Origin of the sequence: Cupriavidus malaysiensis, assembly GCF_001854325.1 — a bacterium.
Lineage (GTDB): Bacteria > Pseudomonadota > Gammaproteobacteria > Burkholderiales > Burkholderiaceae > Cupriavidus > Cupriavidus malaysiensis.
Genome location: NZ_CP017754.1, coordinates 1,703,021 through 1,759,633, shown reverse-complemented (window position 1 = coordinate 1,759,633; position 56,613 = coordinate 1,703,021). Strand labels below are relative to the sequence as shown.

General features: G+C 70.4%; 48 protein-coding genes (2 of these 48 only partly in view). 13 read left to right on the top strand and 35 right to left on the bottom strand.

All coding sequences use genetic code 11. The annotated features are described in order from the left end of the window. The 16 genes from BKK80_RS07665 to BKK80_RS07590 form a co-directional block, all read right to left on the bottom strand. Positions 1–820 carry the 5' portion of an ABC transporter substrate-binding protein gene (locus tag BKK80_RS07665; RefSeq protein WP_071012025.1) on the bottom strand. It extends 365 nt beyond the left edge of the window, so 820 of the gene's 1,185 nt are visible here — the first part of the coding sequence; it begins with the start codon at positions 818–820; the stop codon falls past the left edge of the window. Between the two features lie 54 nt (positions 821–874). Continuing rightward, entirely contained in the window at positions 875–3,157 is a 2,283-nt protein-coding gene (locus BKK80_RS07660) for a 3-hydroxyacyl-CoA dehydrogenase NAD-binding domain-containing protein (RefSeq protein WP_084545511.1), read from the bottom strand. Between the two features lie 52 nt (positions 3,158–3,209). Further along, positions 3,210–5,084: an AMP-dependent synthetase/ligase gene (locus tag BKK80_RS07655; RefSeq protein ID WP_071068809.1), complete on the bottom strand. Its 1,875-nt coding sequence runs from the start codon at positions 5,082–5,084 to the stop codon at positions 3,210–3,212. Positions 5,085–5,109: 25 nt separating this feature from the next. Then, positions 5,110–5,928 carry an ABC transporter ATP-binding protein gene (locus BKK80_RS07650; protein WP_071012020.1) on the bottom strand — a complete coding sequence of 273 codons (819 nt, stop codon included), beginning with the start codon at positions 5,926–5,928 and terminating at the stop codon, positions 5,110–5,112. After that, positions 5,925–6,761 (bottom strand): ABC transporter ATP-binding protein, encoded by an 837-nt coding sequence (locus tag BKK80_RS07645; RefSeq protein WP_071068808.1) that lies wholly within the window; start codon positions 6,759–6,761, stop codon positions 5,925–5,927. The genes BKK80_RS07650 and BKK80_RS07645 overlap by 4 nt, the downstream gene beginning before the upstream one ends. A 12-nt stretch (positions 6,762–6,773) precedes the next feature. Beyond that, complete coding sequence (locus tag BKK80_RS07640; protein ID WP_071012017.1) at positions 6,774–7,850, bottom strand: branched-chain amino acid ABC transporter permease; 1,077 nt, start codon at positions 7,848–7,850, stop codon at positions 6,774–6,776. A gap of 82 nt (positions 7,851–7,932) precedes the next feature. Continuing rightward, positions 7,933–8,805, bottom strand: coding sequence for a branched-chain amino acid ABC transporter permease (locus tag BKK80_RS07635; RefSeq protein WP_071012016.1), 873 nt, complete (start codon positions 8,803–8,805; stop codon positions 7,933–7,935). Between the two features lie 466 nt (positions 8,806–9,271). After that, a complete protein-coding gene (locus tag BKK80_RS07630; protein WP_071012014.1) occupies positions 9,272–9,883 on the bottom strand; it encodes a methyltransferase domain-containing protein in 612 nt (203 codons plus the stop codon). A 67-nt stretch (positions 9,884–9,950) separates the two neighbouring features. Continuing rightward, positions 9,951–10,730, bottom strand: a complete 780-nt coding sequence (locus BKK80_RS07625) for an enoyl-CoA hydratase/isomerase family protein (protein WP_071012012.1) — start codon at positions 10,728–10,730, stop codon at positions 9,951–9,953. A 67-nt stretch (positions 10,731–10,797) separates the two neighbouring features. Further along, positions 10,798–12,834 carry an acetyl/propionyl/methylcrotonyl-CoA carboxylase subunit alpha gene (locus BKK80_RS07620; RefSeq protein WP_071068807.1) on the bottom strand — a complete coding sequence of 679 codons (2,037 nt, stop codon included), beginning with the start codon at positions 12,832–12,834 and terminating at the stop codon, positions 10,798–10,800. Positions 12,835–13,515: 681 nt separating this feature from the next. After that, complete coding sequence (locus BKK80_RS07615; RefSeq protein ID WP_071012009.1) at positions 13,516–14,670, bottom strand: acyl-CoA dehydrogenase family protein; 1,155 nt, start codon at positions 14,668–14,670, stop codon at positions 13,516–13,518. Between the two features lie 65 nt (positions 14,671–14,735). Further along, positions 14,736–16,367, bottom strand: a complete 1,632-nt coding sequence (locus BKK80_RS07610; protein ID WP_071012007.1) for an acyl-CoA carboxylase subunit beta — start codon at positions 16,365–16,367, stop codon at positions 14,736–14,738. A 230-nt stretch (positions 16,368–16,597) separates the two neighbouring features. Continuing rightward, a complete protein-coding gene (locus tag BKK80_RS07605; protein WP_071012006.1) occupies positions 16,598–17,524 on the bottom strand; it encodes a phosphatidylglycerol lysyltransferase domain-containing protein in 927 nt (308 codons plus the stop codon). Next, entirely contained in the window at positions 17,524–18,342 is an 819-nt protein-coding gene (locus tag BKK80_RS07600) for a TIGR03084 family metal-binding protein (RefSeq protein WP_071068806.1), read from the bottom strand. Before BKK80_RS07600 ends, BKK80_RS07605 begins: the two co-directional genes overlap by 1 nt. A 117-nt stretch (positions 18,343–18,459) precedes the next feature. Next, a complete protein-coding gene (locus tag BKK80_RS07595) occupies positions 18,460–20,307 on the bottom strand; it encodes an acyclic terpene utilization AtuA family protein (RefSeq protein WP_071068805.1) in 1,848 nt (615 codons plus the stop codon). Between the two features lie 123 nt (positions 20,308–20,430). Then, positions 20,431–21,072, bottom strand: a complete 642-nt coding sequence (locus tag BKK80_RS07590; protein ID WP_071012001.1) for a glutathione S-transferase — start codon at positions 21,070–21,072, stop codon at positions 20,431–20,433. A gap of 223 nt (positions 21,073–21,295) precedes the next feature. On the opposite strand from BKK80_RS07590, the gene BKK80_RS07585 reads away from it, so the two are divergent. The 5 genes from BKK80_RS07585 (at position 21,296) to BKK80_RS07565 (ending at position 27,118) form a co-directional block, all read left to right on the top strand. After that, positions 21,296–22,819: a 3-hydroxyacyl-CoA dehydrogenase gene (locus BKK80_RS07585; protein WP_071037231.1), complete on the top strand. Its 1,524-nt coding sequence runs from the start codon at positions 21,296–21,298 to the stop codon at positions 22,817–22,819. A gap of 65 nt (positions 22,820–22,884) precedes the next feature. Beyond that, entirely contained in the window at positions 22,885–23,664 is a 780-nt protein-coding gene (locus tag BKK80_RS07580) for an oxepin-CoA hydrolase, alternative type (protein ID WP_071011998.1), read from the top strand. Positions 23,665–23,762: 98 nt separating this feature from the next. Then, entirely contained in the window at positions 23,763–24,488 is a 726-nt protein-coding gene (locus BKK80_RS07575; protein ID WP_071037232.1) for a histidine phosphatase family protein, read from the top strand. A gap of 53 nt (positions 24,489–24,541) precedes the next feature. Then, the gene (locus tag BKK80_RS07570; RefSeq protein ID WP_071037233.1) at positions 24,542–25,615 is read left to right on the top strand and encodes a phosphotransferase; all 1,074 of its coding nucleotides are present in this window, start codon (positions 24,542–24,544) and stop codon (positions 25,613–25,615) included. Positions 25,616–25,972: 357 nt separating this feature from the next. Next, positions 25,973–27,118 (top strand): IS481 family transposase, encoded by a 1,146-nt coding sequence (locus BKK80_RS07565; RefSeq protein WP_071037586.1) that lies wholly within the window; start codon positions 25,973–25,975, stop codon positions 27,116–27,118. Between the two features lie 1,600 nt (positions 27,119–28,718). Here the strand turns inward: BKK80_RS07565 and BKK80_RS07560 are convergent. Together BKK80_RS07560 and BKK80_RS07555 are read right to left on the bottom strand one after the other, a co-directional pair. Beyond that, positions 28,719–29,135 (bottom strand): hypothetical protein, encoded by a 417-nt coding sequence (locus BKK80_RS07560; RefSeq protein ID WP_071068804.1) that lies wholly within the window; start codon positions 29,133–29,135, stop codon positions 28,719–28,721. 161 nt (positions 29,136–29,296) lie between these two features. Further along, positions 29,297–31,282: a gamma-glutamyltransferase family protein gene (locus BKK80_RS07555; protein WP_071068803.1), complete on the bottom strand. Its 1,986-nt coding sequence runs from the start codon at positions 31,280–31,282 to the stop codon at positions 29,297–29,299. Between the two features lie 240 nt (positions 31,283–31,522). Here BKK80_RS07555 and BKK80_RS07550 point away from each other — a divergent pair, with 240 nt between their 5' ends. Next, complete coding sequence (locus BKK80_RS07550) at positions 31,523–32,227, top strand: glutathione binding-like protein (protein WP_071011989.1); 705 nt, start codon at positions 31,523–31,525, stop codon at positions 32,225–32,227. A 25-nt stretch (positions 32,228–32,252) separates the two neighbouring features. Here the strand turns inward: BKK80_RS07550 and BKK80_RS07545 are convergent, their stop codons facing one another. Further along, complete coding sequence (locus BKK80_RS07545) at positions 32,253–34,034, bottom strand: putative bifunctional diguanylate cyclase/phosphodiesterase (RefSeq protein WP_071011987.1); 1,782 nt, start codon at positions 34,032–34,034, stop codon at positions 32,253–32,255. Between the two features lie 268 nt (positions 34,035–34,302). On the opposite strand from BKK80_RS07545, the gene BKK80_RS07540 reads away from it, so the two are divergent. Both BKK80_RS07540 and BKK80_RS07535 read left to right on the top strand, forming a co-directional pair. Then, the gene (locus BKK80_RS07540) at positions 34,303–34,686 is read left to right on the top strand and encodes a DOPA 4,5-dioxygenase family protein (RefSeq protein ID WP_071068802.1); all 384 of its coding nucleotides are present in this window, start codon (positions 34,303–34,305) and stop codon (positions 34,684–34,686) included. A 75-nt stretch (positions 34,687–34,761) separates the two neighbouring features. Then, complete coding sequence (locus BKK80_RS07535; protein WP_071011983.1) at positions 34,762–35,208, top strand: DUF2501 domain-containing protein; 447 nt, start codon at positions 34,762–34,764, stop codon at positions 35,206–35,208. A 57-nt stretch (positions 35,209–35,265) separates the two neighbouring features. Here the strand turns inward: BKK80_RS07535 and BKK80_RS07530 are convergent, their stop codons facing one another. Next, entirely contained in the window at positions 35,266–36,966 is a 1,701-nt protein-coding gene (locus tag BKK80_RS07530) for a SulP family inorganic anion transporter (RefSeq protein WP_071070747.1), read from the bottom strand. A gap of 450 nt (positions 36,967–37,416) precedes the next feature. Here BKK80_RS07530 and BKK80_RS07525 point away from each other — a divergent pair, with 450 nt between their 5' ends. After that, the gene (locus BKK80_RS07525) at positions 37,417–38,427 is read left to right on the top strand and encodes a Bug family tripartite tricarboxylate transporter substrate binding protein (protein ID WP_071068801.1); all 1,011 of its coding nucleotides are present in this window, start codon (positions 37,417–37,419) and stop codon (positions 38,425–38,427) included. Positions 38,428–38,466: 39 nt separating this feature from the next. On the opposite strand, the gene BKK80_RS07520 is transcribed toward BKK80_RS07525, so the two are convergent. Beyond that, on the bottom strand, positions 38,467–39,390 hold the full coding sequence (locus BKK80_RS07520; RefSeq protein WP_071068800.1) for a LysR substrate-binding domain-containing protein: 924 nt from the start codon (positions 39,388–39,390) through the stop codon (positions 38,467–38,469). A gap of 363 nt (positions 39,391–39,753) precedes the next feature. Between BKK80_RS07520 and BKK80_RS07515 the strand changes: the two genes are divergently transcribed. Continuing rightward, positions 39,754–40,365: a glutathione S-transferase family protein gene (locus BKK80_RS07515; RefSeq protein WP_071068799.1), complete on the top strand. Its 612-nt coding sequence runs from the start codon at positions 39,754–39,756 to the stop codon at positions 40,363–40,365. A gap of 825 nt (positions 40,366–41,190) precedes the next feature. Here the strand turns inward: BKK80_RS07515 and BKK80_RS07510 are convergent. Beyond that, positions 41,191–42,123, bottom strand: coding sequence for a LysR family transcriptional regulator (locus tag BKK80_RS07510; RefSeq protein ID WP_071011976.1), 933 nt, complete (start codon positions 42,121–42,123; stop codon positions 41,191–41,193). A 173-nt stretch (positions 42,124–42,296) separates the two neighbouring features. Here BKK80_RS07510 and BKK80_RS07505 point away from each other — a divergent pair, with 173 nt between their 5' ends. Continuing rightward, positions 42,297–43,559, top strand: coding sequence for an acyl-CoA dehydrogenase family protein (locus tag BKK80_RS07505; RefSeq protein ID WP_071011974.1), 1,263 nt, complete (start codon positions 42,297–42,299; stop codon positions 43,557–43,559). Between the two features lie 167 nt (positions 43,560–43,726). Beyond that, a complete protein-coding gene (locus tag BKK80_RS07500; RefSeq protein WP_071011972.1) occupies positions 43,727–44,422 on the top strand; it encodes a glutathione binding-like protein in 696 nt (231 codons plus the stop codon). 67 nt (positions 44,423–44,489) lie between these two features. Here BKK80_RS07500 and BKK80_RS07495 read toward each other — a convergent pair whose 3' ends face one another. Next, positions 44,490–45,239 (bottom strand): hypothetical protein, encoded by a 750-nt coding sequence (locus BKK80_RS07495; RefSeq protein ID WP_071011971.1) that lies wholly within the window; start codon positions 45,237–45,239, stop codon positions 44,490–44,492. A gap of 130 nt (positions 45,240–45,369) precedes the next feature. On the opposite strand from BKK80_RS07495, the gene BKK80_RS07490 reads away from it, so the two are divergent. Continuing rightward, positions 45,370–45,753 (top strand): helix-turn-helix domain-containing protein, encoded by a 384-nt coding sequence (locus BKK80_RS07490; protein WP_071011969.1) that lies wholly within the window; start codon positions 45,370–45,372, stop codon positions 45,751–45,753. A gap of 62 nt (positions 45,754–45,815) precedes the next feature. Here the strand turns inward: BKK80_RS07490 and BKK80_RS07485 are convergent, their stop codons facing one another. The 12 genes from BKK80_RS07485 to urtC form a co-directional block, all read right to left on the bottom strand. Continuing rightward, entirely contained in the window at positions 45,816–46,865 is a 1,050-nt protein-coding gene (locus BKK80_RS07485) for a threonine ammonia-lyase (RefSeq protein ID WP_071068798.1), read from the bottom strand. Positions 46,866–47,324: 459 nt separating this feature from the next. Continuing rightward, the gene (gene ureG, locus BKK80_RS07480) at positions 47,325–47,954 is read right to left on the bottom strand and encodes an urease accessory protein UreG (RefSeq protein WP_197523969.1); all 630 of its coding nucleotides are present in this window, start codon (positions 47,952–47,954) and stop codon (positions 47,325–47,327) included. Between the two features lie 60 nt (positions 47,955–48,014). Further along, entirely contained in the window at positions 48,015–48,707 is a 693-nt protein-coding gene (locus BKK80_RS07475) for an urease accessory protein UreF (RefSeq protein WP_071068797.1), read from the bottom strand. 305 nt (positions 48,708–49,012) lie between these two features. Continuing rightward, positions 49,013–49,684 (bottom strand): urease accessory protein UreE, encoded by a 672-nt coding sequence (gene ureE / locus BKK80_RS07470; protein WP_071068796.1) that lies wholly within the window; start codon positions 49,682–49,684, stop codon positions 49,013–49,015. A 38-nt stretch (positions 49,685–49,722) separates the two neighbouring features. After that, positions 49,723–51,441 (bottom strand): urease subunit alpha, encoded by a 1,719-nt coding sequence (gene ureC / locus BKK80_RS07465; RefSeq protein ID WP_071011960.1) that lies wholly within the window; start codon positions 51,439–51,441, stop codon positions 49,723–49,725. Then, positions 51,441–51,746, bottom strand: a complete 306-nt coding sequence (locus BKK80_RS07460; RefSeq protein WP_071011958.1) for an urease subunit beta — start codon at positions 51,744–51,746, stop codon at positions 51,441–51,443. Before BKK80_RS07460 ends, ureC begins: the two co-directional genes overlap by 1 nt. Positions 51,747–51,813: 67 nt before the next feature. Continuing rightward, positions 51,814–52,434, bottom strand: a complete 621-nt coding sequence (locus BKK80_RS07455) for a HupE/UreJ family protein (RefSeq protein WP_071068795.1) — start codon at positions 52,432–52,434, stop codon at positions 51,814–51,816. A 60-nt stretch (positions 52,435–52,494) separates the two neighbouring features. Beyond that, positions 52,495–52,797 (bottom strand): urease subunit gamma, encoded by a 303-nt coding sequence (locus BKK80_RS07450; protein WP_071011954.1) that lies wholly within the window; start codon positions 52,795–52,797, stop codon positions 52,495–52,497. Positions 52,798–52,906: 109 nt separating this feature from the next. Continuing rightward, on the bottom strand, positions 52,907–53,779 hold the full coding sequence (locus tag BKK80_RS07445; RefSeq protein ID WP_071068794.1) for an urease accessory protein UreD: 873 nt from the start codon (positions 53,777–53,779) through the stop codon (positions 52,907–52,909). Positions 53,780–53,995: 216 nt separating this feature from the next. After that, positions 53,996–54,688: an urea ABC transporter ATP-binding subunit UrtE gene (gene urtE, locus BKK80_RS07440; RefSeq protein WP_071016226.1), complete on the bottom strand. Its 693-nt coding sequence runs from the start codon at positions 54,686–54,688 to the stop codon at positions 53,996–53,998. Positions 54,689–54,690: 2 nt separating this feature from the next. Next, a complete protein-coding gene (gene urtD, locus BKK80_RS07435; protein ID WP_156811360.1) occupies positions 54,691–55,563 on the bottom strand; it encodes an urea ABC transporter ATP-binding protein UrtD in 873 nt (290 codons plus the stop codon). Between the two features lie 8 nt (positions 55,564–55,571). Next, positions 55,572–56,613 carry the 3' portion of an urea ABC transporter permease subunit UrtC gene (gene urtC, locus BKK80_RS07430; protein ID WP_071068793.1) on the bottom strand. It continues 158 nt past the right edge of the window, so the window shows 1,042 of its 1,200 coding nt (coding positions 159–1,200); its start codon lies beyond the right edge, outside the window — the gene reads right to left on this strand; it ends in the stop codon at positions 55,572–55,574.

Sequence of the window (56,613 nt, the reverse complement as noted above, 5' to 3'; positions counted from 1 at the left end):
CGTAGACGCCGTCCAGGGCCTTGCCGCCGAGCAGCGGCACCTGCTGCGAGTAATTGGCGCCGGTACCGACGAAGACCGGGTTGAAGCCGATCTTGCGCGCCTCGCCGACCGAAGCCACGTACTCGCGCAGTGTCGACACGTTCAGCACCAGGTCGCAGTTGGCAGCCTTGAGCTTGGCCATCTGCGAGGAGAAATCGGTGGCGCCGCGCTTGTACGAGACCTTCTCGACGAAGTCCATCTTCTTCGTCTTCAGGTAGTCCTGCGCGCCCTCCAGCGTCTCGCGGCCGTAGTCGTCGTCCTGGTAGAGCACGCCGATGCGCTGGTAGGGCTTCTGCTTGAGGAACCAGTCCATGGTGATGGCCGCGCTGCGGTAGTAGGACGGTGCCAGTGCCACCTTGTAGGGGCTGGGCGGGTCGTACATCTCGCGCACCGCGCTCTGCGGCATGAAGTTGAAGACCTTGTTCTGGATCAGGAAGGGCAGCGTGGCCATGTTGGGCGCGGTGCCGAGCTGCCCGACGATGGCGAACACGCCGTCCTGCGTCACCAGCTTCTGCGCCGCCAGCACCGCGCGCCGCGGCTCGTAGCCGCTGTCCTCCACCAGCACGCGCACCTTGCGGCCGTGGATGCCGCCGCGCGCATTGATCTCCTCGGCCGCCAGCGTGGCGCCGTTGCGCGACTCCTTGCCATAGTTGGCGATCGGGCCGGACAGGTCGGTGATCAGGCCGAGCCGGATCTCGCTGTCGCTGACGCCGCGCGACTGCGCGCCGGCGGCGGAACTCAACAGCAGGGCCGCGGCGGCCAGTGCGGTCTTCCATTGCATGGTTGTCTCCTTCGGTTGGCTTGCTTGTCGTGGTGGCCCCGGCAGGCGCCGCGCTCAGTGCTTCGGCGGCGTGCCGTCCTGCCCGTCGCCGGGCGGCCACGGCCCGGCCGCGGACGCGCTGCCCGCGCCCGCCATGCTCCAGTCGGAAAGCCTGCCGCCATGCCGCGCCAGCGAGGCCAGCAGCGGCGACACGTCCCAGTAGTCGAAAGCGTTGCCGCGCTCGCGGCCATAGCGCTCCAGCCCGGCCACGATGCGCGCCAGCCCCACGCGGTCGGCCAGCCAGACCGGGCCGCCGAGGTAGTCGGGGAAGCCGTAGCCGGCGGTCCAGACCATGTCGATGTCGCCAGGCCGGCTCGCCACGCCCTCCTCCAGCAGCCGCGCGGCCTCGTTGACCAGCGGATAGAACAGCCGCTCGGCGATCTCGCGCTCGCCGATGCCGGCGCGCTGCGCCACGCCGGTCTCGCGCGCCAGCGCGCGGCAGATCGCCTCCACCGCCGCATCGGGCCGTGGCGTGCGCTCGCCCGGCGCATAGCGGTAAAGGCCCGCGCCCGACTTCTGTCCGTGGCGGCCCAGCGCGTAGAGACGGCGCACCACGGCGCGGTAGGCGGGGTCGGGTGGCAGGCCGCCCGCCTTGCCGTACTCGATGACGGCGCGCGCGGCCACATCCACTCCCGCCAGGTCGAGCGCGCGGCAGGGCCCCATCGCCATGCCGTGCGCCTGCGCCACGGCGTCGATGCGCTGCGGGCTGACACCCTCCTGCAGCAGGAACTCGGTCTCGCGCAGATAGGCCTCGGCCATGCGGTTGCCGATGAAGCCGTAGCACACACCCGACACCACCGGCACCTTGCCCAGCCGGCGCGCCAGCGCCAGCGCCGTGGCCAGCACCTCGGGCGCGGTGCGCTCCGCCCGCACCACCTCCAGCAGCCGCATCGCGCCGGCCGGGCTGAACAAGTGCATGCCCAGCACGTCGGCAGGACGCCCGCTGGCATCGGCCAGCACCTCGACGTCGAGCGTGGCGGTATGCGAGGCCAGGATGGCGCCGGGGCGGCACACCCGGCCCAGCCGGGCGAAGACCTGCTGCTTCAACGCCATGTCCTCGTAGACCGCCTCCACCACCAGGTCGCAGCCGGCCAGCGCGGCCAGGTCCAGCGCTCCCTCCAGCCGCGCGATGCCGGCCTCGGCCTGGGCCAGGCTCAGGCGGCCGCGCGCGGCCGCGTGCCGGGCCGCCGCCTGCGTGCACGCCAGGCCGGCCGCCAGCGCCGCGCCATCCGCTTCCACCAGCACCACGCGCAGGCCGACGCCGGCCAGCGCGGCGGCGATCGCGCTGCCCATCGCCCCGCCGCCGACCACGCCCACCGCCTGCAGCGGGCGCGGCGGCAGGCCGGCGGGCAGGCCCGGCACCTGCGCGGCGCGCCGCTCGGCGAAGAACAGATGGCGCAGCGCACGCGAAGGCTGGGACACGACGCACGCGCGCAGCAGCTCCGCCTCCACCGCCTCGCCCTGCGCGAACGGCAGCGTGGCCGCCGCCTCCACCGCGCGCACGATGGCCGCGCGCGCCGGATAGCGGGCGAAGCTGGCCGCCTCGCGCGCCCGCACCGCGGCGAAGAAGCCGGCCGGCAGCCCCGCCAGCGCGACCGGCCGCTCGCTCAAGCGGCGCGGCGGCGCGCCGCGCGCCATCAGTGTGCGCAGGTAATCCAGCCCCGCCGCCAGCGCCTGCGCGGCGGCATCGGCTCGCCCTGCCGCCACCGGCGCGGCCGCGGCCACCGCGTCGACGATGCCCGCGGCGCGCGCCGCTTCCGCGCCGATCATGCGGCCACTCAACATCAATTCCAGCGCCAGCTCCGCCCCGCAGGCGCGCGGCAGCCGCTGCGAACCCAGCGAGCCGGGCAGCAGGCCGAGGCGCACCTCGGGCAGGCCGACGCGCGTGTCCGCCAGCGCGATGCGGTAGTGGCAGGCCAGTGCCAGTTCCAGGCCGCCGCCCAGCGCGGTGCCGTGCAGGGCGGCCAGCACCAGGCGCCGGCTGCCTTCGAGCCGCGCCAGGATGCGATTGAAAGGCGCGGCATCGAAGTCCGGCGCGTCGAAGGCAGCGATGTCGCCGCCGGCGACGAAGGTGCGCCCGGCGCAGTGGACCAGCAGCGCGTCCAGGCCGCCGTCGCCCTCGAAGGCCGCCACGGCCTCATCGAGCGCCGCCACCACTGCCGGCGACAACGCGTTGACCGGGGCGTGGTCGATGCACAGCAGGCCGATGCCGCCCCGCCGCGACAGCGTCACGCCCGGCCCCGCCCGGCCGCTCGCCGCCGGCGGCACGGCCGGCCCCACCGACACCCTGCTCTCCATTGCCCGCCTCCCTCCCGCCGTCCGCGCCGCCCGAGCCATGCGCGCCGCCCGCTCAGGCAACCTTGGCCTCGTACATCGATTCGATCATCTCGCCGTACTTCTGGTTGACCAGCTTGCGCTTGAGCTTCATGGTCGGCGTCAGTTCCTCGTCCTCTGCGCTCAGCCGGGTCTCGATCAGGCGGAAGGCCTTGATCTGCTCGACGCGCGCGAACTGGCCGTTGACGCGCGCCACCTCCTGCGCGATCAGGCCGACCACCTCGGCACTGCGGCACAGCGAGCGGTAGTCGGAGAACTGCACGCCGTGCTCCTGCGCCCAGCGCTCGACGTTGTCGTGGTCGATCATCACCAGGCAGGTCAGGAAGGGCCGGCGGTCGCCGATCACCACGGCGTCCGTCACGTAGGGGCTGAACTTGAGCTGGTTCTCCCACTCCGACGGCGTGACGTTCTTGCCGCCGGCGGTGATGATCAGGTCCTTCATGCGATCGGTGATGTAGAAGTAGCCCTGCTCGTCCACCCGCCCCACGTCGCCGGTGCGCAGCCAGCCGTCGACGATGGTCTCGGCGGTCTTCTCCGGCAGGTTCAGGTAGCCGAGGAAGACCTGGGGACCGCGCACCAGCAGCTCGCCCTCTTCCGACACCCGCACCTCGGTGTGCGGCAGCGCCACGCCGATGCTGCCCGGCCGCATGCGCCCGGGCGGGTTGCAGGTGGCCGCCCCGGTGATCTCGGTCATGCCCCACAACTCGTGAACGACGATGCCCAGCGCCATGAACCAGCGGATCAGGTCGGGCGAGATCGGCGCCGCGCCGGTGACGGCCATGCGGGTGCGGTCGAGGCCCATCATGCACCGCACATTGCCCAGCACCAGCGCATCGGCCAGCCAGGCCGCCGCGCGCGTGCGCGCCGGCAGCGCCCGTCCGGCCTCGATACAGGCCGCGCGCGCCTGCCCGGCGCGCAGGGCCAGCGCGTAGGCGCGCCGCTGCAGCGGCGTGGCCTCGCGCAAGGCGATCACCACCGAGGAATAGAGCTTCTCCCACACGCGCGGCACCGCCATGAAGACGTCGGGCTGGATCTCGCGCAGGTTGTCGAACACCGTGTCCGGGCTCTCGGCGAAGTTCATCACGGCACCCAGCAGGATCGCGTGGTACTCGCCGAAGATGCGCTCGGCCACGTGGCACAGCGGCAGGAAGCACATGCGCTCGCCGAGCGGCGCGGCCGGCAGGAAGTCGCGCAGGGTCAGGCAGCTGCGCAGGATGTTGCGATGCGACAGCATCGCGCCCTTGGGACGGCCGGTGGTACCCGAGGTATAGACCAGCACCGCCACGTCGTCCGGCCCGGCCGCCCCCAGCCGTTCCTCCACCAGGCCGGGCTGCGCCGCGCGCAGCGCCCGCCCCTGCGCCAGCAGCGCGTCGAAGGCGAGGATGGCGGGATCGTCCAGCGCCGCCAGCCCTTCCATGTCGTAGACCACCACCTTGCGCACGCGCGGCAGGCGCGCGCGCACCTCCAGGTACTTGTCGAGCTGCTCCTCGTTCTCGACGAAGAGGAAGGCGGTGCCCGAGTCGGCGCACAGGTACTCGACCTGGGCCGGCGCGTCGGTCGGATAGATGCCGCTGACCACCGCGCCCGCGCTCTGCGCGCCGAGGTCGGTCCAGACCCATTCGCGCTGGGTGTTGGACAGCACCGAGACCACCTCGCCCGGGCGCAGCCCGAGCGCCGCCAGCCCGGCGGCCACGTCGGCGACGATCTCGCCGACCTCGCGCCAGCCATAGGCACGCCATACGCCGAAATCCTTCTGCCGCATCATCACCGCGTCGCCGCGCACGCGCACCGCGTGCCAGAACAGGCGCGGCACGGTATCGAAGGCCCGCTCGGACAGCGGCTCGCCGCGGGACCCGCTGCCGGGCCGGTACTGGTGGGACTCGCTCTGCATCGTCAGCCGTCTCCTTGCGCGCCGCTCAGCGCCAGGTCTTGCGCCGTTTCCAGCGCCGTTCGCCGCGCACGCCGGCGTCCTTCATGCCCAGGTAGAACTCCTTGATATCGTCCTTCTCGCGCAGCGCGGCGCAGCTGTCCTCGGCCACGATGCGGCCGGTCTCCAGCACGTAGCCGTAGTCGGCCACGTTCAGCGCCATGTTGGCGTTCTGCTCGACCAGCAGGATGGTGGTGCCGCGCTCGCGGTTGATGCGCACCACGATCTCGAAGATCTCGCGCGTCAGCTTGGGCGACAGGCCCAGGCTGGGTTCGTCGAGCAGCACCAGCTCGGGCGCCCCCATCAGCGCGCGCGAGATCGCCAGCATCTGCTGCTGGCCGCCGGACAGCAGGCCGGCATGCTGGCCGGCACGCTCGCGCAGGATGGGGAAGTAGCCGTACACCGTTTCCAGGTCGCGCGCCACGCCGTCGCGGTCGTGCCGCGTGTAGGCCCCCATCATCAGGTTGTCGCGCACCGACAGCAGCGGGAATACCTCGCGACCCTCCGGCACGTGGCACAGCCCGCGCCGCACGATGCGCGCCGGATCGTGCCCGGTGATGTCCTCGCCGCGGAAGCGGACGGACCCGCAGGTGGGGTCGAGCACGCCCGAAATGGTCTTGAGAATGGTGCTCTTGCCGGCGCCGTTGGCGCCCAGCACGGTGGCGATGCTGCCGCGCCGCACCGCCAGGCTGACGCCGCGGATGGCCTTGACCGGGCCGTAGGCGCTCTCCAGGTTGGCCAGCGCGAGCAGTGCCGCGCCATGGTCCGGCGCGGTGGCGAAGGCATGGATCCCGGCCACGGTGCTCATGCCGCCCTCCGCAACGAAGCCACGTCGTCGATCGCGCCGAGATAGGCCTCGGCCACGCCGGGATGCGCCTGCACTTCGCGCGGCGTGCCCTGCGCCAGCACGCGCCCCTGGTTGATCGCCAGCACGCGGTCGGACACGCGCGAGACCAGGCTCATGTCGTGCTCCACCATCAGCACCGTCACGCCGAGCTCGCTGCGGATATCGCGGATCCACCACGACATGTCCTCGGTCTCCTCGACATTGAGGCCGGACGAGGGCTCGTCGAGCAGCAGCAGGCGCGGCCCCGTGCACAACGCGCGCGCCAGCTCGACCACCTTGCGCACACCGTAGGGCAGGCCCGCCACCAGCGCGTCGCGGTGCGGCTGCAGGCGCAGCAGGTCCATCACTTCCTCGGCCTTGCGCCGCGCGGCGAGTTCGCCGCGCCGCGCCGACGGGGTGTGCAGCAGGTCGGCCCAGAAGCCGGTGCGGCGGTGGACATGGAAGCCGATCAGCAGGTTCTGCAGCACCGAGGCATGCTCGAACAGCTCGATGTTCTGGAAGGTGCGGGCGATGCCCAGCGCGGCGATCGCGTGCGCGGGCAGTGCCGTCAGCTCGCGCCCCTGCCAGCGGATGCTGCCGCCGCTCGGCGCCACCAGCCGGCTGATCAGGTTGAACACGGTGGTCTTGCCAGCGCCGTTGGGGCCGATCAGCGTCAGCACTTCGCCGGCCGCTACGTCGAAACTGACGTGGTCCACCGCCAGCACGCCGCCGAAGCGCACCGACAGGTCGCGCACCGACAGCAGGCCGGTATCGCCGCCGGGTCCGCCTGCCGCATCGAATCCTTTCGAAGTCATCGCCGCCCTCCTTCAGCGCAGCCGCTCGGATTTCTGGAAGGCCTTCTGGCGCCGGAACATGCCCTGGCGGTAGAAGGGGAACAACTCCAGGTAGGTGCGGATCTTGAGCCAGCGCCCGTACAGGCCCATCGGCTCGAACAGCACGAAGCCCATCAGCACCACGCCGTAGACCACCGCCTGCAGGCCGCTGGCCTGGCCGATCGCCGGCGGCAGCCAGTCCTTGGCCAGCGCGATGCCCTGCGGCATCATGATCAGGAACAGCGCGCCGAAGAAGGCACCGTGCACCGAGCCCAGCCCGCCCACCACCACCAGCAGCAGCAGGTCGATCGACTGGCCGATGCCGAACTGCTCCGGCGAGATGAAGTTCAGCAGGTGCGCATAGAGCCCGCCGGCAATGCCGACGATGGCCGCCGACAAGGCGAAGGCCAGCGTCTTGTAGCGCGCCAGCTGGATGCCCATGCTCTGCGCCGAGATCTCCGAATCGCGCACCGCGATGAAGGCACGCCCGGTCGGGCTGCGCAACAGGTTGAGCAGGCCCAGCGTGACCAGCACGCAGACCGCCAGCGCGAGGTAGTAGAAGCCGGCCGGGCCGGCTACGCTCACGCCGGCCAGCGTCGGCGGCTGCACCGGCATGCCGGCATTGCCTCCGGTCACGCTCTCCCAGCGCGCCAGCACCTCCTCCACGATGAAGCCGAACGCCAGCGTGGCGATGGCCAGGTAGATGCCGCGCACGCGCAGCGCCGGCAGCCCCACCACCACGCCGGCCAGGCCGGACAGCAGCGCCGCCGCGGCCAGCGCCAGCGGGAAGGGCCAGCCGTGCGCCACCAGCCAGGCCTGGGCATAGGCGCCGATGCCGAGAAAGGCCGCGTGGCCGATCGAGATCAGGCCGGCATAGCCCGCCAGCAGCATCAGCCCGAGGCCGGCGATGGCATAGACCAGCACGAAGCCGAGCTGGGTCACCCAGTAGGCACTGGCCCAGGCCGGCGCCAGCAGGGCCAGCACCAGCAACAGGCCATACCAGAGCCCCTGGCGCGGCCGCGCCGCCAGGCGCAGGTCCTGGCGGTAGTCCGTCTTCAGCAGGAACCGCATCGTCCCTCCTCCGTCGATGAACTTCGATGACTTCCGATGACTTCCGATGACTTTGAAGACCGCCGGGCGCCGTGCCCGGCGGCTAGACCCGCTTGCGCTCGTTGCCGCCGAACAGGCCGTTGGGCCGGATCGCCAGCATCAGCAGCACCACCACGTAGGCGGCCACGTCCTTGAACCCCTCCGGCAGGTAGAAGCCGGCGAAGGACTCCACCAGGCCGATCACCAGCCCGCCCACCACGGCCCCCGGCAGGCTGCCGAAGCCCCCCACCACCGCGGCCGGAAAGGCCTTGAGGCCGAGCAGCCCCATATTGGCGTGGACGAAGGTGATCGGCGCCAGCAGCAGCCCGGCCAGCGCCGCCACCGCCGCCGACAGCCCCCACACCAGGCCGTTCAGCCGGCGCACCGGGATGCCCATGTAGTAGGCGGCGAGCTGGTTCTGCGAACTGGCCTGCATGGCGATTCCCGCCTTGCTGAAGCGGAAGCCCGCATAGAGCAGGGCGCACAGCAGCGCGGTGGCGCCGATCACCGCCACCTGCTCGGCGCTCAGCACCAGGCCGCCCGCCGCGATCACCTTGCCGGCGTACGGCACCGCCAGCGCATGCGTCTCGGCGCCGAAACCCGGCACCATGGTGACCGCGCCGCGCATCACGTAGCCCATGCCGATGGTCAGCATCACCACGGTGAACTGCGGCTGGCCGAGGATGGGCCGCACCGCCAGCCGCTCCACCAGCGCGCCGAAGCCCGCCATGCCCGCCACCGCCAGCAGCGCCGCCGCCCAGAACGGCAGGCCCAGCGCCGTCAGCAGCAGCGCGGCGAAGGCGCCCAGCATCATGAACTCGCCCTGGGCGAAGTTCACCGTCTCGGTCGCCTTGTAGATCATCACGAAGCCGAGGGCGATCAGCGCGTAGATGCAGCCCAGCGCGATACCCGAGAGAGTCAGTTGCAGCCACGCCAAGCCCGTCTCCCCATGCGGCACCAGGCCGCCCGCCGCGCCGCCTGCGCCGGCCGCGCCGAAGCGCCCGGCCGGTGGCGGTCACGCGGCCACCTTAGCGAATTTCGCCGGGAGGCTCTTGTGTCTAGTGGCTATGGGAGGCCGGGCCGGGGGTTATCCGGGATGGGGTTTCTACCAGCGCGGGCTTCGTTCTGGCGATGGCGTGCGGGGTCACGCGGTTGGCTTCGTTTCTGTGCTTGCGGGCTGGATCACACCGTTGGCTTCGTCTCTGCGCTTGCGCGCTGCACCACACCGTTGGCTTCGCTTGAGCGTGGCGCCTTGCTAAACCACCCCTCTCCCCCGCCCTCTCCCCGTGCGGGGAGAGGGAGCCAAGACCTCGTGCTTGGCGCTTGGTGTTGGCGCATCTCGTTTCGGCTTCGTTCGGCGTGAAGGGCTTCGCACCATGCAGCCCCGCCGTCCGCCCGCGCCCCTAGCGCCGCCGCAGCACCACCGCCAGTTCGAACGCGCCGCCCGGATGCCGCACCGCCGCATAGGGCGGCTTCGGCCAGTCCCAGCGCTCCGATGGGAACAGCGCCCGCATGCCGTTGATATCGCAGTGGTAGGGAGGCCCTTCGACCCGCCCTTCGTCGGCACCGGGCCGGCGCGCCTGCATGAACATGGCCAGCAGCAGCCCGCCCGGCTTCAGCCAGGCATGCAGCTGCTCGCCGTAGCGCACCCAGTGGTCCGGATGCAAGGCGCACAGGCAGGTCTGCTCATAGATGGCCTCGACCGGCGCGCCCGGCGACCAGGCCAGCACGTCGGCCTGCTCCAGGCGTGCCGACAGGCCCTGTGCCTGCAGCCGCGCCCGCGTGCGCTCGAGCGCCGCGGGTGTGTAGTCGATACCGGTCACGCGCAGGCCCGCCGCGGCCAGCTCGGCGACGTCCCAGCCGCTGCCGCAGCCGGGCACCAGCACCTCGGTGCCCCGTGCCAGGGTGCCATCGGCGATCCAGGCCTGCAATTGCGGGCCGGGCGCGCCGCGGTCCCAGGGCGTCTGCCCGCTGTCGAACTTGTCTTGCCAGAAATCGATGGAAGGTCCAGCCATTGTCATAGGTCTCCGTGTCTGGCTGGCGGCGCGCCTCCGGCGATTGCCGGCGATCCGCGGCCGGCGCTCAGCGTCCGGTCCAGACCGGCTTGCGCTTCTCGTTGAACGCCGCCATGCCCTCTCTTGCATCCTCGGTCATGGCAAGCAGCGCGATCTGGCTCTCGGTGTAGGCGATGCCTTCGTCGAAGGACATCGCCGCCATGGCCCGCATGGCGTACTTGCCGCGCCGGATCGCGGTCGGCGACTTGTCGACCAGGCGCGCCACCAGCCAGTCGATTTTACCGTCCAGCGCGCCGGCCGGCGCCACATGATTGAGCAGGCCTGCCGCCTGGGCCTCGGCGGCGCCGAAAGGCTCGCCGCCGATGCACCATTCGCGCACCAGGCGCGGCGGTGCCAGTCCCTGCAGCAGGCTCAGCACCTGCATCGGGAAGACGCCGACCTTGACCTCGGGCAGGCCGAACACGGCGCGCTCGTCGGCCACCGCCATGTCGGTCATGCACAGCAGCCCCATGCCGCCGGCCATGCAGGCGCCGTTGACGCGGGCGATGGTGGGCAGCGTGGCCTGCTGCGCTTCGCGCAGCATGTCGGCATAGTCGAGATTGGGCCGCGCCAGGTCGAAGGCGAAGCCCTTGCCGGGCTGCAGGTCGGCACCGGCGCAGAAGGCCTTGTCGCCGGCCCCGGTCAGCACGATGGCGCGCACGCCGGGATCGGCATGCGCGCGGCGATAGCCGTCGCGGATGCCGGCGATGACGTCGGCGTTCAGCGCATTGCGCTTGTCGGGCCGGTTGATGGTGATCCAGAAGGCGTGGCCGCGCTTCTCGTGCAGCACGATGTCGTGGTCGCTCATGGCAGCGGTTCTCCTGCGAGGAATGGTCGGAAGATGTCGGAAGTTGTCGGAAGGTGGAAGACACGGCTCAGGCCGCGCGGGCCTCGGCAGCCTCGGCAGCCTCGGCAGCCTCGCCAGCCTCTGCGGCCTCGGGCAGGACCTCGGCGATCAGCCGGCGCGCCGCCGCCTGGTCGCCCGCGATCACGTGCAAGGCGGCCACCCGCCCCGTCACCGGCGCCACATGGATATGCTCCATCTTCATCGCCTCCAGCGTGACCATCGGCTGCCCGGCCTCGACGCGGTCGCCGACCGCCACCATCACGCTGACCACGCGGCCGTTCATCGACGCCAGCAGCCTGCCGTCGCCACCCGCGGCGGCGGCACGCACAGCGGCCGCGCGGCTGCGGTCCTCGACACGGCAGGGACGCCCGTCCAGGTGCATCAGCAAGGCCTCGCCGTCGCGCGCGAACACCACGCTGCCGGCCACCCCATCGCACTGCAGGCGCGCCCGGCCTTCGCCCAGCGCCACGGTTTCGAGGGCCAAACGGCGCGCCTCGGTGGCCTCGCCCAGGCGGACCTCGGCCTCGAAGCGCGGCCCGCCCAGGCAGCGCAGCGCGCATTCGCAGGCTTCGCCGTCGATGTCGAAGCGCAGGCCGATCGGCAACCGGTGCGCCAGCAGGCTGGCCGCGCGCGCGGCGCCGGAGGCGGTCTCGTGCAGCAGCAGCGCCGCCACCGCGGCGGCGCGCGCGCGCCCTGCCTCGTCGGCCTGCAGCAGGGCCGCCTGGTGGCGCTCGATGAAGGCCGTGGTGGCACCGCCGGCGGCGAACTCGCCATGCGCGAGGCAGCGCGCGAGGAAATCCTGGTTGGTGGTGACGCCCAGCGCCACCGTGTCCTGCAGGCCGTGCAGCAAGCGCCGGCGCGCCTCTTCGCGGTTGGCGCCGTGCGCCACCAGCTTGGCGATCATGGAGTCGTAGTACGGCGACACCGTGGCCCCCGGCGCCAGCGCGTGTTCGGTGCGCAGCGCCGCCGCCGGCTGCCAGCGCACCATGGTGCCGCTCTGCGGCAGAAAGCCCTGGCCGGCATCCTCGGCACACAGCCGCACCTCGATGGCATGGCCGCTGAAACGCACGTCCTGCTGCGCCAGCGGCAGCGGCTCGCCCGCGGCCACGCGCAGCTGCAGCGCCACCAGGTCGAGCCCGGTGATGGCCTCGGTCACCGGGTGCTCCACCTGCAGCCGGGTGTTCATCTCCATGAAGTAGTAGTTGCCGGCGGCATCCAGCAGGAACTCCAGCGTGCCAGCCCCCTCGTAGCCGATCGCGCGCGCCGCCGCCACGGCGGTGGCGCCCATGCGCGCGCGCAGTTCCGGCCCGACCGCCGGCGACGGCGCCTCTTCGATCAGCTTCTGGTGGCGGCGCTGCACCGAGCAATCGCGCTCACCCAGATGGATCACGTTGCCGTGCCGGTCGGCGAAGACCTGGATCTCGATATGGCGCGGCGCCACGATGGCGCGCTCCAGGATCACCTCGGGATTGCCGAAGGCACCCTGCGCCTCCGAACGCGCGCTGTGCAGCAGCGCGAGGAAGTCCGGCTGGCGCTCGACCAGCCGCATGCCGCGCCCGCCGCCGCCGGCGGCGGCCTTGATCATGACCGGAAAGCCGATGCGCGCGGCCTCGGCCGCCATGCGTTCGTCGCTCTGGTCCTCGCCCTGGTAGCCAGGGATGCAGGGCACGTCGGCGTCCCGCATCAGGCGCTTGGCGCCGGCCTTGTTGCCCATGGCATCGATGGCCTCCGGCGAGGGGCCGATGAAGACCAGCCCGGCCGCGCGGCAGGCGCGCGCGAAGTCGGCGTTCTCGGCCAGGAAGCCGTAGCCTGGGTGGACCGCGTCGGCGCCGCTGCGGCGCGCCGCCTCGATGATGGCCTCGCTGCGCAGGTAGGACTGCGCCGGCAGCGCTTCGCCGATGCAGACCGCCTGGTCGGCCTCCAGCACATGGCGCGCGCCGGCGTCGGCGCTCGAATAGACCGCCACCGTGCGGTAGCCCAGCGCAGCGGCGCTGCGCATCACGCGCAAGGCGATCTCGCCGCGGTTGGCGATCAGGATCTTGTGGAAAGGGGTGGACTGGGTCATGGTGTGGAGTGTTCTTGCTGCGTGTCTTGATTGGATGCGGACTTCCTGCGGGGTGGTCGGCGCCGCGGACGGGATACAAGGTGCCATCTGCCTGCCTCTGCCTGCTTCGCGCTTGCCCTTTCCGCGGCCGGGCAAGTGGCCGGATCGCGATGGCGAGCGCCGGCCCCCTCCCCCGCCCCTCTCCCGCATGCGGGAGAGGGGAGAAAACCAGTGGCACCGGTGGCGGACGGCAGGCGGGCGGCAAGCCATCGGACCGGCCAGCGCACGCGCGCGGACCGTGCCAGCGCCCCCACCACGCAACCGGCCACGCCGGACAGGAAGTGGCCGCCAGCCTCGGTAGCGGCAGGAGGGTAGAACGACCTCGGCGACTCGCCATCAGGGGACCGCGATCCCTGCTCCCGGCGCTGGCAGGCACCTGCCACGCCGGTCTCGGACGCGGCAGCGGCCTGCGGAAGCGGCGCGCCCACCGCAGCTGGAGATGCCGCCGGAAAGCCTTGTTGCCCTGCCCCCGGCAGGGTCTGCTTTCTTTGGGTTACTTTTCTTTGCAGAACGCAAAGAAAAGTGACCGGCAGCCCCGCGCAGCGGGGATGTCGTATGGTCGTTGGGTTCAATGGCCAACGCCCTCCAGGCAAGCGCGGAAAACGTGCGGCCACCTCGGTCCCCTTTTCGCCATACCGGTCTCTACCGCCCCACCGGAAACGTCCCCATGAACTTGCACAGGATCTGCAGCATGACCTCGTCGGCGCCACCTCCGATCGAGGTCAGCCGCCCGTCGCGATAGATGCGCGAGATCGGGCTCTCCATCACATAACCCATGCCGCCCCAGAACTGCAGGCAGCGGTCGGCGGTCTCGCGCACCAGGCGGCCGGCCTTGAGCTTGGCCATGGTGGCCAGGCGGGTGGCATCTTCGCCGCCCACCATGACCTCCACCGCGTGCCAGCACAGCGCGCGCAGCGCCTCCACCTCCGTCTGCAGCTCGGCCAGCGTGAAGTGCACCCACTGGTTGTCCAGCAACGGGCGCCCGAACACGCTGCGCTCGCGCGTGTACTCGATGGTCAGGTCGATCGCCTTCTGGCAGACCGCGCGCGTATTGAGCGCGCCCCACAGCCGCTCCACCTGGAACTGCTCCATCTGGTAGGTGAAGCCCATGCCTTCCTCGCCGATGCGCCAGCGCGCCGGCACGCGCACGTCGTCGAAGAAGAGCTGGGCCGTGTCGGAGGCGTCCATGCCGATCTTGCGCAGCTTCTTGGCCACCGACACGCCGCGCGTCTCCATCGGCACCACGATCAGGCTCTTGTTGCGGTGGGGCGCGCCCTCCGAGGTATTGGCCAGCACGCAGCAGAAATCGGCCTGGGTGCCATTGGTGGTCCACATCTTGCCGCCGTTGATCACGTAGTCGTCGCCGTCGCGGCGCGCGGTGGTGCGGACCGAGGCCACGTCGGAGCCGCTGCCGACCTCCGACACGCCCAGGCAGGCGACATACTCGCCGCGGATGGCCGGCTCGAGGAAGGTGCGCCGCACCTCCTCGCTGCCGCGGTGCGCCAGCGCCGGTGTGGCCATGTCGGTCTGCACGCCGATCGCCATCGGCACGCCGCCGCAATTGATGTCGGCCAGGCTCTCGGCCAGCACGGCGCTGTAGGAGTAGTCGAGGCCGGCGCCGCCGTTCTCCTCGGGCTTGGACAGGCCGAGCAGGCCCAGCGCGCCCATCTTGCGGAAGACCTCGTGGGCCGGGAAGGTTTCCGCCTCTTCCCAGGCATCGACGTGCGGGTTGATCTGCTCGGCGATAAAGCGCTTGATGGTGGCGCGCAGCGCCTCGTGCTCGGGGGTCAACTGCATGGGTTGCTCTCCGGATGGAATGGGGGAAAGGAGGAAGCGGTCGGGCGGCCGGAATCCTGGCCGGATCAGGGCCGCGCCACGGAAAACTGCATGGCTTGCGGCTGCGCCGCCTGCGCATCGCGGCACACCGCCAGCACGTTGGCCAGCACGCTGCGCGTCTGGCGCGGATCGATCACGCCGTCGTCGAGCACGTGTGCACTGGTGACGAAGACACTCATCTGGCTGTCGAAGCGCTCGATGATGCGTTGCTGCAGCGCTTCGAGCTGGGCCGCGTCGGCCTCGCCGCCTTTGCGCTTCATGCCGGCCTCGGCCACGATGGCCATGGTGCGCGCGGCCTGCTCGCCGCCCATCACCGCGGTCTTGGCGTTGGGCCAGGAGAAGCAGAAGCGCGGCGCGAAGCCCCGCCCGCACATGCCGTAGTTGCCGGCACCGAAGGAGGCGCCGCAGTACAGCGTGATCTGGGGCACGGTGGCATTGCTGACGGCCTGGATCATCTTGGAGCCGTGCTTGATGATGCCCCCCTCCTCCACACTGCGCCCCACCATGAAGCCGGTGGTGTTGTTCAGGTAGAGGATGGGCGTGCGCGCCTGGCAGCAGGCCTGGATGAAGTGGGTGGCCTTGGTCGCACCGGCCGGATCGATCGGCCCGTTGTTGGTGATGATGCCCACCGGCCAGCCCTCGATGCGGGCGTTGCCGCACACGGTAGCCGAGCCGTAGTTCTCGCCGAACTCGAGGAAGTCGGAATCGTCGACGATGCGGGCGATCACCTCCTTCATGTCGACCGGGCGCTTGTGGTCCAGCGGCATGATGCCGAGCAGTTCCTCCGCATCGAAGCGCGGCGGCTTGAAGGCGCGCGGCGCCGCTTCGCCGAAGCCGGGCACGCCGCGCTGCCAGTCGATCTTGGCCAGGATCTCGCGCGCCATGCGCAGCGCGTCGCGGTCGTCCTCGGCCAGGTAGTCGCCCAGGCCCGAGATGCTGGTGTGCATCTCGGCACCGCCCAGCTCCTCCTCGGTCGCCACCTCGCCGGTGGCGGCCATCAGCAGCGGCGGGCCGGCCAGGAAGGCGCGCGAGCGGCCGCGCACCAGGATGATGTAGTCCGACAGGCCGGTCTGGTAGGCGCCGCCGGCGGTGGACGAGCCATGGGTGACCGTCACCACCGGCAGTCCGGCCGCGGACAGGCGCGCCAGGTTGCGGAACAGCTGGCCGCCACGCACGAAGTCCTCCACGCGGTAGCGCATCAGGTTGGCGCCCGCGCTTTCCACCAGCTGCACATAGGGCAGGCGGTTCTCCAGCGCGAGTTCCTGCACGCGCAGCTGCTTGTCCAGCCCCTTGGGCTGCAATGCGCCGGCGTCGATGCCGGCATCCGACACGCTGACCATGCAGCGCACGCCGCTGACGAAGCCGATGCCGGCGATCAGGCCGCCGCCCGGCACGCTCTTGTCGAGGTCCGCATGGTCGAGGCCTAGCCCGGCCAGCGTGCTCAGTTCGAGGAAGGGCGCGCCCGGGTCGAGCAGCAGCGCCAGCCGCTCGCGCGGCAGCAGCTGGCCGCGCCGGGCGAAGCGTTCACGCGAGGCGGCCGAGGCCTGCACCGCGCGCTGCTCGTACTCCTGGATACGGGCCAGCAAGGCCAGCATGCCTTCGCGGTTGGCCTGGAAGGCGCTGCTCGACGGGGAGATTCGGGTTTCGATCTGGGGCATGGGGAATGGCGCCGTGGGGAAGTCCTTGGCGGCCAGGGCCGGCGCCCCGCGCGGTGCTGCCGCCAGGGGAGCCGCGCTTGCCTCGCCGCCGCCTGCCAGCCATTGTCGGGCGGCACCCCGGAGGCGTCTTGCGCATACTGGCTGATTTCCCTGCAAGCGCGGCGGGACGCCACACGGACGTGGTTTCGGACGCGGCGCAAGCGCGCTTGAAACGCCCCCCGATGCCCGCTTCAGCGCAGGGTCACGCGGTACTTGGGCAGCAGCGCGGCCGGCTGGTACGAGAGCTTGGTGCGGCGGAAATTGTCCAGCCCCATGTCCTGCTCGAAATTGATCCACGCCGCGTCCGGCGCGGCTTCGCTGCAGAAGTGGTGGAACATGTACTGGTAGATGCCCTTGAAGCGGTCGAGTCCCTTGGCGAAGCGCATCACGTAGACCCCGGGGCGGATGCGCTGCGCCAGCACGAAGCCGGCCGGCTCGCCATCGGCCTCGAAGAGCACGCCTTGCAGGCCGAGCGCGTTGACGAACCGTAGCGCCTCGGCACAGGCCTCATCGTCGGCCTCGCCGGCCAGCTTGCCCTTGTCGCGCAGCCATTGCACCTGCACCGCCATGGCCGCGCCGGCCAGCGCCGGCACGTAGGGCCGCGCCGTCACCGCATGGGCGGAAAGCAGTTGCCGCATCAGGTTGCGCTTCTTGCCGAGCAGCGTGCCGCGGTAGTGGCGGAAGTGATCGGCCGGATAGAGGTAGTCGGCGTCGTCGCGCACGGCCTGCCAGGCGAAGCGCACCGGATCGAGACGCGCGAGCTGGCCGCCGGAGAGCGGGTACAGGCGCCCGTGCGCGCGCAACAGCGCCTGCAGTACCGCGGGCGGCGCCTCCGCCGGCGCGAACAGCGGCAACGCGTGCGCGCTGCCGTCATAGGTCAGGCCGGAAACGTAGGGGAAGGCGCCGTCGTGGAAGCGGTAGGCGTGCGGGCGGCGGAACAGGTAGAGGTTGGAGAAGGCCGCGTCGGACAGGCAGTGCTGGTCCTGCTCCGGCACGCAGCGCGCCAGCGCGGCATCGATGGCGGCGCGCTGCGACAACACGAGCGGCACGCCGGCCGGCGCCCACCCCGCCGCGGCCTCCTGTGCCGCGGCCGGCGCGCGCTGCGCGGCGGCCGGCATCAACCGGCGCCGCCGGCCGCCACGCGCCGCGCGCGCGTGCCGACCGCCGGGCCGTCGGCGGGCGGGCCGGCGAAGCACTGCGCCTGCGCCAGCCACTGCGTGGCGGCACCCTCGCTATAGGCCAGCGCGGTGTCGTCCAGGTGGCGCCGCTGCGTGACCAGCAGGCAGAAATCCTCGGCCGTGCCGCGCACGTAGTGGCGCGCCGACGGCTCGCCCCACTGCCAGGTGGCGCCGTCCGGCGCGGCCAGTTCGACATAGGGCATCGGTTCCGGCACCGGCTGGCCGCGGTTGACGAAGGTCCAGCCGAAGGTGCCGACGCCGAGATGGGCGATATGCCGCAGCCGTGCGCTGGCCGGGCGGCGCCGTCCCAGCGCGTCCCAGATGTCCTGTCCGTGCGCCCAGGTTTCCATCAGGCGCGCGGTGGCGAAGGAGCGCGCGCTCATCGGCGGTCCGTACCAGGGCAGCCGGTGCCTGGCATCCAGCGCGGCCAGCCCGGCCACCAGCGCCTCGTGGCGCTGGCGCCAGCGCGCCAGCAGCGCGGGGCCGTCCAGGCCGCGGTAGCGCTCGCGCGCGACCGCGCTGATATGTCCGCCCGCGGCCATCAGCCGGCCCAGCTCCAGCGCCTCGCGCTGGAAGGCATCGGCGTCGCCGATGGCCAGCAGGGAGGCCTCGTCGAAGAAGCAGAGGTGGGCGATCTCGTCCCAGGCGCTCCAGCCGTGGAAGTCGGTGGCACGGGCCCACTCCTCCGCGCCGAGGGTCTGCGCCAGCGCGGCAAGGTCCTGGTATTCGTCGAGCAGGTCACGGCAACTGTCGTTCACGGGGACTCCTGGAAACGGCGTCGGGTAGAGAGGCAAGGCCGGCGGCTGCGGCCCCGCCCCGGACTAAGACGGCCGGCTTGGCGGCCGGCTGGGCGGCCGCCACGCGGCTCAGGCGGCTCAGGCGGCCGCTGCCGCGTCGGCTGCAGTGCCCGCTTCGGCGTCCAGGGCAGCGGCCAGCCCCGGCGGCACGCGCACCGGCATGCTCAGCAGCACCTGGCCCATGCCCTTGCCGAGCGGATCGTTGCGCAGCGAGGCCATGCCGCCGCCGCCCAGCGCCGCCTCGCACAGGAAATTGAAGGCGCCGATGCCGGGCAGCGCGAAGCGCGTGACCCGGCCCTTGACCAGGTGGGCCAGGTAGGCGGCCACGGCGGCCTCGGTCAATTGCGCGGCAAGCAGCGGCAGGTAGTCGGCACGGCGCGCCAGGATGCCGATATTGGAGAAATCGCCCTTGTCGCCGCTGCGGCCGTAGGCCAGCCGGATCAGCGGCACCTCGACCCAGTCCGGCTGGGGCGGCTGCGCGCCGAAGATGCCGTCCGCCCCGCCTGCGGCCGGAACCGGGACGGCCTCTGGCGCCGCCGGGGCCTGCATGGCGAACGGCAGCGGCTCGCCGTCCAGCGTCACGGCGGGCTGGGCGAACGCCTTGGGCACCAGCAGCGGGAACTGCTTGATCGACAGGCTGACCGACGGCCGCCCGCCCACGCCGGTGGTGCCGGGCGACCAGGAGGTGCCGGCCGGCGCGATCTCGCGCGCGAACAGCTCCAGCGCGCGCTTGTCCGCATGCGACACGGCCAGCCACATGACCGCTTCGTAGAGCGCGGGCTGCGGCACGTGCGGGCCGAAGGACGCCGCCGTGCCCAGCACCTCCAGGTGGGTGGCCGAGAAGTCGGGCAGGCCTGCCTGTGCCAGCAGGCGCCGCGTGCGGGCGAGGAAGGCCTCGCCGCTGCGGCGCGCCTTCTTCACCGCGTCGACGCCGACGACGGTGAGCTGCGCATTGCAGCGGTAGCCGTCGGCATAGGTGGCGGAGACCTTGTACTGCGGACCCGGCGCACGCCCGCGCGCGCCGCTCACCTCGACCGCGTCCGGGCCGAGCTGGCGCAGCCGCACGGCGGTGAAGTCGCAGGTGACGTCGGGCAGCAGGTAGGCGGCCGGATCGCCGATCTCATAGAGCAGCTGCTCGCCCACGGTGGCGGTGCTGACCAGCCCGCCGGTGCCGGGCGGCTTGCCGACCACGAAGCTGCCGTCGGCGGCGCAGTCGATGACCGGATAGCCGATCCCGGCCCAGTCGGGCACCCGCTCCCAGTCGGTGTGCAGGCCGCCGGTGGCCTGGCAGCCGCATTCGATGATATGGCCGGCCAGGCTGCCGGCGGCCAGCCTGTCGTAGTCGTCGGCCTGCCAGCCGAAGGCGTGCATCAGCACACCCAGCGTCACCGCGCTGTCGACGCAGCGCCCCGTGATGACGATGTCGGCGCCGGCATCGAGGGCGGCGCGGATCGGCTGGGCGCCGAAATAGGCATTGGCGCTGAGCACCCGCTCGGGCAGCGGCGCGCCGGTCTGCATGTCGCTCACGCCGAGCGCGCGCAGCTCGGCCAGGCGCGGCATCAGGTCGTCGCCCTCGACCACCGCGATGCGCACCGGCACGCCCTGCTCGTCGGCCAGCCGGCGCAGCGCCTCGGCGCAGCCGCGTGGATTGACCCCGCCGGCATTGCTGACGATGCGGATGCCGCGCGCCAGCGCGGGCTTGAGCACCGCGCGCATCGCGCCGGTGATGAAATCGGTGGCGTAGCCCGCCTCGGGGTGCTTGAGCCGGGCCGCCGCCAGCAGCGACATGGTCAGTTCGGCCAGGTAGTCGAACACCAGGTAGTCGATACCGCCGTGCTCGACCAGTTGCACCGGGCCGACACTGCTGTCGCCCCAGAAGCCCGAGGCGCCGCCGATGCGTACGCCGGGCGCGCGCTGTTCCGTCATCGCTGCCGCTCCGTGAATGGGATGGCGCCACGATAGCCGGCGCGCGCACCCGGCGTCTTGCGTCTACTGGCTCCTGCCGGCTCCGGCGGCGCGGCCGGCGGCCGCGCTCGCCCACTCACCCGCTCACTTGCGGCGGCTGGCCATCAGTTCGAGGTTGGCCTTGCGGTCGGCGTTGACCTGCTGCACGGTCGGCCGCTCGGACAGCAGCTTCAGGTAGTCCTTGAGCGGCAGGTCGGCCAGCATGTCGGTGCCGTAGATGATCTTGGTGCAGGAAGAGACCAGCGGCAGGTGGGCCAGGGCCGCGCAGTCCGCCAGCGTGAACGTGTCGCCGGCCAGATAGGGCGAGAACCTGGCCAGCTTGGCGAAGGCGGGGATGTAGCGCGACAGCAGCTTGTGCTGGCGCTCCTTGACGCTGTCGCTGACCTTGCCGCCGAAGAAGGCCTCGGGGTAGAGCTCGCGCGCCGTCAGCTCCAGGTAGAGCTCCATGAACACCACCAGTTCGCGCACCTTGGCCGCGCCGAAGGCATCGGCCGGCAGCAGCGGCGACTGCGGATAGGCCGATTCGATGTAGTCGGCGATGGCCTCGGACTCGCACAGCGGGCCGGCATCGGTGATGATATAGGGCACCTTGCCCGCCGGGGTGGCCGCAAGGTCGGTCTCGCCGACCCAGGCCAGCACCTCCTCGAACGGCACCTTCTTTTCGAGCAGGGCGAGTTTGACCTTGTTGTAGTAGTTGCTGGCGGCAAAGCCGCAGAGCTTCAGCATGTCGTGTGTCTCCGGATGTTCTTGGGGGTGGTGTCCGCGTGCATGCGGGCATGCATGCTGACATGCGCGCGGCGCTGCCATATTGTCGGCCTTCGGCCGGTTCGGCAAGCCTCGGGCAGAAACGCTGGCCGATCAGCGCACGCTGGCTGCATCCTGCGTCTTACACGAAAGATGCAAAAAACGTACGATCGTGCTAATTTAACCGCAATTTCCCGGAAGCACCATGAGCACTCTCACCATCGAATCCCTGGGCATCGTCGGCACCGGCGCCATGGGCCGCGGCATCGCCCAGATCGCCGCGCAGGCCGGACTGGCCGTCAATCTCTTCGACACCAACCCGCAGGCCGTGGCGGCCGCCCGCCAGTACCTGCAGGACACCTTCGCCAAACTGACCGAGAAGGGCAAGCTGAGTGCCGAGGAAGGCGCCGCGGCGCTGGCGCGCGTGCGGCCCTGCACCGCGCTGGAAGACCTGGCCGGCTGCGACATGGTGGTCGAGGCCATCGTCGAGCGGCTCGAGGTCAAGCGCGATCTGGTCGCCAAGCTGGAAGCCATCCTGCGCGCGGATGCCGTCATCGCCTCCAACACCTCCTCGCTGTCGATCACCGCGATCGCCGTGGGCGCCAGGCACCCGGGCCGCATCGCCGGCTACCACTTCTTCAACCCGGTGCCGCTGATGAAGGTGGTCGAGGTCATCGACGGCCTGTCCGGCGACCCCGCCGTGGGCGACGCCCTGATGGTGCTGTCGCGCCGCATGGGCCACACCCCGGTGCGCTGCAAGGACATGCCCGGCTTCATCGTCAACCATGCCGGCCGCGGCATGAACATCGAGGGCCTGAAGGTGGCGCAGGAAGGCGTGGCCGCCTTTGCCGACATCGACGACATCATGCGCGAGCAGGCCGGCTTCCGCATGGGCCCCTTCGAACTGATGGACCTGACCGGGCTGGACGTGTCGCACCCGGTGATGGAATCGATCTACAACCAGTTCTACCAGGAACCGCGCTACCGTCCCTCGCCGATCACGGCGATCCGCTCGGTGGGCGGCCTGATCGGCCGCAAGGCCGGCGCCGGCTTCTACCGCTACGAGAACGGCGCCAAGCAGGTGCCGGTCGCCGCCGCGGTGCCCGCCGCGCGCCCGGCCAGCGTCTGGGTCAGCCGCGCCAACCAGCGCGGCCATGACATGGTGGTCAAGCTGCTGATCGCCCTGGGCGTGACGCCGGAAGTCGGCAACCAGCCCTCGGCCGAGGCGCTGATCGTGGTCACCCCGCTCGGCCTGGACGCCACCACCAGCGCACTGGAAGAAGGCCTGGACGCCAGCCGCGTGGTGGCCATCGACACCCTGCTGCCCTTCGAGGCCACCAAGCGCCGCACCCTGATGACCACGCCGGCCACCAGCGCCGCCGCGCGCGACGCCGCGCACGGCCTGTTCGCCAGCGACGGCAAGCCGGTCACCGTGATCCGCGACTCGGCCGGCTTCGTCGCCCAGCGCATCGTTTCCTGCATCGTCAACATCGCCAGCGACATCGCCCAGCAGCGCATCGCCACGCCGTCCGACATCGACCTGGCGGTCAACCTGGGCCTGGGCTACCCCAAGGGCCCGCTGGCCCTGGGCGACGCCATCGGCCCGGCGCTGGTGCTGGAGACCCTGCGCAATATGGAACGCCTGACCGGCGACATGCGCTACCGCCCGAGCCCGTGGCTGTGGCGCCGCGCCGGCCTGGGCCTGTCGCTGCTGGCCGAGGAAGCCTGAGGGGCCCGCCCCTCGCCTGCCCCCAACCCGGCCGCTCCTGACGCTGCCACGCCGAGACCGTCCCGATGACCGCACAGCTCCTCTCCGAACGCGTCGGCTCCACCCTGGTGCTGACCATCTCCAACCCGGAGGCGCGCAATGCGCTGCACCCGGACATCTACGCGGCCTCGCAGGCGGCGCTGGAAACGGCCGCTGGCGACGACTCGCTGCGCGCGGTCGTGCTGACCGGCGCCGACGGCGTGTTCTGCGCCGGCGGCAACCTCAACCGGCTGCTCGGCAACCGCGCCCAGCCGCCCGAGGTGCAGGCGCGCAGCATCGAAGTGCTGAACCGCTGGATCGAAGGCCTGCACGCCTTCCCCAAGCCCATCATCGCCGCGGTCGAAGGCCCGGCGGCCGGCGCCGGCTTCTCGCTGGTGCTCGCCTGCGACTTCGTCGTCGCCGCCAGCGACGCCAGGTTCGTCATGGCCTATGCCAAGGTCGGCCTGACGCCCGACGGCGGCGGCTCCTACGAACTGGCGCGCGCCCTGCCCCGCCAGCTCGCCAGCGAGCTGATGATGCTGGGCCGGCCGGTCGACGCCGCGCGCCTGCAGCACTTCGGCCTGGTCAACCGCATCGCCGCGCCGGGCCAGGCGCTGGCCGAGGCGCTCAAGCTGGCCGGCGAACTGGCCGGCGAGTCGCCGCACGCGGTAGGCCGTATCAAGGACCTGGTCAATCATGCCGCCAGCGCCTCGCTCGCCGAGCACCTGGTGGCCGAGCGCGACAGCTTCGTGGCGGCGCTGCACCACCCGGACGGCGGCGAAGGCATCAGCGCCTTCCTCGAAAAGCGCAAGCCGAACTACCGCTGAACACCCCCGGCAAGGCCGGCGCCACCAGGCGCCGGCCTTGTCACATGGCGCCGCGAGGCGCCTCCCCAAGGCACACCAGAGGCATGGAGGAGACAAGGATGGAGCTGGCCCCCGCCGCCCGCCGGCGCATTTACCTGATGCGCCACGGCGCGGTCGACTACTTCGACGAACGCGGCCGCAAGTCGCTGCCCGAGCAGGTCGTGCTCAACGAGACCGGCCGCATGCAGGCCACCGCCGCCGGCCGCGCCTTCGCCGCCGAAGGTATCCGCTTCGACCGCGTCATCGTCAGCGGCCTGCCGCGCACGGTGGAAACCGCGCAGCGTGTGCTGGCCGAGACCCCGGCCATGCAAGGCAGCACCCCCGAGACCTGGAGCGACTGGCAGGAAATCCGCGGCGGCCAGATCAGCGAGATCCCCGAGGACAGCCTGCGCGACGCCTTTCTCGGCGCCTTCGAGGGCGTGGTCGCCGAGCAGCAGCGCTTCCTCGGCGGCGAGAGCGTCGGCGAGTTCCTCGACCGCGTGCTGCCCGGCCTGCAGCGGCTGCGCGCCGACCCGGACTGGGACACGGCCCTGCTGGTCTTGCATGGCGGCACCAACCGCGCCATCCTGTCGCATGCGATCACCTGCGGCCAGCGCGTCTTCTTCGGCTCGCTGCTGCAGACCGCCGGCTGCATCAATGTGCTCGATGTCGGCCAGGCGCCCGGCGACTGGGTCGTGCGCATGCTCAATTATTCGGCCCCGACCCCGGTGCACAGCGGCCCGCGCCACACCACCATGGAAGTGATGCTGAACCAATACCTGCGGCTGCGCGCCCTGCCGGGCTGAACGCCGCGCCGCACCCAAGCACGGAACCCTCGCGACAAAAACACGGAGACAGCATGAGCAACGTATCGCACTTCGAAGGCACCCGGCCCGTGGCCGAGCAGCAACGCTTCGACCTCGGCGCGCTCGAAGACTGGATGCGCCAGCATGTGGACGGCTTCGCCGGCCCGCTGACGGTCGAACAGTTCAAGGGCGGCCAGTCCAACCCCACCTTCAAGCTGATCACGCCGGGGTGCACCTATGTGATGCGCGCCAAGCCCGGCCCGCGCGCCAAGCTGCTGCCCTCGGCCCACGCCATCGAGCGCGAGTACCGCGTGATGGCCGCGCTGGCCGGCACCGACGTCCCGGTGGCGAAGATGTACGCGCTGTGCGACGACGAAACGGTGATCGGCCGCGACTTCTACGTGATGGAATACGTCGCCGGCCGCGTGCTGTGGGACCAGTCGCTGCCCGACATGAGCAACAGCGAGCGCGGCGCCATCTACGACGAGATGAACCGCGTCATCGCCGCCCTGCACAGCGTCGACTACCAGGCCATCGGCCTGGGCGACTACGGCAAACCCGGCAACTACTTCTCGCGCCAGATCGAACGCTGGACCAAGCAGTACAAGCTGTCGGAAACCGAGTCCATCCCCTCGATGGATGCGCTGATGGAATGGCTGCCGCAGCATATCCCGCAGGAAGGCGCCGACCTGACCAGCATCGTCCATGGCGACTACCGCCTCGACAACCTGATGTTCCACCCGACCGAGCCGCGCGTGCTGGCCGTGCTCGACTGGGAACTGTCGACGCTGGGCCATCCGATGGCCGACTTCGGCTACCACTGCATGAGCTGGCATATCGCACCGGGCCAGTTCCGCGGCATCGCCGGCCTCGACTATGCCTCGCTCGGCATCCCCGACGAAGCCAGCTACCGCAAGCTGTACGAACAGCGCACCGGGCGCGAGATCACCGGCGACTGGAACTTCTACCTGGCCTTCAGCATGTTCCGCATTGCCGGCATCCTGCAGGGGATCATGAAGCGGGTGGTGGACGGCACGGCCTCGTCGGCGCAGGCGCTGGATGCGGGCAAGCGGGCGCGGCCGATGGCGGAGATGGGGTGGCAGTACGCGCAGAAAGCGAAGCAGTAAGGGTTGTGGCTTGTTTTGATGGCTTGAACGGTGTTGCTTGTTCGAGCCGTCGGGAGATTTTTTCGGGCGGTGTCGGTTTGCAGGTCAACGGCCTGTTTCGGCTCTCGTGACTTGACGCTTGTCGTGTGGGTTCGAGCGGTGTTGGTGTGCAGGTCAACGGCCTGTTTCGGCTCTCGTGACTTGACGCTTGTCATGTGGGTTTGGGCGGTGTTGGTATGCGAGGCAACGGCCTGTTTCGACTCCCCTGCGGGGAGCCGACTCACTTTCTTTGTCTCGCTGTATAGACCGGGGACATGGTGGACAGGTGTGCGAGGACATGGTTGACACTTCACGGCAGAGTTTCTGCCGGAGTCCGTCATGCCCTGGAGCCCACGCGACACCATGAGCCTGCGCCACGAATTCGTCCTGCTCGCCCAGCAAGAGGGCTGCAATCGCCGCCAGCTATGCCAACGCTACGGCATCTCCCCGCAGACCGGCTATAAGTGGATTGCTCGGTACACCGAACAGGAGATGGCTGGTTTGGTCGAGCGGTCGCGCCGGCCCGCGACCAGTCCGACCCGAACGGCGGAGGAACTGGAGCGGTTGGTCGTCGCCCTGCGCCTGCAGCACCCGGCTTGGGGCGGACGCAAGATCAGCCGGCGGCTTCAGGATCTGGGCCACACACCGGTGCCGGCTCCGAGCACCGTGACGTCCATCCTGCATCGACATGGCCTGATCTCACCCGAAGCCTCGGTCAAGGCCCAGCCCTGGCAACGCTTTGAACATGCGGCGCCCAATCAGCTGTGGCAAATGGATTTCAAGGGCGGCTTTCGCACGCACGATGGCCAGATGTGCTCACCATTGACGGTACTGGACGATCATTCCCGCTTCGCCGTCACGCTGGCCGCCTGTACGCAGACCCACACCGCTGTGGTCCAGGAGCACCTGGCCCAGGCCTTTCGCCACTTCGGACTGCCTTGGCGTATCAACGCCGACAATGGGGCGCCGTGGGGCAGTCCTTCACAACCGGGGCAGCTCACCGGCCTGGGGGTCTGGCTCATCCGGCTGGGCGTGCGCCTGACCCATAGCCGTCCGGCCCATCCTCAAACCAATGGCAAGGACGAACGCTTTCACCGCACCCTCAAAGCCGAAGTGATCAATGCCCGTGGCTTTGCCTCCAGCCTGCAAGCCCAGCATGCGTTTGATGCCTGGCGCGATATCTACAACTTGCAGCGCCCACACGAGGCACTCGGCCTGGCGACGCCGGTGACACGCTATCAGCCCAGTCCTCGCTCCTATCCGGAGGTGCTACCGGAGATCGAATACGGCCCTGACGATCTGGTGGTGAAGATCAAATGGGACGGACAACTGCGCTTTCGCGGGCAAACCTTCAAAGTGTCCAATGCCCTACGAGATTTCCCGGTCGCCTTGCGCCCACAACCCAACCACGATGGACGATTCGATCTGTATTTCGTCGATCACTGCTTCGGCTACATCGATTTGAACGACCACCAGGCGGCTTAATATGTGTCAACCATGTCCTCGCACAGGTGTCACCTATGTCCCCGGTCTATACATCTCGCCAAAGAAAGTAAGCAAAGAAAGGCGACCCGGGTGCGGCGCCCCCCCCTCGCGAATTAGCCCCGGCCGCCGCGCCCGTCCGAACTCGCGGCCTGCGGCCGCTCAGACAGCGGACGGGCTTCATCGGCGGCCGGGGCTAATTCGCGAGGCGCCGCACACGGGAGGGAAAGGCCAACCGTTGGTCTGCGAGCGGGCTCACTTTTGCATAACGGCCAGGTTTGCTAAGCCTTTGTGTTCGGCCAGCAGCTGGCCGAACACAGCCCACCCGAAGCGAAGCGAGGCGTGGCGTCTGTTCCCTGCCGTGTGCGGCGCCTCGCGGGCTGAGGCAAAGAGCGGAAAAGAGGGCCCCCTGTCTGAGGATCGCCTTGAGGCGATCCGAGTTGGGGCCCGGCAGCTCTTTGCCTCAGCACGCGAGGGGGGGTTGAGCCGCACCCGGCGCGCCTTCTTTGCCTACTTTCTTGGGCAAGACCAAGAAAGTAGGTCGGCTCCCCCGCAGGGGGAGTCGAAACAGGCCGTTGTCACACTGACCGATACCACTCGAATCCACGCGCAAAAGCCTTGCGTCACGAAAGCGAGTCGGCTCCCCGCAGGGGAGTCGAAACAGGCCGTTGTCTCGCAGACCGACACCCCCCGAAGACAAGCGACAAGGCATCGAGTCACGTGTGCATTGGTGTGCGGCCAGCAAGCTGGCCGCACACCCCCCGCCCGAAGCGCAGCGAGGCGTGGCGTCTGTTCCCTGCCGTGTGCGGCGCCTCGCGTGCTGGGGCAAAGAGCGGAAAAGAGGGCCCCCTGTCTGAGGATCGCCTTAAGGCGATCCGAGTTGGGGCCCGGCCGCTCTTTGCCCCAGCACGCGAGGGGGGGTTGAGCCGCACCCGGCGCGCCTTCTTTGCCTACTTTCTTGGGCAAGACCAAGAAAGTAGGTCGGCTCCCCCGCAGGGGGAGTCGAAACAGGCCGTTGTCACACTGACCGATACCACTCGAATCCACGCGCAAAAGCCGTGCGTCACGAAAGCCAGTCGGCTCCCCGCAGGGGGTCGAAACAGGCCGTTGCCCCGCACACCAACACCGCCCGAAGACAAGCGACAAGGCATCGAGTCACGTGTGCATTGGTGTGCGGCCAGCAAGCTGGCCGCACACCCCCCGCCCGAAGCGCAGCGAGGCGTGGCATCTTTTCCCTGCCGTGTGCGGCGCCTCGCGGGCTGAGGCAAAGAGCGGAAAAGAGGGCCCCCTGTCTGAGGATCGCCTTAAGGCGATCCGAGTTGGGGCCCGGCCGCTCTTTGCCACAGCACGCGAGGGGGGGTTGAGCCGCACCCGGCGCGCCTTCTTTGCCTACTTTCTTGGGCAAGACCAAGAAAGTAGGTCGGCTCCCCCGCAGGGGGAGTCGAAACAGGCCGTTGTCACACTGACCGATACCACTCGAATCCACGCGCAAAAGCATTGCGTCACGAAAGCGAGTCGGCTCCCCGCAGGGGGAGTCGAAACAGGTCGTTGCCTCGCAAACCGACACCGCCCGAATCCAAACGACAAACCAACAACAAGAAAATCAAACCCCTTCCACCCGCAAACCCCCACCCCCCACCATCCTCCTCACCCCCAAAAACTCCATCTCAGCCAGCACCGCGACAACCAGCGCCTGCGCACCGATGAAAACCATGCCAAGCGCATTCGCCCCGCCTCCCCCCTCCGCCAGCAACCACACACTCCCGGCAACCCAGCCGAGATTGCCGGCGATCACCAGCCACACCGCCGGCGCCACCAGCAGGCGCGTCGCCACCAGCGCAATGAAGGCACCGATCGGCAACAACGCCGTGCCCGCGTAGAAGGACAGCCCGGCGGCGATGCCGGTGAGGCCGTGCACGAAATCGGCGCCGAAGGCGAGCAGCCAGCCGGTCGCCAGGCAGGTGGCGGCGTCGGCCAGCAGGACGGTGCGCAGGAATCGGGTAGGTTGAGTAATGGACATGGCTTCGCTCCTGTGAGGTTGGGAACCGCTCGCGCGGAGTACCGCGCGTTCGGATCCATGTTGGACCAGGGAGCGTGCCTTGCCCATTACGCGCAAGGTCATCGGGCACAGGCGGCCGGCACCGTCGGGGGGCCGCGACGGCGCTGCGCGCGCCGCACGGCTCAGGGCCGGATGGTGTCGCCCAGCACCACGCCTTCGCGGCGCGGATCGGTGCCGCCTTGCAGGACCGGCACGCCGTCGCGCCGCACGCGCAGGATGGTGTTGACGCCGCTCGGCTGCGCGGCGGTGCCGACGGTGTGGCCCAGCGCGCGCAGGCCGGTGATCAGCGCGTCGCGGTTGCCGCCGTCGGCCGTGTCGATATACGGATGCTCGCCGCCCAGCGTGGTGATGGGCGAGTTGAAGGCGCCGAAGTCGACCAGGCCGGCTGCCTGCTGGGCGTCGAGGCCCCAGTCGAGCATGCCCACCAGGGTCTTCACCACATACTGCGGGATGGCGCCGCCGCCGGGCGAGCCGGTGGCCATGAGGAAGTCGCCGCGGGAACCGTCCGCCGCCTTGCGGAAGACCAGGGTCGGCGCCATCGAGCTGCGCGGACGCTTGCCCGGGGCCAGCCGGTTGGCGTAGGGCGTGCCGGCGGGGTCGGCGGGGTCGGCGGAGAAATCGGTCAGCTGGTTGTTCAGCAGGAAGCCGCGGGTCATGTGGAAGGACCCCATGCTGCTCTCGACGGTGGTGGTGGCGGTCAGGACGTTGCCGTCGCCGTCGACGATGCTGAAGTGGCTGGTGCCGTGCTCGGCCAGCGCCGGGTCGACGCCGAGCGGCACCGTGCCCAGCTTGCCCGGGCTGGCGGTCCGCATGCTGGCGCGCAGGTCGATCAAGCGGGCGCGGCCCTGCAGGTAGCGCTGGTTCAGCAGCGTGTCCCAGGTGCCGCCCGGCAGCGGGACGAAATCGGTGTCGGCCACGTACTTGTCGCGGTCGGCGTAGGCCAGGCGCTCGGCCTCGCTGACCAGGTGCACGCCCGTCACACTCGGGTGCCCGCCTTCGCCATCGATGGCGGCCGGCTTGTACCGTGCCAGGTCGAAGTGTTCCAGGATGCCGAGCGCCGACGCCACGGTGATGCCGCCGGACGACGGCGGCGGCATGCCGCAGACCCAGTATTCGCGGTAGGTGGTGCACACCGGCTCGCGACGCTTGGCCTGGTAGCCGGCCAGGTCGGCCAGCGTGGTCTTGCCCGGCGTGATCGGGCTGCCGTCGGCGGCCCGCGTGGTGGCGATGCTGGCGACGATGTCCTGCGCGATGCTGCCGGTGTAGAACGCGTCGGCGCCCTGCTCCGCCAGCCGCTGCAGCGTGTCCGCATAGGCGGGATTGGCCAGCCGCGTGCCGAGCGCCTTGGGCGAGCCGTCGGCGTGGAGAAAGTAGGCCGCCGCGGCGCGATCGCGCTTGAGGCTGGCCGCGTTGAGAGCGATGGCGTCGGCCAGGCGGCCGCCGATGGGGAAGCCGTTGGTGGACAGCGTGATGGCGTCGCCGAACAGGTCCCGCCAGGCCAGCCTGCCGTGGTCCCGCTGCACTGCCTCCAGCAGGCGCGGCAGGCCGGGGGTGCCGATCGCGCGGCCGCTGGCGCGCGCGCTGGGCAGGGGCGCCTGGCGTTCGCTGGCGGCGTCGATATAGCGCAGGTAGTCGCCGGTGGCGGCAGCGGGCGCGGTCTCGCGTCCGTCGTAGGCCTGCACGGTCTTCCTGCCCGCGTCGTAGTAGAGCAGCAGCCCGCCCGCGCCGAGGCCGGTAGCCTCGGGCACGGTCAGGCCCAGGACCGCCTGCACGGCGACCGCCGCGTCGGCCGCGCTACCGCCGCGCGCGAGCACCGCGCAACCGGCGGCGCTGGCCAGCGCGTTCGAGGTCGACACCATATAGCGCCGGGCAAAGGCCGGCTGCAGTCCGGTGCGGTAGCCGGAAGCCGGCTCCGGCAGCGTGGTATCGCCCGGCTGGCCGGCGCCGACCACGATACCGCGCTCGCCTGGCACGCGGCAGCCGGCCTCGACCCCGGGCGGCGTGCCGGCGGCCGGCGCCCGCGCTGGCGGAACGTGGCCGCACGCGGCCAGCAGCAGCTGGGCCGTGGCGATGGCGGCGAACGCGGGCGCGAGGTGTCGTCTTGTCATCGGGTCTTCCCTGGAGGGTGCCTCGGGTCGGCCCAGGCCAGGCCGGAACCCGGAGCGCGGCGGCACAAGCACGCTGCCGCCGCGCGCAGATGGCCATTGTGCCGCATGGCAGGCAAGGGGAATCGAGCGGGCTGGCGTGGGATGGCGCGGGATGGCCCGGGACACGCGGCCGGCAGGCCGGCGCCGCCTCGATTATCATCGGCGTTTTCCCGACTCGCGCCTGCCCTGCAGGCTCCGCCAATGTCCGACCTGTCCGCCTTCCCCATCACGCAGAAATGGCCCGCCGCGCATCCGGACCGCATCCAGCTGTACTCGCTGCCGACGCCCAACGGCGTCAAGGTGTCGATCATGCTGGAGGAGACCGGCCTGCCCTACGAGCCCCACCTGGTGCGCTTCGACAGCCAGGACCAGATGTCGCCCGCCTTCCTGTCGCTCAACCCGAACAACAAGATACCCGCCATCCTCGATCCCCACGGCCCCGGCGGCAAGCCGCTCGCGCTGTTCGAATCCGGTGCCATCCTGATCTACCTCGCCGACAAGGCAGGCCGGCTGCTGCCGCAGGAACCGGCGGCACGCTACGAGACCATCCAGTGGCTGATGTTCCAGATGGCCGGCATCGGGCCGATGTTCGGCCAGGTGGGCTTTTTCCACAAGTTCGCCGGCCGCGACTTCGAGGACAAGCGCCCGCGCGACCGCTACGTGGCGGAAGCGCGCCGCCTGCTGGGCGTGCTGGAGGAACGGCTGGCGGGGCGTGACTGGATCATGGGCGACGACTACACCATCGCCGATATCGCCACCTTCCCGTGGGTGCGCAACCTGGTGGGCTTCTACGAAGCGGGCGAGCTGGTGGGCTTCGCCGACTTCCCCAACGTCGCGCGCGTGCTGGCCGCCTTCGTGGCGCGGCCGGCGGTGGCACGCGGGCTGGAGATCCCCAAGCGGGCCTGACCCCGCCGCCTCGGCATGCCGGGGCTCAGGACGGCTGCGGTGCCGGCGCGGCGGCGGCCGCCCGCCCCTGCATCCGGCCCACGTCGGTGACGTCGGTGGCGCCGGCCGCGTGGGCCGCGCCGTGGCGCTCCCTGAGATGCTGGCGGAAGGCGGCCACGGACAAGGGCCGCGACAGCAGGAAGCCCTGCACCTCGTCGCAGCCGACGCTGGTCAGCGTATCGAGCTGGCTGCCGGTCTCGACGCCTTCGGCCACCACCTCCATCTGCAGGGCGTGCGACAGCGTGACGATGGCCGACAGCAGCGCCTTGCCCTCCGTCTCGTGCTCATCGAGTTCCTGCGTGAAGTAACGATCGACCTTGATCTGGCGTACCTTGAAACGCTGCAGGTAGGCCAGGCTCGAGTAGCCGGTGCCGAAATCGTCGATGGCCAGTTCGAAGCCGTGCGCGTGGAAGGCGCGGATGGTCTCGGCGGCACGTTCGGCGTTCTGCATCGCCACCGATTCGGTGATCTCGAACATCAGGCGCTGCGGCCGCACGCCCGCCGCGCGCACGATGGTGTCGACGCGCCCGGCCAGGTCCGGCACCTCGAACTGCGCCGCCGACAGGTTGATGGAAATCTGCACCGGCGGCAGGGCTTCGCTGTCCCAGTCGCGGATCCAGCGGCAGACCTCCCGGATCACCCACTCTCCCACCTGGATGATCTGCCCGGAACGTTCGGCGATCGGGATGAATTCCGGCGGCGGCACGTTGCCCAGCTCGGGGTGGTTCCAGCGGATCAGCGCCTCGGCGCCCGCCAGCGCGCGGCCGGCGATGCGGTACTTGGGCTGGAACACCAGGCTGAGGTGCCCCTCGTCCAGGGCCCGCTGCAGATCGCGCTGCAGCGTCAGGGTGCGCGCCGCGTCGGCATGCATGCCGACCTCGAAGAAGCGGTGCGTGTTGCGGCCGGCGCGCTTGGCATACTGCATGGCGGCATCGGCGGCCAGCAGCAGCGATTCGGCATCGCGCCCGTCGGACGGGCACAGGGCGATGCCCACGCTGGCGCTGACCCGCACGCGCACATCGTGCACCAGCGCGTAGCGGCCGAGCACCTGGCGCAGCGCCGTGGCGATCGCGGCGGCCTCGAGGCGGCCGGGCCGCGAATGCATCAGCACGCCGAACTGGTCGCCGCCCAGGCGCGCCACCACGTCGCCCTCGTGCGCCATCTCGCGCAAGCGCTGCGCGCAGGCCTTGAGTACGTCGTCGCCGACCGCGTGCCCCAGCGAATCGTTGATGGCGCGGAAATTATCCAGGCCCAGCACGAACAGCGTGGCGGCGTGCCCGGCGCCGGTGCGCGCCTCGATGGCCTGGCCGATGCGGCTGGCCAGGCGGATCGCGATCTGTTCGGCCAGTTGCTGGCGGTTGGGCAGGCCGGTCAGCATATCGTGCGTCCCCAGGTACTGCAGCTGCAGGCGGGCTTGCTGCAGCGCGCGCGTCAGCCGCCTGGCGCGCCGCCCCAGCAGCAGCATACCGGCCAGCGCCAGCGGGCAGGCGACGGCCGCGGCCGTGACCAGCCAGCGCGCATCCAGGCCGATCCGGCCCGGCAGCGCGCGCAGCATCGGCCAACCCAGGTGCCAGGCGCCGGTCACGGTGCCGCCCAGCAGCAAGGCGATGGCCAGCCGGCGCGACGGCAGGCGGACCCATGTCGCCCACCCCGCCCGCCTGGTGCCGGCACCGCGGACGCTGCCGGCAAGCTCGAGCGCCGCGTAGCATGCCAGCGAGGCCACGGTCAGCGACAACAGGACCGACAACGGAACATCAATGCCGATCATCAGCGGGCTCCCTCCGAAATGCGATGCGCAGCGGCGGCATGGATCGAATGACCGGGCCGTGCGCAGAGCATTCTTGCCTGACACGCCGATTGCAATTGATCCCCCGAAGGGGGGGGTGTCGCCTGCGCACCACAGCGGCACGCGCCGCGCCGCTGTGGTACCGTGGCCGCCACCGGACGCGCCGCCGGCCCAAGGCCGGCGCGCCCGGCATGTGCGCGCCCAGGCACGGGACCTCCCCGCGCCGGCGCGCCGCCTGCGGAGAATCGCCATGCATGACGAAGTCCGGTCCAACGGCAATCCGGGCCCCGACCCGGCCGGCGCCATTGCCGACTGGCATGCCCACGTCTATTTCGACGCCGCCAGCCGCGACGCGGCACTGGCGCTGCGCGCCGGCCTCGATGCGGCGTTCGGCGCGCGTATCGCGCTCGGCCGCGTGCACGATCGTCCGGTCGGGCCGCATCCTTGCTGGAGCTACCAGATCGCCTTCGCGCCGGACGTGCTGGGCGGGCTGGTGGCGTGGCTGGCGCTCCACCACGGCGCGCTGGACGTGCTGCTGCACCCGAATACCGGCGACGCGCTGCGCGACCATCGCGACCGTGCGCTGTGGTTCGGGCACAGCCACGACCTGGCGCTGCAGGCAGTCGGTGGGTAAGCGCGCCGTGCGACCCGCTATAGTGAAGTCTCCCCCCGCATGCCGACACCCCGAACGGCGGAAAGGAGAATCCTCATGAAGGCTCGCACCCACCGCGCCGCCATGGCGGTCCTGCTGGGCGCCGCCCTGCTCGCCGCGGGCAGCGCCCAGGCCCAGCTCGGCGACCTGCTCAACAAGGCCGGCGGCGGCTCCTCGTCCGGGACCGGCAGCCTGGGCAACCTCGGCGGCGCGCTGTCAGGTCAGTCGCTGGTCTCGGGCAGCACCGGCAACGTGGCCGGCCTGCTCGAGTTCTGCATCAAGAACAACTACCTGGGCGGCAATGCCGCCAGCTCGGTCAAGAACTCGCTGATGGGCAAGCTGGGCGGCTCCGCCGGGTCCGACAGCGGCTATTCCAGCGGCGCCAAGGGCATCCTCGACAGCGGCAACGGCCAGCAGCTCGACCTGAGCGGCGGCGGCCTCAAGGCCGAGATGACCAAGCAGGTCTGCGACAAGGTGCTGGCCCAGGGCAAGTCATTGCTCTAGGCCTGCGCGGCTCCGCGCTCCGCCGTCGGAGCCGGCAGCCCACTAGCCGGCAGCCCACTAGCCGGCTGTCGCGCCGCCGCTGGCAGCCGCCTCCATGCCGTTGCCCGGCCAGGTGCCGGGGATGCCGCCTTCGGCATGGACGGCGGCCAGCGCCTCGTGCATGGTGGCGAAGATGCGCGCCTCGCCGACCATGTGGGCGATGCCGTGCCGCACCATGTCGGCATGCAGGTAGTGGTTGACGCGCGCGAACAGCACCCGGACGCCCTGCTGCGCCAGCTGCGTGCACAGATTGCCGAGCGAGCGCCCGGCCGAATAGTCCAGGTCGGTGATGGCGCCGGCGTCCACCAGGAACCAGCGCACCGGCCGCGGCGCGTGCGCCACCAGCCGCCGCACCTCGCCGACGAAGGCGTTGTCATTGGCATAGAAGAGGTCCGCGCCGAAGTGGTAGACGATCAGGCCCGGGGCGGTCTCCCTGCCGGGCGCGGCCGGCATCGGCAGCCAGCGCCCGTCCGGCCCCGGCAGCAGCATGGTGGTGTGGGGCCGGTAGCTGTGGCGCACGTGGCGCAGCAGGGACAGCGCGATGGCCAGCAGGATGCCGTGCTCGACCCCCACCAGCACCACCGCGGCCGCGGTGACCAGCGCCAGGCGGAACTCGCCCGGGCTCTCGGCGCGGATCGCCCGCAGCTTGCCCACGTCGACCAGCCCGATCGCGATGGTGAACACCACGCCGGCCAGCACGCAGTGCGGCAGGTATTGCAGCCAGCCACTGAGGCACAGCAGCACCACCACCACCATGGCGGCGAACACCAGTTGCGCCAGCTGGCTGCGCGCCCCCGCCTGGTCCGCCATGGCGGTCTGGGTCGGGCTGCCGTTGACGACGAAGGTACCGCTCAGGGCAGCGCCGGCATTGGCGGCGGCCAGCCCGAGGATGTCGGCGTCGCCATCGAAGCGTTCGTCGTAGCGCTCGGCGAAGGCCCGCCCGGCAGCGGCGCTCTGCGCCACGATCATGACGAAGCAGGAGCCGGCCACCGGCACCAGCTCCAGCACTTGCTGCCAGCCCACCAGCGGCAGGCGCAGGGCCGGCAGCCCGCCGGCGACCGGGCCGATCACGGCGATGCCGCGGGCGGCGAAGCCGGTGGCGTGGCTGAGAGCGATGCCGGCAACCACCGCGACCAGCGCCACCGGCCAGCGCGGCACGTAGCGCTTGCCGAGCAGGATCGTAGCGACCACCAGCACCGAGATGCCCAACGTGGGCAGGCGGATCTCCGGCAGGTGGCGCAGCAGCGCCAGCACCTGGTCGGTCGAGCGTGTGGCATGGACCGCCAGGCCGAGCATGTCGCCCAGCATGGCGATGCCCACCTGCACGCCGACCCCGGCCAGGAAGCCGACCAGCACCGTGCGTGACAGGAAATCGGCCAGGAAGCCGAGGCGGAACAGGCGCGCCAGCAGCAGCAGCGCGGCGGTCATCAAGGCCACCATGCCCGCCAGCGCGGCGTACTCGGCGCTGCCCGCCGGCGCCATCGCGCCGACCTGGCCGGCCAGGATGGTGGCGGTGGCGGAATCGGCCGCCACCACCAGGTGGCGCGAGGCACCGAACAGCGCGAAGGCCATCACCGGCAGCACCGCCGTGTAGAGGCCGGCCACCGCCGGCATGCCGGCGATGCGGGCATAGCCGAGCAGTTGCGGCACGTTCATCGAGGCGAGCTGGAGGCCGGCCAGGGCATCGCGCACCACGCCGGCGCGGTCGAGCGGGCGCATGCCGCGCAGCAGGCCGGGCAGCCGCGCGGCATGCGCAGAAGGATCCCGCGCGGGTGGGCCTGGGTTCGGGGGCAGGGAACTGGACATGGAGGCATCCTGCGCGAGTGGGGGCGGGAGATCAAGCCTGCGCTTGATCGGCGGGCGGCCCGCCTGGACCGACCCGCTCAAGTCACCTTCGCCCAAGTCATCGTATCAGATGACATAAGGAGATTGCCCATCCCGTCCTCCCGCCCGGGGCCGCCACGCGCCGGGACGGCATGCCGATGCCTTTCCCCGCACCTGTCGCCGCCTGCGGGAAATCCCTGAAATTCCGTGAAATCCATACCAGTATTGGATCTGCATCCAAGCAACCGTGGCCCGCGCGCGGGCAGGCGGGCAAGGTCAGGCGTGCCCCGGTTTTTTACCTTATGATGTACGACAACATACAACAAAATCCTTGGAGACAGCACCATGCCTTCGAACCGCCGGCACTTCCTGCAGCAGCTTGGCGCCCTCGGCGCCCCCCCCTCCCTCGCCGCGCTCGGCAGCGCCACCCTGCTGGGCGCGCCGCGCACGGCCAGGGCCGCCGACTGGCCTACCCGTCCGATCCGCCTGGTGGTGCCCTACCCGGCCGGCGGCTCGTCGGACATCATCGCGCGCCTGATCAGCCGCCACCTGGGCGAAGCGCTGGGCCAGCCCATCGTGATCGACAACCGTCCCGGCGCCAACGGCAATATCGGCGCGGCCATGGTGGCGCAGGCCGGCGCCGACCACCACACGCTGATGCAGTGCGACGTCGGCGCCCTGGCCATCAGCCCCTCGGTCTACACCAAGCTCAGCTTCGATCCCGGCAAGGACCTGCGCGGCGTGGCCATGCTGGCCTATTCGCCGCACCTGCTGGTGGTCCATCCGTCCGTGCCGGCGGGCAACCTCAAGGAAGTGGTGGAACTGTCGCGGCGCACGCCACTGAACTTCGCCGTCACCGCGATCGGCAGCGCGCCGCACCTGGCCGGCGTGGCGGTGGCCCAGGCCACCGGCGCCAAGTGGCAGTACGTGCCCTACAAGGGCGGCTCGCAGGCCGTGACCGATACCGTCGCCGGCACCGCCCAGGTCCTGATGAACGGCATGCTGGCCACGCTGCCGCAGGTGCAGGCCGGCAAGCTCAAGCTGCTGGCCGTCTCCAAGAAGACGCGCATGCCCTTGATTGCGCAGGTGCCGACCATCGCCGAGCAGGGCGTGCCCGGCTTCGAGTCCGGCACCTGGCAGGGCGTGATGGCGCCGGCCGCGATGCCGGACGCGCTGGTGGCGCGCCTGTCCGCCGAACTGATCCGCATCATCCGCCTGCCGGAAGTGCGCGCCCAGCTCACCGCCCAGGGCGCCGAGGTGGTGACCATGACGCCGCCGGAAACCAACCGCTTCTTCGCCAGCGAACGGACGCGCTGGGCGGCCGTGGTCAAGGAAGGTGGCGTCCGCCTGGATTGAGCGGCAAGGCCGCCAGGACGGGACCTCGCCGGCGAGGATTCAGCGTCGCGGGCGTTTCCCGGGCACCGGCAGCCCCGCGAGCCCGGCCGCATAGGCGCGGCCCTCTTCCTCCATCCAGGCGATGAAGTGCGACTGCCGGGTGCGCGCCTCCTCGCGCGCCGGCCATACCAGCCAATAGGGATAGAAGTACGGCACGCGCACCGGCGTGACCTGCACCAGTTCGCCGGTGGCCAGCGCGTCGGCCACCAGGCTCAGGCGCTCCAGCGCCAGGCCCTGGCCCAGGCGCACCGCCTCCAGGATGAGGTTGGAATCGTTGATCCACAGCCCGCTGCCGGCCGGCGGCTCGGCCACGCCGGCGGCCTCGCACCAGCTCGCCCACGGCTCGGCGGAGCGGATCAGCGGACCGGCCATGGCCTCGCGCGCAGTGCGCGGCAAGCGCCCGCCGTGAAAGGCGGGCGAGGCCACCAGCACCAGCTCATCGTGCAGCCACTCGCTGTGCGACAAGCCCTCCCAGTCGCCGCGGCCGATGCGCACGGCGACGTCGGCATTGGCCTGGCGCATGTCCTGGATCTCCAGGCTGGCCTCCAGCCGCACGCGGTAGCGCGGGTGGCGCTGGCGGAAGCGCGGCAGCCGCGGCAGCAGCCAGTTGCGCCCGAAGGACGGCATCACCGCCACCACCAGCGTCTCGTCCTGGCCGCGCGTCTGCACCAGCCGCGTGGCCTCGCCCAGCTGCTGCAGCGCCGCGCGCACCTGCAGGGCATAGAGCCGCCCCGCCTCGCTCAGGCGCAGGCCGCGCCCGGCGCGCACGAACAAGGTCACGCCGAGCTGCGCCTCCAGCAGCTTGATCTGCTGGCTGACCGCCGAATGGGTCACGTGCAGCGCCTGCGCGGCCAGGGTCACGCTGCCCAGCCGGGCCACGGCTTCGAAGCTGCGCAGCGCCGGCAGGGGCGGCAGCGCGCTCATGCCAGGTAGGCGGCCGCCGGCCGCGTTGCTGGGTTCCGTCGAATCATCCTGTCACTCGGCCGGGCGTTGCCGCGCCATCGGTGCGTCCTGGTGGGCCATCCTGTCGGGCCATCCTGCTGGTCCGGCAGATCTGTTAGCGTTACTAACGGAAGCGCGGAAAACTTCTCGATTTTCCCGCCCCGCCAGGCGCGCTACAGTGTGCTGTCGCGCAACGCCGCAGCGCGGCGCAGCATGACCGGAACCGTAGCACAGGCTGGCGCCGGCGCCTACCGGCACGTGCTGCGGAGGGCGGCAGGCCAAGCTAGCCCGAGCGCTGGGCGGCGCGTCCCCACCATTAACCTGAACTGACGAACGAGAACGACTATGCAACTGATCGGCATGCTCGACTCCCCCTATGTGCGCCGCACCGCCATCTCGCTGCGCCTGCTGGGACTGCCCTACGAACACAAGCCGGTGTCGGTGTTCAGCACCTACGATGCGTTCCGCGCCATCAACCCGGTGGTCAAGGCGCCCACCCTGGTCTGCGACGACGGCCAGGTGCTGATGGACTCCACCCTCATCATCGACTACGCGGAGACCGTGCTGGCACCCGGCCGCAGCCTGATGCCGGCCGAGCCGCGCGCCCGCACGCGCGCGCTGCGCCGTGTCGGCCTGGCGCTGGCCGCCTGCGAGAAGGCCGTGCAGATCGTCTACGAACGCGGGCTGCGTCCCGAGGCAAAGCGCCACGCGCCCTGGCTGGAACGCGTCACCCAGCAGCTTCATGCGGCCTGCGCCGAACTGGAGGGCGAACTGCTGCCGGATGCGGGCCCCTTGCCGACGCCGGGGGATCAGGCGGGGGTGACCATTGCGGTGACCTGGCGCTTTATCCAGATGATGGTGGCGGATGTGGTGGTGCTGGCGGATTATCCGCTCCTCAATGGTTTTTCGTTGGAGGCGGAGGGGACGGAGGCGTTTTTGGCTGCGCCGGCGGAGTAGATGGGGGTTAGGGCAGGCTCTGGTGGCCTTGGCTGACGGCGTCGGTGGATCGTGGCAATGGCTTGTTTCGGTTCTCTTGATCTCGTGCTTGTCTTTGGGTGCTGTCGGTCTGCGGGGCCACGGCCTGTTTCGGCTTTCGTGATTTAGCGCGTGGATTCGGGGGGGTGTCGGTCTGCGAGACAACGGCCTGTTTCGACTCCCCCTGCGGGGGAGCCGACCTACTTTCTTGGTCTTGCCCAAGAAAGTAGGCAAAGAAGGCGCGCCGGGTGCGGCTCAAAAACCCCTCGCGTGCTGAGGCAAAGAGCGGCCGGGCCCCAACTCGGATCGCCTTAAGGCGATCCTCAGACAGGGGGCCCTCTAATCCGCTCTTTGCCTCAGCCCGCGAGGCGCCGCACACGGCAGGGAACAGACGCCACGCCTCGCTTCGCTTCGGGTGGGCTGTGTTCGGCCAACTGCTGGCCGAACACAAAGGCTCAGCAAACCTGGCTGTTATGCAAAAGTGAGCCCGCTCGCAGACCAACGGTTGGCCTTTCCCTCCCGTGTGCGGCGCCTCGCGAATTGGCCCCGGCCGCCGATGAAGCCCGTCCGCTGTCTGAGCGGCCGCAGGCCGCGAGTTCGGACGGGCGCGGCGGCCGGGGCCCATTCGCGAGGGGGGGGGTCGCCGCACCCGGGTCGCCTTTCTTTGCCTACTTTCTTTGGCGAGACAAAGAAAGTAGGTCGGCTCCCCCGCAGGGGGAGTCGAAACAGGCCGTTGCCCCGCAGACCGATGCCCGTGGAATCACCGACACCGCCAAACCACCGCAAACAATCAAGACACAAAATCCCTTAAGCCCCCGCCTCCCCCGCCCCACCCCCCAACGCATTCATCACCCCCATCAACTGCTCCCGCAACCACCGGTTAGCCCCATCATTCTCCCCACCCGCATGCCAGTAGAGATGCAGTTCCAGCGACGGCACCTTGAACGGCAGCGTCAGCAAGCGGTTGGCATAGGGCTCGTTGGCAATGCGCGCATAGCGCAGCGGCAATGTCGCCAGCAGGTCGGTGCAGCTCACCACGCGGCAGGCCGCGGCGTAGTGCTGGCAGCGCAGGCGTACACGCCGGGTCAGGCCCATGCGGTGCAGCGCCTGGTCTTCCAGCCCGGCGCCGCGCCGGCGCGAGGAGACGTGCACGTGCTCGGCGGCGAGGTAGCGTTCCAGCGTCAGTTCTTTCTTGACCAGCGGGTGGTCGCGCCGTGCCAGCACCACCATCGGGTCGGCCATGAAGGGGGCGTGGTGGATGGCCGGCGACACCGGCAGCAGGATGTCGATGGCGGCGTCGAGGGTGCCGGCCAGCAGTTCCGACTCCATCTCGCGCCGGTCGAAGCGGATCGCCGCAATCTCGACCTGGGGCGCGGCAGCGGTCACGCGCGCCATCAGCGGCGGCAGCAGCGTGGATTCCAGCGCGTCGCGCATGCCGATGGTGAAGCGCCGCACCGTGGCGGTCGGGTCGAAATGGGGGGTGTCCTGGAGAGTGCGCGCGAACGATTGCAGCGCGCCGCGCACTTCGGAGGCCAGCGAGCGCGCCAGCGGCGTGGGCGCCATGCCCTGGCCGCGCCGCTCGAACAGCGGGTCGTCGAACAGCGTGCGCAGCCGGCCCAGCGCGTGGCTCACGGCGGGCTGCGTCAGGTTGAGCTGGCGCGCGGCCGCGGTGATGCTGCCTTCGCTGTAGATGGCGTCGAACACCACGAAGAGGTTCAGGTCGATACGGGAGAGCTGCATGGCGTCGATTCTGGCATGGAATGCAGGATATTGATACTGACAAATCGAGAAAATTCATTTCCCTTATTAACCCGATTCCGATACAGTGTTTCCAGCCGGCACGGACCGTGCCCTCCGGCGCCTCGCCATCGCGCGTGGCGCCGGCCATTTTCTGTGGTTGTGAGGAGACCCCCATGGAGTTCGATTACTCGCCGAAGGTCAAGGAACTGCAAGCCAAGCTGCTGGCCTTCTTCGACAAGCACATCTACCCGAACGAGAAGCGCTTCTACGCCGAGATCCAGGCCAACCGCGAAGCGGGCAATGTCTGGGTGCCGGTCAAGCTGATCGAGGAACTGAAGCCGCTGGCGCGCGAGCAGGGCCTGTGGAACCTCTTCCTGCCGCGTTCGCCGCGCGCCCCGCAGGGCCTGTCGAACCTCGAATACGCCCCGCTGTGCGAGATCATGGGCCGTGTGCCCTGGTCGGCCGAGGTGTTCAACTGCGCCGCGCCTGACACCGGCAATATGGAAACCCTGGAGCGCTATGCCTCCGAGGAACTGAAGGACAAGTGGCTGGAGCCGCTGCTGGCCGGCGAGATCCGCTCGGCCTTCCTGATGACCGAGCCCGCCGTGGCCTCGTCGGACGCCACCAATATCGAGTGCCGCATCGAGCGTGACGGCAACGAGTACGTGATCAACGGCACCAAGTGGTGGTCGTCGGGCGCCGGCGATCCGCGCTGCAAGGTCTACATCGTGATGGGCAAGACCGATCCCGAAGCCGGCCGCCATGAGCAGCAGTCGATGATCGTGGTTCCGGCCGACACCCCGGGCATCACCGTCAAGCGCTTCCTGCCGGTGTTCGGCTACGACGACGCCCCGCACGGCCACATGGAGATCGAGCTGAAGAACGTGCGCGTGCCGGTCGGCAACATCCTGCTGGGTGAAGGCCGCGGCTTCGAGATCGCCCAGGGCCGCCTCGGCCCGGGCCGCATCCACCACTGCATGCGCAGCATCGGCGTGGCCGAGCGCGCGCTCGAGCTGCTGTGCCAGCGCGCCCTCAAGCGCGTGGCCTTCGGCAAGCCGGTGGCGGCCCAGGGCGTGACGCGCGAGCGTATCGCCGAGGCCCGCTGCGAGATCGAGATGGCGCGCCTGCTGACGCTGAAGGCTGCGTACATGATGGACACCGTGGGCAACAAGATCGCCAAGGCCGAAATCGCGATGATCAAGGTGGTGGCGCCGAACATGGCGCTCAAGGTCATCGACTGGGCGATCCAGGTGCATGGCGCCGCCGGCGTGTCGGGCGACACCCCGCTGGCCAACTGGTGGGCGCACCAGCGCACGCTGCGCCTGGCCGACGGTCCGGACGAGGTGCACCGCAACGCCATCGCCAAGCTGGAGCTGGCCAAGCACATGAACCTGAACCCGAACGAGATCGACATGCCGGTCACGCGCGGTTTCTGAACCCGCTTGCCACCGCGCCGGCGGCCGCCCTCGTGCGGCCCTGCTGGCAACATGGAAAACGCGCAGCCCGTCTGCGCGTTTTTTTCTTCTGTGCTTAAATCGCCCGGTTCGCCACGTCGGCGGTCGATGTGGCATGCGCAACGATCACAGCCAGGAGCCCTTTCCCGATGATCGACGTCTACACCTGGGCCACGCCCAACGGCCACAAGGTTCATATCATGCTGGAGGAGTGCGGCCTGCCCTACCGCGTCCACCCGATCAATATCGGCGCCGGCGACCAGTTCGGCGAGGACTTCCTCGCCATCAGCCCGAACAACAAGATCCCGGCCATCGTCGATCCCGACGGCCCGGACGGCGAGCCGATCTCGCTGTTCGAGTCGGGCGCCATCCTGGTCTACCTGGCCGGCAAGACCGGCAGGTTCCTGCCCGAGGACGTGCGCGGCAAGTACGATGCGCTGCAGTGGCTGATGTTCCAGATGGGCGGCGTCGGCCCGATGCTGGGCCAGGCCCACCACTTCCGCATCTACGCGCCGGAGAAGATCGACTACGCCATCCAGCGCTATACCAACGAGGCCAAGCGCCTGTACGGCGTGATCGACAAGCAGTTGTCCAGGCATGAATGGCTGGCCGGCGACCAGTACTCCATCGCCGACATCGCCACCTTCCCCTGGCTGCGCAGCTGGCAGAACCAGGGGGTGGAACTGGACGAGTACCCGCACCTGAAGCGCTGGTTCAACGTCATCGCCGAGCGTCCCGCGGTCAAGCGCGGCGTGGAGGTGCTGTCTGCTCAGCGGCGCGCGCTGCAAGACGATGCCAAGGCGCGCGAGGTCCTGTTCGGCGCCACGCAGTACCAGCGTCACTGATACCGGCGCCACCGGTACCGGCACCACCGGGCGCGGCACCCGGGAGTTCGTGCCGGCCCCGGTCCGCTCAGGCCGCCGCGCGCCACGCCGGCGGCTGCAGGCCGCACAGCAGCCCCGCGGGTTCGCTCAGGGCCTCCAGGCGGTAGCGCTCGCCGGCATCGGGGGCATAGGCCATGCCGGGCTGCAGGTAGGCTTCCTGCACCGGCGCCGCGTCCTCGCTTCCCGCCGCGAGCGACCACCAGCGCAGGCGCAGCACCCCGCGATAGCACACCGCCCAGCGCAGGCCGTGGCGCGCCAGCGCCTCGGCCCAGCCCTGCTCGTCGCGGCGCACGGCGGCCAGCGCGGCGTGGCGGCCCGGCACGCCATCGCCGCCGGCGCGCAGGGTCGCCGCATCGAGCGTGATGACAGCCTCGTCGGCACGCAGCAAAGCGCCGTCCTGCCAGGAAGCGGCCCGCTCGCGCGCGGCCGGCGCCGCCCCCTCCAGCGCCGTGCACACCAGCACGCTGTCCAGCAGCGCGCATACCCGCAGCGTGCCACCTCCGGGCGGCATGAACAGGTCGCCGGCACCGAGCAGCACGATGCCGTCCTCGCCCGCCAGCGACAGCGCCAGCGCGCCGCGCAGGCAGGTCCAAAGCTGCGCTCCCGCCACCGCGACGCCCTGCTGCGTCTCGCCCTCGCGCAACAGCACGCAGTCCGCGCCGCCGCCACCGAGGCCGTCGAAGTCGTCGGGCAGCAGCCGCGCGTGCAGGCCGAGGCCCGGGCCCACGGCTTGCCCGGCCTCGCTGAACGGTGAGTCGAAGAGGGAAAAGACTTGCATCGCACGCTCCTCGCAGAGCCGGTCCGCTCAAGTTCGCGCCGGCTGTAACCGATAGTGCGTGACACTATAAGTTGTCGCCCTGGCAAGGTCAAACCCTTAGCCTCTGACCGATTCCATTTCTGCCTGGACCATGGTCAGCACTCCCCTGAAGTTATTCGGACAACAACTTGCAATGCTGAGAAAGCAGCGAGGCTGGTCTCAGGAGAAGCTGGCATTGGAGAGTGGATTGGCTCGTTCGTACGTCAGCGGAATCGAGCGCGGTGTGCGGAATGTGGCCTTGATCAATATCTGCGCGCTCGCCGACACGCTCGGCGTACCACCTGGCGAGCTGATGCGCTTCGGCGAGGCGCCGGCCAGCGAACTGCTGCTGGAGCAGAAGCGCACGCCCTTCCGCAGCGGCAAGAACCCGGCCCAGCAGGCCACGCTGCGCTATATGACGACGCTGTCGGACAGCGAACAGGACGTGGTCGCCGCGGTCGCGCGCGCCCTCGCCAACAAGGGCGGCGCGCGCTGAAGCGCGCCGCGCCTTCCCACCGGCCTGCCCTACCCCTTCCTCCCGGCGGCAAACGCCCGCGCTCAGGCGTCCTGCACGGCCTGCGCCCGGGCTTCGGCATCGCGCAGATGGCGCGCGAAAGTCGGCGCATCGAGATTGGAGCCGCACACGATCAGCGCTACGCGCTTGCCGCCCAGCTCCTCGCGCAGCGGTCCGAGCAGGGCCGCGGTCGAGGCCGCGGTGGCGGGTTCGGTGGCCAGCTTCACGTCGCGGTACAGCGCGTGCATGGCCGCGCGCAGCGCATCGTCGCTGACGCGCACCATGGCATCGACGAAGCGGCGGCACACGCCGAAGCTGTAGGGCAACGCATAGGGCGCGCCGAGGCTGTCGGCGATGGTCTGCACGCGTTCGAGCCGCTGCGGCGAGCCGGCCTCGAAGCTGCGCGTCATGGCGTCGGCCCCCTCGGGCTCGACGCCGTAGACGCGGCAGGCTGGATTGATCTGCTTGACCGCGGCGGCGATGCCCGCCGCCAGGCCGCCGCCGCCCACCGGCACCACCACCGCATCGAGGGACGCGACCTGGCGCATCAGTTCGAGTCCGACGGTGCCCGTACCCTGGGCGATCAGCGGGCCATCATAGGGATGGACCATGGTGCGCCCCTCCTCTTCCACCAGTGCATCGGCACGCGCGAAGGCTGCGTGCACGTCGGGCAGCAGCTCCACCTGCGCGCCCCAGGCCCGGCATGCCTCGACGCGCGCCGGGCTGGCGCCGGCCGGCATCGCCAACCGTGCGCTGACGCCGGCCACGCGGGCGGCATAAGCCACCGCCATGGCATGGTTGCCGGCGCTGGCGGCGACCACGCCGCGCGCGCGTGCCGGCTGGTCAAGCTGCAGGATGCTGTTGAGCGCGCCGCGCAGCTTGAAGGTGCCGGTGAGCTGGAACAGCTCCAGTTTCAGCCAGACCTCGGTGCCGGGCCGCAGGCGGCCGGGCAGTTCGCCGGCCTGCCAGGGCCAGACCGGCGTGGACAGGACCTTGCCTTGCAGGCGTGCCGCGGTGGCCTCGATCTCGGCCAGCGTGGGATAAGGGGCGTACAGGTGGGCGAGCGTGCTCAGCAGCTCGAGCGGGTTGGACATGGGACTCTCCATCGGCGCGGGCGAGACAGCAGGCGGCACGGCCGCCGTAGCTGCCGCACCCGCTGCGCCCGCAATCTTCGCAAGATTCGGATCGCCGGCCGGCACGCTGCCGGCTGGCCGCAAGCGGCGGCGCGGCGCCGCCTGGGCGCGCGCAGCCGGGACTGGGGCCACCAAGCACCGGCCGAAGCCGCAGCTCAGCGACCCGAGATAATTCGGATGATGGAGAGGGGGGTGGAACGCGCGAGGGAGCGCGCCAGGGAGGCGCCGCCCGCGCACGGGGCGGCGGCGATACTGGCCGGGTGCTCAGCCGGGAGCGCCGCAACCGCACGGCCGTACACACCGGCACCGGTAACGGTGGCGGCGCGACAGGCGGAAAGGGCGGTCGGCATGGCTGGCATAGCTCAGCAGTATGCCAAAGCATGCGCCGCGCTGGCAAGCACGGCGTGCCCTGCCAGGCGGCTAGATGCCCAGCAGTCCGGCGCGTTCGATGAAGCGGATCACCTCGTCCAGCCCCTGCCCCGACTTGACGCTGCCCATCACGAAGGGCCGCTCGCCGCGCATCTTGCGGGCGTCGCTCTCCATGACTTCGAGCGAAGCGCCGACATAGGGCGCGAGGTCGGTCTTGTTGATCACCAGCAGGTCGGACTTGGTGATGCCCGGCCCGCCCTTGCGCGGGATCTTCTCGCCGCCGGCCACATCGATCACGTAGATGGTCAGGTCGGACAGCTCCGGGCTGAAGGTGGCCGCCAGGTTGTCGCCGCCGGACTCGATGAAGACCACGTCGGCGTCGGGAAACTTCGCCAGCATGCGGTCGACCGCCTCCAGGTTGATCGAGGCGTCCTCGCGGATCGCCGTATGCGGGCAGCCGCCGGTCTCCACGCCCATGATGCGCTCGGCCGGCAACGCACCTGAGATGGTCAGCAGGCGCTGGTCTTCCTTGGTGTAGATGTCGTTGGTGATGGCGACCAGGTCATAGCGCTCGCGCATGGCCTTGCACAGCATCTCGAGCAGGGTGGTCTTGCCGGAGCCCACCGGGCCGCCGACGCCGACGCGCAGCGGCGGGTTCTTCTTGGTTCGGGTAGTCATGATGGTTTCGTTTGGCGATTCGAATGAGAGTCCGGGCAGGGGCCTGGTGACGGACGCCTGCCTTCAGGAGCGGAACAACCGGGAATACTGCGTCTCGTGGCGCGCCGACAGCAGGCCCAGCATGGGCGAGAAGGTCGACAGCAGCGGCGGCTCGGCGCCCGCGCGCCGCTGCGCCTCGGCCACCGTCGCCAGCACCGTCGCATGCAGGCGGCGCAGGATGTGCTGCCCCGCCACCTGGCCGAGCGGCACCGCCTTGAGCGCCGCCGCCACCTGGTTCTCGGCCCAGTTGAAGCAGTAGGCCGCCAGGCCGTCGCCCTCCTCCACCTGCAGCGCCACGCAGGCCGCGGCGAAGGCCGTCGGCAGGCAGGCCGGCGCCAGCGCGGCCAGGCCGTCGCGCAGGGCCAGGTCACCCCAGCCCATCTGCCCCAGCAGGCGCGCCAGCGACCAGCCCATCTGCTCGGTCTCCAGCCTCAGCTCGGCGGTCTCGCGGGTGGCATGGAACCAGTCGTTCCAATGCCGCACCGCGGCCAGGTCGCCGGCCTGCCAGGCACGATGCAGCAGCAGCCACAGCGGCGCCTCGCACTGCGACTGCACAGACAGCAGGTTGTCGCGGATCCAGCGCTCGGCGCTGTCGGCATCGCGCACCATGCCGCAGTCGATGGCGGCCTCCAGGCCCTGGGAATAGCTGAAGCCCCCGATCGGCAGCGCGGGAGAGGCGAGGTGGAGCAGGGAGAGGAGTTGGGGGAGTGCGGTCATGGTTCGCCGGCTCTTCGTTGGCGCACGGGAAGATCATCGCCGCGCCGCTCTACCGGGCGCCCGCCCTCACCCCCAGCCCCTCTCCCGCATGCGGGAGAGGGGAGCTTCGGTGCGCTTACGTTGTCGGCCGGATTCGGGCGGCTTCGCGCGCCGGACGATTCCACCCGGACTGCCTGAGCCGCATTGTCGCGAAACGGCACCCGGCGCGCGCCGGTTTGCTCCCCTCTCCCGCACGCGGGAGAGGGGAGCTCGGTCGTCGGCAGAGAATCAGGCGATCGCTTTTTCATGCGTCTGCGCGAAACCTCTCAGTGCTTGTGCCCGCAATGCTCGTCATGCACGTGATCGCCATGGTCGTGCGAATCGCCATGGGGATGCGAATGGCCGTGCGAGTGCGAGTGCGAGTGCGAGTGCGAGTGCGAGTGCGAGTGCGAGTGCGAGTGCCCATGATCGTGACCATGCCCATGATGCTCGTGGAACACCGCCTGCGCGGCCGCGTAGTCCTCGGCGAAGGTCGCGTCGTGCCCGTGCTTGTGGCCGCCGCCGTAGGCGCCGGCTTCCGGTTCGAACGGCTGCTCCGTGCGTTCGGCGCGCACGCCGAGGCGGGCCAGCATGTCGGCCAGCACCGGATCGTATTCCAGCCGCAGGTAGTCGCGCCCGACTTCCACCGGGGTATGGCGGTTGCCGAGATGGTAGGCGGCGCGCATCAGCGCCAGCGGATCGGCGGCGCTGACCTGCAGCACGTGCTCGGGCGCCGCCAGCACCTCGACGAAGGTGCCCGCTTCGGTCACCAGCAGGTCGCCGCCGCGCAGCACGGTGCCGCGCGGCAGGAACAGGGCGGCTTCCTCGCCGTTGTCGAGCGTGGCGCGCAGCCGGCTCTTGCTGCGCTCGCCGAAGGGCAGCACCAGCTTGGGGGCGCGCTTGACCAGCACGGGCGCGATGCCGTGCGGTGCACTGAGGTGTTTGTCGATCTTTAGCATGACAGGCTTGCGGGCGGCACGTCCGGCACGGTGCCGCGTCAGAAGAGGAAGTAGCGCTGCGCCATCGGCAGCACGGTGGCCGGCTCGCACATCAGCAGCTGGCCGTCGGCCACGACCTGGTAGGTCTCGGGATCGACCGTGACATGCGGCTGCCAGTCATTGTGCACCATGTCGCGCTTGCTGACGGTGCGCGTGCCGCGTACCGCCGACAGCACCTTGCGCAGGCCGTTGCGTTCCCCCACGCCGGCGGCCAGCGCCGCCTGCGAGACGAAGGTCAGCGAGGACTGGTGCAGCGCGCCGCCGGCGCTGGCGAACATCGGCCGGTAGTGCACCGGCTGCGGCGTCGGAATGGACGCGTTGGGGTCGCCCATGGCCGCCGCCGCGATCATGCCGCCCTTGAGGATCAGGCTCGGCTTGACGCCGAAGAAGGCCGGCCGCCACAGCACCAGGTCGGCCCACTTGCCGACTTCGACGGAGCCTACCTCGTGCGCGATGCCGTGGGTCAGCGCCGGGTTGATGGTGTACTTGGCGATGTAGCGCTTGACGCGGAAGTTGTCGTGCCCGCCGCGCGCGTCGTGCGGATCGCCCGGCAGCTTGCCGCGCTGCGCCGCCATCTTGTGCGCGGTCTGCCAGGTGCGGATGATGACCTCGCCGACCCGGCCCATGGCCTGCGAATCGCTGGAGATCATCGAGAACGCGCCGAGGTCGTGCAGGATGTCTTCGGCGGCGATGGTCTCGCGGCGGATGCGGCTTTCGGCGAAGGCGATGTCCTCGGCGATGGCCGGGTCCAGGTGGTGGCACACCATCAGCATGTCGAGGTGCTCGTCGAGCGTGTTGACGGTGTAGGGCCGGGTCGGATTGGTCGACGAGGGCAGCACGTTGGCTTCGCCGCACACCTTGATGATGTCCGGCGCATGGCCGCCGCCGGCGCCTTCGGTGTGGTAGGTATGGATGGTGCGGCCCTTGAACGCGGCAATGGTGGCTTCGACGAAGCCGGCCTCGTTGAGCGTGTCGGTGTGGATCGCGACCTGGGTGTCGGTGGCATCGGCCACGCTCAGGCAAGTGTCGATCGCCTGCGGCGTGGTGCCCCAGTCTTCGTGCAGCTTGAGGCCGATCGCGCCGGCCTCGACCTGCTCGGTCAGCGGCGCCGCCTGGCTGGCGTTGCCCTTGCCGAGGAAGCCGATGTTCATCGGGTAGGCCTCGGCCGCCTGCAGCATGCGGCCCATGTACCAGGGCCCGGGCGTCACCGTGGTGGCGAAGGTGCCGGTGGCGGGACCGGTGCCGCCGCCGATCATGGTGGTGACGCCGCTCATCAGCGCTTCATCGATCTGCTGCGGGCAGATGAAGTGGATGTGGGTGTCGATGCCACCCGCGGTGACGATCATGCCCTCGCCCGCGATCACCTCGGTGGCGGGACCTACCACGATGGTGACGGCCGGCTGGATGTCGGGGTTGCCGGCCTTGCCGATGCCGGCGATGCGGCCGCCCTTGAGGCCGATGTCGGCCTTGACGATGCCCCAGTGGTCGATGATCAGGGCATTGGTGATCACGGTGTCGACGCAGTCGGCGGCCAGGCGCTGGCTCTGCCCCATGCCGTCGCGGATCACCTTGCCGCCGCCGAACTTCACTTCTTCTCCGTAGACGGTGAAATCCTTCTCCACCTCGACCACCAGCCCGGTGTCGGCGAGCCGCAGGCGGTCGCCGGTGGTGGGGCCGAACATCTCGGCATAGGCTTGCCTGGAGATCTTCACGCTCATCACAGCGCTCCCATGATCTTGCCGTTGAAACCGTAGACGATGCGCGCGCCGTCGAGCGCCACCAGCTCGACGGTGCGGCTCTGGCCGGGCTCGAAGCGCACCGCGGTGCCGGCGGCGATATTCAGCCGGAAGCCGCGCGCCGCCGCGCGGTCGAAGTCGAGCGCTGCATTGGTTTCGTAGAAGTGGAAATGCGAGCCGACCTGGATGGGCCGGTCGCCGGTATTGGCCACGGTGACCGTGACCGTGGGCCGGCCGACATTGAGTTCGATCTCGCCGTCGGCGGGCATCAGTTCGCCGGGAATCATGGGCTTGTGCTCTCCTCTTGTTTGCTCTCGCTTGGTCGTTGGCAGCACCGGGTCCGCGCCGCGGCGCTCAGGCCGCCAGCAGGCCGATGCCATACAGCGCCACGCCGGCCCCGGCCGCGCGCATCAGCCAGCCGCCCTGGCGGCGCAGCGCGCTGCCCAGCCCGATGCCCGACAGGTGCAGAGCCATGGTGGCGCAGGCAAAGCCGGCCACGTAGGCCAGCGTGGCCGGCAACGCGGCGGCGGCAGCGGGCAGCTCGGCGCCGTGCGCATAGCCATGGAACAAGGCGAAGCCACCGACCACGGCCATGCCGGCCGGGCCCGGCAGCGCGGCGCGCGCCGCCACCAGCAGGCCAAGCACCAGCAGCGAAGCGGCGATCATGGGCTCCACCGCCGGCAGGGCGAGCCCGCCCAGCCCGAGCACGGCGCCCACCAGCATCAGCAGCACGAAGGCGAGCGGCAGCCGCAGCACGCTGCCGCCCTGCGCCGTCTGTGCGCTCCAGACCCCGACCGCCGTCATCGCCAGCAGGTGGTCCAGTCCGGTGAAGGGGTGCAGCAGGCCGGCCCACAGGCTGGCGCCGACGGTGGCGGCATCGTGGCCGGGATGGGCAAAGGCGGAGGCAGCGGCCAGCGACAGGGTGGCGCCAAGGGCCAGGCGCGCGCGGACGATGTTGCGGGAGGGGCGGTTCATCGGGATCTCTCTTCTGGTGTCAGCTCAGGAAAGGCTCGGGCAGGGACGCGCGGCACGGCCTCAGACGATCGGGTGGTGCACCGTGACCAGCTTGGTGCCGTCCGGGAAGGTGGCTTCGACCTGGATCTCCGGGATCATCTCGGCCACGCCTTCCATCACGTCCTCGCGCGCCAGCACGGTGGTGCCCTCGTGCATCAGCTCGGCCACGGTGCGGCCGTCGCGCGCCCCCTCCATGATGGCGGCGGTGATCAGCGCCACCGCCTCGGGGTAGTTCAGTTTCAGTCCGCGCGCGCGGCGGCGCTCGGCCAGCAGCGCGGCGGTGAAGATCAGCAGCTTGTCCTTCTCGCGTGGTGTCAGTTCCATGCTCGCATTCCTCTTGTCTCTCGGTTCCCTTGGTTCTCTTGGTTCTCTCGGTTCTCTCGGCTTGCCGTCCCATCCATCGGCGTGTCCACCGCCCCGGCCTCAGGCGAGCTCAAGTGGCCCACAGGCGCAGCGGCCGCGCCGGCACCCCGTGCATGGGCTCGCGCAGCAGCGTCCATGCCGCCACCAGCACCTGGCGTACCGCCTCCATGCGCTCACCCAGCACGCGCAGCAGCAGCACGGGCTGCGCGCGCGCCGCCGGCAGGCAGCTCACGCCCGCACGCAACACCGCCGTGTAGGGTAGCGTCTGCGCCAGCTGCTCGGCCAGCTCCTGCGTGGCCCCCTCCCCCACCGCCCACAGCGTGCCCATCACCGGCAGCCCGTCCATGCCGCCCCGGGCGCCGCGCAACGGTGAGTCCGCCGTGATGTGCGCCTGCTCGATCCACTGCGCGCGCGCGCCGCCGCCGACCCAGGTGTCGAGCCACACGGCACCGCTGGACCACTGCTCGCCGGAAGCACGCCGCCCCAGCACCAGCGCGTCCCAGCCGATCACGCTGCCGCCCGGCTCGACCTCGACGCGGGTGGCGATGCGCGCGCGCGCCGCGTCGTAGATGATGTTCTCCTGCGGCAGCCAGTCGAGCCGCGCGCCGGCGGCCACGCGCAGCGTCACGCGCTGCGCGGCCTCGCGCCCGAGCGACTTGTACCACTTGCTTGCGCCGGGCGTGGCCAGCACGCCATGCGCGCCGGCCTCCACCGCCACCTCGATATCGAGGTCGTCGCCGCCGGCGATGCCCGCCGGCGGATGGAGGATCACCGCGTGGCAGGGCGCGCCCTCGGGATAGAGCGGCTTCTGCACCAGCAGCGGCCCCTGGTGGCGGCGCTCGACCAGCACGCTGCGCCCGCCCCGCGCGGCGAAGCGCAGGCGCAGGCTGGCCTGCCAGGCAGGAAGCGTGGCCACGGCGGGAGGGAAATCGGGATGGCGCATGGGAAATGGAAGCACGTATCGGCAAGGCGCGAGGACGGATGCGGGCGGCGGCGCTTGGCACCGCGCCGCCAGACCGCCTGTGCTGCGGGCATCATAGCGCGCCACCGCGGGGCCCGGAAGCCCCGTCGCCGGCGCGCCGCCGCTGCCGCACTCGCACGGCTTGATCGGCGCAATCGGCGCAATCGGCCCAAGCGGCGCAAGCGGCCCGATCGGCGCTCACACCGCGATCAACTCGCGCACGCCATCGCGCTCCATGTCCGCGCCCGCCCCCTTGGCCACCACTTCGCCGCGGCTCATCACCACGTAGTGGTCGGCCAGGTGGCGGGCGAACTCGTAGTACTGCTCCACCAGCAGCACCGTCATGCCGAATTCGTCGACCAGCAGCCGCAGCGCGCGCCCGATGTCCTGGATGATGGAGGGCTGGATGCCTTCGGTCGGCTCGTCCAGGATCAGCAGGCCGGGCTCGCTCATCAGCGCGCGTCCGATCGCCAGTTGCTGCTGCTGTCCGCCCGACAGGTCGCCGCCGCGCCGCTGGCGCATGGTGCGCAGCACCGGGAACAGCTCGTAGATGCGTTCCGGCACGCCGGCCGGTCGGGCACGGCTGGCCGCGCCGATCAGCAGGTTCTCTTCCACCGTCAGGCGCGGGAAGATCTCGCGCCCCTGCGGCACATAGGCCAGGCCTGCGGACACGCGTTCGTAGGGCGGCTTCTTTTCCAGCGCGCGGCCATCCCACTGGATGCTGCCGCTGCGCGTGGGCACCACGCCCATCAGGCATTTGAGCAGCGTGCTCTTGCCTACGCCGTTGCGCCCGAGCAGCGTGGTCAGGCGGCCGTGCGGCACCTCGAAGCTGACGTCGCGCAGGATGTGGCTGCCGCCGTAGAACTGGTTCAGTGCATTGACCTGCAGCATCTTCATCGTCCCAGATAAGATTCGATCACGCGCTCGTCGCGCTTGACGGCGTCCAGCGTGCCTTCGGCCAGCACGCTGCCCTCGGCCAGCACCGTCACCTTGCCGGCCTCGCCGGCCAGCGCGGCGACGAACTCCATGTCATGCTCCACCACCATCATCGAGCAGGTGCCGCGCAGGCCGTTGAGCAGCGCGGCGAGCTGCATGGTTTCCTCGTCGGTCATGCCGGCCACCGGCTCGTCCAGCAGCAACAGCTGCGGCTGCTGCATCAGCAGCATGCCGATCTCGAGGCGCTGCTTCTGTCCGTGCGACAGCAGCCCGGCGGGCCGGTAGGCCTCGTCTTCCAGACCGGTCAGCGCCAGCGTCTGCTCGATGCGGCCGCGCCCGCTGCCGTCCAGGCGCGCGCGCAGCGTGGCCCACCAGCGCTTGTCCGCCTTCATCGCCAGCTCCAGGTTCTCCCACACCGCGTGCTGCTCGAACACGGTGGGCTTCTGGAACTTGCGGCCGATGCCGGCCTGGGCGATCTGCGGCTCCGTCATGCGCATCAGGTCGATGGTCTGGCCCAGGAACACGCGGCCGTTGACGCTGGCGTTACGCGGTCCGGTCTTGCCGGTGATCACGTCCATCATGGTGGTCTTGCCGGCGCCGTTGGGGCCGATCACGCAGCGCAGCTCGCCGTGGTCGATCGACAGCGTCAGCTTGTTGAGCGCGCGGAAGCCATCGAACTGCACGGTCACGTCCTCCAGGTAGAGGATGGGGCCGTGCGAGACGTCGATGACGCCCGGCTCCAGCACCCGGCCCAGGCCGGTGGCGTCGCCGCTCTCGGCCAACCCGGCATCGCCCTGCGCGCCGGCCTCGACGCTCTTGCTGATACCCATCGCCGCACTCATGCCTCACCTCCGCTATGGCTCGCGCCGGCCGCCGGCGCGGCCGCCACCGCCGGCACCTGCGGCCGGCGCGCGGCGCGCAGCCGCTTGAACAGGCCGACCACGCCGTCCGGCAGGTAGAGCGTGACCAGCACGAACATCGCCCCCAGCAGGAACAGCCAGTACTCGGCGAAATAGGCCGTGAACAGGGTCTTGGCCCCGTTGACGAGGAAGGCGCCGACGACCGGGCCGACCAGCGTGCCGCGCCCGCCCACGGCCACCCACACCGCCATCTCGATCGAGTTGGCCGGCGACATCTCGCCCGGGTTGATGATGCCCACCTGCGGCACGTAGAGCGCGCCCGCGATACCGCACAGCACCGCCGAGAAGGTCCATACGAACAGCTTGTAGCCGAGCGGGTTGTAGCCGGAGAACATCACGCGCGTCTCGGCATCGCGCACCGCCGTCACCACGCGGCCCAGCTTGGAGGCGACGATGGCGCGGCAGGCGATGAAGCCGGCCAGCAGCGCGGCGAAGCTCAGCACGAACAGCGCGGTGCGGGTCTGCGGCGCGGCCACGGCGAAGCCGGCGATGCGCTTGAAGTCGGTGAAGCCGTTGTTGCCGCCGAAGCCGGTCTCGTTGCGGAAGAACAGCAGCATGGCCGCATAGGTCATCGCCTGTGTGATGATGGACAGGTAGACGCCCTTGATGCGCGAGCGGAAGGCGAAGAAGCCGAACAGCCAGGCCAGCAAGCCGGGCACCAGCACCACCAGGGCCAGCGCCACCCACAGGTGCTCGCTGCCGTGCCAGAACCAGGGCAGTTCCTTCCAGTCCAGGAACACCATGAAGTCCGGCAGCTCGCTCTTGTAGACGCCCTCGCGCCCGATGGCCCGCATCAGGTACATGCCCATGGCATAGCCGCCGAGGGCGAAGAACAGGCCATGGCCCAGGCTGAGGATGCCGCAGTAGCCCCACACCAGGTCGAGCGCGATGGCCGCCAGCGCGTAGCACATGATCTTGCCGATCAGCGTCAGTGCGTAAGCCGACAGGTGCAGCGGATGG

What these genes read in the sequence shown, in the direction of transcription:
- BKK80_RS07535 (WP_071011983.1), top strand. Translation starts at nt 34,762, where the DNA reads ATGAAGGCTCGCACCCACCGCGCCGCCATGGCGGTCCTGCTGGGCGCC.
- BKK80_RS07530 (WP_071070747.1), bottom strand. Translation starts at nt 36,966, where the DNA reads ATGCGCCCGCTCGACCGCGCCGGCGTGGTGCGCGATGCCCTGGCCGGC.
- BKK80_RS07450 (WP_071011954.1), bottom strand. Translation starts at nt 52,797, where the DNA reads ATGGAACTGACACCACGCGAGAAGGACAAGCTGCTGATCTTCACCGCC.
- BKK80_RS07575 (WP_071037232.1), top strand. Translation starts at nt 23,763, where the DNA reads ATGGAGCTGGCCCCCGCCGCCCGCCGGCGCATTTACCTGATGCGCCAC.
- BKK80_RS07610 (WP_071012007.1), bottom strand. Translation starts at nt 16,367, where the DNA reads ATGCCCCAGATCGAAACCCGAATCTCCCCGTCGAGCAGCGCCTTCCAG.
- BKK80_RS07585 (WP_071037231.1), top strand. Translation starts at nt 21,296, where the DNA reads ATGAGCACTCTCACCATCGAATCCCTGGGCATCGTCGGCACCGGCGCC.
- BKK80_RS07475 (WP_071068797.1), bottom strand. Translation starts at nt 48,707, where the DNA reads ATGACCGCACTCCCCCAACTCCTCTCCCTGCTCCACCTCGCCTCTCCC.
- BKK80_RS07580 (WP_071011998.1), top strand. Translation starts at nt 22,885, where the DNA reads ATGACCGCACAGCTCCTCTCCGAACGCGTCGGCTCCACCCTGGTGCTG.
- BKK80_RS07445 (WP_071068794.1), bottom strand. Translation starts at nt 53,779, where the DNA reads ATGCGCCATCCCGATTTCCCTCCCGCCGTGGCCACGCTTCCTGCCTGG.
- BKK80_RS07500 (WP_071011972.1), top strand. Translation starts at nt 43,727, where the DNA reads ATGATCGACGTCTACACCTGGGCCACGCCCAACGGCCACAAGGTTCAT.
- BKK80_RS07545 (WP_071011987.1), bottom strand. Translation starts at nt 34,034, where the DNA reads ATGATCGGCATTGATGTTCCGTTGTCGGTCCTGTTGTCGCTGACCGTG.
- BKK80_RS07570 (WP_071037233.1), top strand. Translation starts at nt 24,542, where the DNA reads ATGAGCAACGTATCGCACTTCGAAGGCACCCGGCCCGTGGCCGAGCAG.
- BKK80_RS07485 (WP_071068798.1), bottom strand. Translation starts at nt 46,865, where the DNA reads ATGTCCAACCCGCTCGAGCTGCTGAGCACGCTCGCCCACCTGTACGCC.
- BKK80_RS07525 (WP_071068801.1), top strand. Translation starts at nt 37,417, where the DNA reads ATGCCTTCGAACCGCCGGCACTTCCTGCAGCAGCTTGGCGCCCTCGGC.
- BKK80_RS07605 (WP_071012006.1), bottom strand. Translation starts at nt 17,524, where the DNA reads ATGCCGGCCGCCGCGCAGCGCGCGCCGGCCGCGGCACAGGAGGCCGCG.
- BKK80_RS07655 (WP_071068809.1), bottom strand. Translation starts at nt 5,084, where the DNA reads ATGCAGAGCGAGTCCCACCAGTACCGGCCCGGCAGCGGGTCCCGCGGC.
- BKK80_RS07620 (WP_071068807.1), bottom strand. Translation starts at nt 12,834, where the DNA reads ATGACCCAGTCCACCCCTTTCCACAAGATCCTGATCGCCAACCGCGGC.
- BKK80_RS07640 (WP_071012017.1), bottom strand. Translation starts at nt 7,850, where the DNA reads ATGCGGTTCCTGCTGAAGACGGACTACCGCCAGGACCTGCGCCTGGCG.
- urtD (WP_156811360.1), bottom strand. Translation starts at nt 55,563, where the DNA reads ATGGGTATCAGCAAGAGCGTCGAGGCCGGCGCGCAGGGCGATGCCGGG.
- BKK80_RS07625 (WP_071012012.1), bottom strand. Translation starts at nt 10,730, where the DNA reads ATGAGCGACCACGACATCGTGCTGCACGAGAAGCGCGGCCACGCCTTC.
- BKK80_RS07505 (WP_071011974.1), top strand. Translation starts at nt 42,297, where the DNA reads ATGGAGTTCGATTACTCGCCGAAGGTCAAGGAACTGCAAGCCAAGCTG.
- BKK80_RS07590 (WP_071012001.1), bottom strand. Translation starts at nt 21,072, where the DNA reads ATGCTGAAGCTCTGCGGCTTTGCCGCCAGCAACTACTACAACAAGGTC.
- BKK80_RS07540 (WP_071068802.1), top strand. Translation starts at nt 34,303, where the DNA reads ATGCATGACGAAGTCCGGTCCAACGGCAATCCGGGCCCCGACCCGGCC.
- BKK80_RS07630 (WP_071012014.1), bottom strand. Translation starts at nt 9,883, where the DNA reads ATGGCTGGACCTTCCATCGATTTCTGGCAAGACAAGTTCGACAGCGGG.
- BKK80_RS07515 (WP_071068799.1), top strand. Translation starts at nt 39,754, where the DNA reads ATGCAACTGATCGGCATGCTCGACTCCCCCTATGTGCGCCGCACCGCC.
- BKK80_RS07495 (WP_071011971.1), bottom strand. Translation starts at nt 45,239, where the DNA reads ATGCAAGTCTTTTCCCTCTTCGACTCACCGTTCAGCGAGGCCGGGCAA.
- BKK80_RS07595 (WP_071068805.1), bottom strand. Translation starts at nt 20,307, where the DNA reads ATGACGGAACAGCGCGCGCCCGGCGTACGCATCGGCGGCGCCTCGGGC.
- BKK80_RS07510 (WP_071011976.1), bottom strand. Translation starts at nt 42,123, where the DNA reads ATGCAGCTCTCCCGTATCGACCTGAACCTCTTCGTGGTGTTCGACGCC.
- BKK80_RS07615 (WP_071012009.1), bottom strand. Translation starts at nt 14,670, where the DNA reads ATGCAGTTGACCCCCGAGCACGAGGCGCTGCGCGCCACCATCAAGCGC.
- BKK80_RS07550 (WP_071011989.1), top strand. Translation starts at nt 31,523, where the DNA reads ATGTCCGACCTGTCCGCCTTCCCCATCACGCAGAAATGGCCCGCCGCG.
- BKK80_RS07560 (WP_071068804.1), bottom strand. Translation starts at nt 29,135, where the DNA reads ATGTCCATTACTCAACCTACCCGATTCCTGCGCACCGTCCTGCTGGCC.
- ureC (WP_071011960.1), bottom strand. Translation starts at nt 51,441, where the DNA reads ATGAGCGTGAAGATCTCCAGGCAAGCCTATGCCGAGATGTTCGGCCCC.
- BKK80_RS07490 (WP_071011969.1), top strand. Translation starts at nt 45,370, where the DNA reads ATGGTCAGCACTCCCCTGAAGTTATTCGGACAACAACTTGCAATGCTG.
- BKK80_RS07645 (WP_071068808.1), bottom strand. Translation starts at nt 6,761, where the DNA reads ATGACTTCGAAAGGATTCGATGCGGCAGGCGGACCCGGCGGCGATACC.
- BKK80_RS07650 (WP_071012020.1), bottom strand. Translation starts at nt 5,928, where the DNA reads ATGAGCACCGTGGCCGGGATCCATGCCTTCGCCACCGCGCCGGACCAT.
- BKK80_RS07455 (WP_071068795.1), bottom strand. Translation starts at nt 52,434, where the DNA reads ATGAACCGCCCCTCCCGCAACATCGTCCGCGCGCGCCTGGCCCTTGGC.
- BKK80_RS07520 (WP_071068800.1), bottom strand. Translation starts at nt 39,390, where the DNA reads ATGAGCGCGCTGCCGCCCCTGCCGGCGCTGCGCAGCTTCGAAGCCGTG.
- BKK80_RS07660 (WP_084545511.1), bottom strand. Translation starts at nt 3,157, where the DNA reads ATGGAGAGCAGGGTGTCGGTGGGGCCGGCCGTGCCGCCGGCGGCGAGC.
- urtE (WP_071016226.1), bottom strand. Translation starts at nt 54,688, where the DNA reads ATGCTGCAGGTCAATGCACTGAACCAGTTCTACGGCGGCAGCCACATC.
- ureE (WP_071068796.1), bottom strand. Translation starts at nt 49,684, where the DNA reads ATGCTAAAGATCGACAAACACCTCAGTGCACCGCACGGCATCGCGCCC.
- BKK80_RS07555 (WP_071068803.1), bottom strand. Translation starts at nt 31,282, where the DNA reads ATGACAAGACGACACCTCGCGCCCGCGTTCGCCGCCATCGCCACGGCC.
- BKK80_RS07460 (WP_071011958.1), bottom strand. Translation starts at nt 51,746, where the DNA reads ATGATTCCCGGCGAACTGATGCCCGCCGACGGCGAGATCGAACTCAAT.
- BKK80_RS07565 (WP_071037586.1), top strand. Translation starts at nt 25,973, where the DNA reads ATGCCCTGGAGCCCACGCGACACCATGAGCCTGCGCCACGAATTCGTC.